This is a genomic window from Paenibacillus sp. TSA_86.1 (assembly GCF_052691815.1).
Map to the genome: position 1 here is coordinate 173,014 of NZ_JBQZGE010000007.1, position 57,671 is coordinate 230,684.

The window sequence follows — 57,671 nt, forward strand, 5'->3', positions numbered from 1 at the left end:
TTGCCGGAGGTGTGAGTTTTGATGAGTCGTCAACCAGCTACACAGATGATAAAGGACATGGTACACATATAGCAGGTACAATTGCGGCAATCGACAATGGAATCGGCGTAGTGGGTGTCTCCCCGTCCACAGAAGTGTATGCAGTTAAAGTCATGGATGGTGCGGGGAATGGTTATACGAGTTCGGTCATTCAGGGTATAGAGTGGGCGATCAACAATAACATTAAGATCATCAATATGAGTTTTGTTGCATCGCAATACAGCGATGCGTTACATGAAGAGATTTTGCGAGCAAAAGAAGCAGGAATCATTATTGTAGCAGCAGCGGGTAATAGCGGCTTAGGAGAAGATACAATTAAGTACCCAGCCAAATACCCTGAAGTTGTTGCAGTTGGTGCAGTTGACTATTCCCATCACCGAGCAGATTTTTCGAGCACAGGTAATGAATTGGATCTGGTTGCACCTGGATTCGGAATTATTAGTACAACGATGGATGGTTCATACGGAGTTTCCTCAGGAACCTCAAATGCTGCGGCACATGTAACCGGGGCGGCAGCGCTGATATGGAGCCATAATCCTTCATTGTCTAGTGAAGAAGTTATTCAGAAAATGTATGACACGGCTACACCTCTGGAAGATGCCCATGAAACTGGCCGTGGACTTCTCAATGTGGCTAAGGCAGCAGGTGTTATTGAAGGTTCGATTGCACCGCTTTCAGAGGAAAACTTATCGGGTTTGAATACGGTGATTCCGGTTGAGCCTGAAGGAGAGATTTCTACAGCTTCATACGATCTGAAGAATAATGGAGCTACGATTGAACCTGGACAGTCCGTGACCGTATCGCTTAAATTGGAAGGCGATCAGACTGGCAGCAATCCACACCGACAAATCATTGTTGAGGTGACGGCAGCTTCTAATCCGAACAGTATCATTGCAACACAAACAATAACTAATCCAAGTTTGAATGTGGATATACCGTATACTTGGCGCACAACTTCTTCGACGCCAACAGGAACGTATTATATCAAGTATCGATATCCGAATGTGAGTTCCGGAAGATTCGATGACACATTTATCATTAATGTTGCACAACAAGGGCCTGGACAAGACACCTATGAACCTAACAATACAATTCTTACAGCCAAAAGTGTAAATCCGGGAAATAGTTATATTTCGTATATTTCATCAAGTAGTGATATCGATTATTACAAACTGACGTCCGATAAAGACGGAGAAATCTCCATTACGCTAGATATTCCTTCTTCTGTAGATTATGAGATGGATATCTATAATGAATCGGGAATTCAGGTCGGTGAATCTTCTAACGGAACGGGTATAGCTGAACGTATCGATTTTGAGGTCACAGCTACCAAGTCATATTACATTAAAATTACGGGGTTCAGTGGCCAATTTAGCACTTCGCCTTACACATTGACACTGAGTAATATCACCACCCAGGCCTATAAGGCACCTACAGGGCTTGAGGCAGTACCTAGTGCGACAAGTATTAAGCTATCCTGGGATAGTATGCCGAATGCTACATCATATGTCGTAAGACTGGACGGAAGAGAAGTTGAAACAGTTAATGCGAGTCCATACACTTTCAGTAGTCTTGAGCCGTTGAAGGCATATAAACTTGAAGTTGCCGCAGTTTATGCGGGAGGTAAAAGTTCTTTTTCATCCATTCAGTCATCAACAACGATTCCTGAACTATTTGTTTCAAGACCAGAAGATATTGATCAGCCTGCGGGCAGAGATCAACTATACAGTTTTACACCAGCGACAACAGGGGTATATCGTATCCGTACCAGTTCATACCAAGGATCGGGCCCTGAAGTTGACACTGAGTTGTCGATCTATTCCAGCCTTCAACTTACGAAGCAAATGGCTTCTAATGATGATGCCAATGACTCGGTATTTTCAGAGATTACCATTAGTCTTATTGGTGGACAAACCTATTATGTGAAAGTAAATGGGTTTGATACAACACCGTTACGAGCAAGGATAACAGCAGATGTTGTTAGTTCAAGTATTCCTTATATTTATCTGAACCAATCTCAGGATATCAATGAACAAGCAGGTAATAGCAATGTGTATGTGTTTGTTCCTGCAACCAACGGTAAATTTAGAATTGCTACAAGCAAATACAATGGTAATGCAAATTCCAAAATCAATGACACGGAATTAAATGTTTTCTCGGATGCAGATATGCTGACTCCGATTACGAATGGATACAATGATGACAAGGGAGACTCTGTATACTCGGAAGTCATTGTTAATCTCAGTGCGGGTACACCGTATTACATCCGAGTGAACGAAGCGAACAAAAGAAAGGTATTTGCCAGACTCCAGGTTACTGCTGCAGGGCAGACCGGATTCGACTCTCTGAAACTTGGTGAAGCAACAAGTCTGTCCAGACCGAGTGGTGAGGAAGCATACCTTCAGTTTACGCCGTCCACAACGGGCAAATATCGTTTCTTCACATCATATTATCCAGGCAGTAATGAAGTGAATGATACACATCTTGCATTATATAGTGATCCAGAAATGGAACGACTTCTGGATTCCAACGATGATGTGAAAGGATACAGGCCTTATGGAGATTTATTTTCCAAACTGGAAGTGAATCTGAATGCAGGCACTACCTATTACTTGGCTGTGAGCAGCTTTGGTTCTGCACAAGGATTACGTGCGCAACTTACTGTAGAGAGTATGGCACATAATACAAGAGAAACAGCACAGGTTGTTCCATTTGGTGAAGTGATCACCCAGGATCAATCGGGCAATGCGTTGTCCATCTCTTCTCTTTATGATGTAGATTACTACAAAATTGTATTGAGTAATCCTGAGCAATTAAGTATTGTATTGTCTGAAGGTGAAGGCATTCTGGAGGATGAGAGTGGCTTTACTCTGAGTATCTCCAATTCCGAGTCCATGCAAGTTGTGGATCTGTATGCTGGAACATACTACCTTAAGGTAACGTCTGGACAATTCAGAAACACGTTTAAGCCATATATCTATGATTTGTCTGTTGATATTAACAGAGTGGAGTACCAGAACTGGCTTGTAGAAGATGAAGAAGAAGAACTTGTAGCGATGATGCGCGCAATGGCTAAGACGAGTGCCAGAGCCAGAAATGATGAGTGGTTAGATGCAACTCCGGGAGCAAAAGATAACTCAGCTACGATATACTATCGTGTGAAAACCCCAAATCAAAAACTGTATTTTGAAGTTAGAACAAAAAGTGGTGCTCAACTTGTTTATGCCGCATTTAAAGAAGGTAATTTCAAAAAAGGTCAGGAAGTTCCAATCGTTTGGAATGGTCAAGTAGTGACATTTAACAAGGATAAGGTGTTATTTTCAAAATATGCAAAAATTAAGGGGAAAGATACGTATTGGGCCAAAAATGGGTCATATGATATCATTATACACAGGTACAATGATAAGGATCTAAGCCGTAAAGATACACAAATGGCAACGGTTGTTGTCAATAATGATCCTTTGCTCAAATTAAATAGCGTTCCTCTCCCTCCAAGGAAACACGCTGGTACTAAAAACCTTATTAAGGCTGGAGAAAAGGATAACTGTGATGAATGTGAAGTTTACTTCAATAGGTATGTATATAATCCAACAATCAGTCATAGAGACCTTCAGTATGTTACTTGGTTTTCAGCAGTTTATGGACCAACCGGACTTGAACAATTCTGGGCTGGTGCAGAAAAACTTGTGCTGTGTAGAAATCTTAAAGGATTAGAATTAGTGCATTGTACACTAGAAAAAATAGGAATGATTCCTATCTTAGGTGAGCCAATAGATGGGATTAATGGAGTTATCTATTTGATAGAGGGTAACACTGCTGAGGCTTTATGGTCTGCCGGATCAATGATCCCAATTGCGGGGAATGGAATAACAGGATTTAAGACTGTTAAGAAGATATATAAAAGTTCCCCATGTGGATGTATGCCGGAAGGAACTTTAATTCAGACTAAGAATGGTGAAGTTCCTATTGAAAATATTAAAATAGGAGATCTTGTTCTAGCCAAGGATACTGATAGAGGCATACAATCATACAAACCTGTAGAGAAACTGTTTGATACAATCTCGGATGAGATTTACATTCTGAAAATTGGAAAAACGAATGTTCGAACAACTGGAAACCATCCATTCTGGATAAAAAATCGTGGTTGGGTGCCCGCGGATGAATTATCTGTTGGCGATCAAGTTGAATTACAAGATGGTTCCTTGAAACCGATTAGTTCTATTGAAGTCAAATACGGAACTGTGAAAGTTTATAATTTCACAGTGAGTGACTTCCATACTTACTATGTTTCGGAAGCAGGAATCCTAACTCACAACCTTCAAGATGTATGTAATGTTGATAAATATATAAACCTAAAAACTAAAGTTAAGGATCCCATAGGTAGTAGCAATGGTGATAAACTAGCTAATGAGATTGAGAAAGCAACGGGTATGAAGAGACCTAAAGATTGGGATGCTCATCATATTGTTCCGGTTGGTTGTACCAAGGCGCCCTGTGTAAAGTTACAGGAGATATTCAAAGATTTAGGCATAGATTTGAATGCTTCTGCCAATGGAGTTTATTTACCTAAAGACAAAGGGAATGCAACTACAATTATTGATGGAACAACAATGGCGACCCACAACGGAGGGCATGCAACGAGCTATTATGAATTTGTGCTCGGTAGAATTGGACCAGTTAAAAATAACAAAAATAAAGTAGAAGAAGAGCTTCAATGGCTTCGTAAGGAACTCATGTCAGGGAGATTGAGAATAGGAAACCTTGGAAAAAATGGTGAATCTTATGTGCCTTAAGCCCTTGAATCACTCTATTGTTTATTGTAATTTATATTTTTAATGAATAGGATGTGACTCTTTGAAAGTATATGAATTGAGAAATGACGATAGTTGCATGGAAATAAATTATATTGATCGGAAACATGAACTGGGTTCAGATTTCAATGGTGATATTAAAGGTGAAATCTGGACTCCTACAAAAGTTAAAACAGTAAGTAAGAAAAAATATAATGATTTTCCCAGGTTATTCCCGGGGGTACCCATTATAAAAAAATATATAAAAGAAGTATTTGAACCTTACATTACCAACGATGTTGAATTCCTGCCATTATTTCATGATGATTTTGAACTATATGTATTAAATATCACCAATGTACTTGATTGTGTAGATTGGACTCGTTCTGATGTAAGAACGTATAGTGACGGAGAATGGGCAGATTTTAATAAATTGGTGTTTGATTTCTCCAAAATACCTGATGATACGTATATGTTCAAAATAAAAGAAACTGCTACTGTACAGGTTTTCGTTACGGACTTGTTCAAATCAGTTGTCGATGAACATAAATTTAAGGGCTTGAATTTCTCTGTGGTATACGACTCTGAATTTACCCAAGAGAAGGAAGAAGAACAACAGCGTTTATACGATGCTGCACTTGAAGAGATTGAACGCAACAAAGGACAAGAATATTCCTATGAAGAAGCCCGTGAGCTAGTGGATCAGGGCGAAGCTATGGCGAGCGGTCCGTGGAAGATGCAATTGAACAAGCATGGCCAATTCGTGCAGGGTGAGCTGATGAAAGATTTGTCTTATCAATGGATGATCCCAGCATATATTCCACCAATGTTACTGTTACAGTCCTGGCATAAAGTTAAGAAATTAGAAATTTAATTTGTTTTGGAGGATGAACATGAGAGGCTTGAGACGTAATATTGCTGTAATAACAGCAATGGCATTAATTATATCCTTGCTCTCTCCCTTTTTGGGGGGAGTAAGCACTGTATTCGCGGCAGATGTTCCAGGAGCACCGATCACAACACATGTGATCAAGGGAAATAAGAGCAACAGTGGCATTTATTATGGTGTAGTAGAGATGGAGTTGGTTGCTCAAAATACAGGTTCGGGTGTTTCTCTAACAAGATATAGTTTAAATGATGGTGCTTCTTGGTCTACGTATACACAACCTGTTGTGTTTTCGGATAAGAAAGTTTATAACATCGTTTATCAATCAATTAGTAACAATAATCGAACAGAAACGCCCAAAGAATTAAGGTTCACCATTAAGAAAGATACAAATCCGCCTGAGACTTCAGTACAAGTCACGGGGACGCAAGGACAGAACTCCTATTACATAAGTCCGGTTACACTAACCCTTCAGAGTACAGACACACAATCTTCCGTTGATTACACGGAATATAGCTTGGATGGCGGGATGACTTGGTTAAGATACACCTCTCCAATTCCAGCTACCGAAGAGCAGAGTACGATATATTATCGTTCACGTGATCTGGATGGCAATGTAGAGAAAATGAAAAAAAGTAAGATTAGTATTGATACAACTGCACCGACTCCTCCCTTATTTAATTACAAACCCGATGAGTGGAGTAATACTACGTTCCTCGTTACTATGTATCATGGTACCGATGAACAAAGTGGAATTATGAAATCTCAGTATCGGCTGGATCAAGGAGGGGCTTGGACCGATTACACCGTTCCTTTTAATGTGAGTGGTGATAAATTCAGAACAGTCTACGTTCGGTCTGTTGATAATGCAGGTAACATAAGTGAATTAGATGAATTTACATTGCAATTTGATAAGACACCACCATCTGTACCTAAAATTTATTTGCAATATGAGGAATGGAAAAATCACGATATCTATGTGGAACTTGATGAAGGCACCGATGAAGATAGTCAGGTGCAAGGGTATGAGTATCGAGTTGGCTCTAGTACAGAATGGATAGAATATATTAGTTCATTCCCGGTAGAGCAAGAGGGAAATACCAAAGTTTATGCTCGAACGGTGGATAAAGCGGGCAATGTAAGTGCCACAGTGGAGGCAAACGTAAAGATTGACCTTACGCCGCCATCACCTCCTGAAAAGCTTTATAAAGTAAGCCAACTCGGATCGAGTGCTGTCATTCGCTGGTCACCCGCGCAAGATGCGTTGTCGGGCATAAAAGGATATGAAATTTACAATGGTGACTCTCTTGTAGGTGAGACTACAGATACTAAATTTACAATTACCGATCTTACGCTGAACGAAATGCAATCCATTACTGTTATAGCGATAGATAAAGCTGAAAATTCTTCAGTAAAAAGCAAACCGCTTGTGTTCTTTACCAACAACTTGGCAATATCTGCTTATCGAGATCATACTTTTGCCTGGAATCAACAGGGACAAGTTTGGGGTTGGGGGCTTAACAGCAACTACCAGTTAGGGGACGGAACTACAACGAATCGTACAGGTGCTACGAGAATAACAACCCTGGATGGTTTCTCAATGATCTCAACGGGTTTCAAACAAAATATAGGATTGCGTTCAGATGGAACCGTATGGACGTGGGGGGCTAATGATTATACCAATCAACGTCTCGCGCTTACTCAAGTACCGGGTCTGGAGAAAGTAGTATCTATTTCTGCGGGTCTTCAACATTACATGGCACTTAAGGAAGATGGAACCGTATGGACCTGGGGAGATAATGGTTTGGGTCAACTCGGATCGGGTAGCAAGTTGCCATACAACAGCCTTGAACCTATTCAGGTTGCAGGTTTGCAAGGTGTTGTGGCTATCAACGGAAGTTACTACAACAGCATGGCATTAAAAGATGACGGAACCGTATGGATCTGGGGAAATGGAAATCGAGTAATCGGTTACCAATCTTCAACAAGTACCATTCACTACTCACCAATTCAGATCGCGGGATTATCTAATATTGTTCAAATTGATATGACCTATCTGCATGGACTGGCTCTCCGCGACGATGGAACTGTATGGAGCTGGGGCTTTAATGATTCGGGTCAGTTAGGTCTGGGAGATTATATCGACCATTCAACTCCAACACAAGTACCTAACTTGAATAACGTTAATAAAATTACAGCGGGATACTCGCATAGTATGGCCTTGACCAATAGTGGAGACATATGGTCATGGGGAAATAACTACTATGGAGAAGTAGGGGATGCCTCAGCTATTCAAAAGCGTCCAAATCCGGTAAAAGCTGCACATTTAAAAGGGGCTACAGATATCGAAGCTGGTGAGATGTACAGTTATGCTTTAAAGAAAAACGGTTCTGTTTGGTCATGGGGGAATAATACTTATGGTCAATTGGGGAATGGCACAACGACTTCACAACCTACACGTGTTCTGGTGAGCGGGTTCAGTTATCCGGTGGATAAAGATGCTCCATCTGCACCAGCGCAACTTAGAGTGGCGGGCAAGACTTCTGCAACAGCAGTGTTATATTGGGAAGAATCGGAAGATAATCATGCAGTGAAGGAATATCTGGTATATTCCGGGTCGACTCTATTCAGTACGTTACCTGTAGATGGTAAATCATTAGAGTCCATTGTTAATTACACTGCCAGTGGTCTAGCACCGGGTCAGACATATACATTCACAGTTAAAGCAAAAGATTATCAAGGTAATGTGTCAGAAGCTAGTAACAGTGTGACGGTGACTACCGAACAATCGTTTACGAAAGAGATGTCCGGAGGACAAGATCACACACTCGTATTAAAAACAGATGGCTCTGTTTGGGCCTGGGGATCTGATCAATCGGGACAAATAGGTTCTGATAAGGTCTATTCAACCAAAACGCCAACTCAGGTGTCCAACCTATCTTCAATCACAGCCATTACATCGGGTCCGGATTACAACTTAGCCCTTAAAAGTGATGGAACAGTCTGGGCATGGGGGAGTAACCAATCCGGGCAATTGGCTAATACCAATGCAAGAATGTCAGATGTACCTAAGAAAATCGAAGGCATAGACTCGGTTATAGCTATTGATGCAGGAACAACGCATGCTTTGGCATTAAAACGAGATGGAACGGTTTGGGCCTGGGGAAGTAATTTCTATGGGGAACTGGGAATAGGGAATAACACAAGCCAGTATGCTCCAACTAAAATTTCTTCATTAACGGGAGTTAAGTCTATTAGTGCGGGTGCGTTCTACAGTTTTGTAATCAAAACGGATGGAACGATCTGGTCATGGGGGGCTAACAGTAGAGGTCAGCTAGCTAACGGTACAGAGGTCAATAAGAATGTACCAACTAGAGTCACAACTCTATCTGGTGTGGAAAATATATCCTTAGGTTTCTATCATGGTCTTGCATTAAAACAGGATGGAACAGTCTGGGCCTGGGGATATAACAATAATGGTCAATTAGGCGACGGAACCAATACATCCCGGTCAACACCAGTTAGAATTAACAGCTTGTCTGGAATAAGTCAGATAGCAACAGGTAATTTCTACAGTTTGGCTAGAACCTCGAATGTAGTATATAGCTGGGGGCAAAATAGCTATGGAGAATTAGGTAACGGTGGACGATCGGGAAGCAATTCCCCGAATCAAGTCGTTTCTATTAATTCTGTACAGAACATAGCGGCCGGAGTTTTCCATGGTATGGCTCTCTCAAATAATAACTTATTGACATGGGGATATAATCAGGATGGACAGCTAGGTAACGGTACAACGACGAATTCATATGTTCCCGTTAGCGTTTTGGGAATGTCTACCGCCAAGATGAGTACGGCTTCCAAATCAGCTGCAGCATCCAAAACTCAATTTGTGAACAAAGAAATAATTAAACCAGAATTACCGACCGAAATAATTTTGACTGATTTTATAGCTCCTACGCCTCCCGAGAATGTAAAGATAACTCGAAATGGTGAAGAGTTTGAACTAGGGTGGTCTCCATCAAAAGATGATGTGGGTGTAAAAGAATATTGGATATATATAAACGATGAGTTGATATCAAAGACGGCTTCTCATACGAACGTAAAAGTTCAAGGTTTAACGGGTAGTTTCGTCAATATTACAATCAGAGCAGTCGATGAGGCGGGTAATATTTCGGTCTCTAGTGCTTCTGTAACACTTTAATCATTTGAATGTTCCGAAAGTCTCCCAGGCTGTTAAAGCTTGGGAGACTTTCGAGTATAATGGACAAAACAATACAACGATGAATGATGAACTCACATATCAAGTCAATAATTCTTCTGGAAGAGAGTCTAACATGGGAGGGGAGTAACAGATGGATGAGGTAAAGATTGAACATGCACCGCCGGCTGCGGTTGAATATTTGGCACTGCGGCAGATCGCGGGGCTTAGTCCGATGAGCCGGGAGGGGGCTGAGATTGGGCTGCCGCGCAGTTTATTTGCGGTATGTTTGCGAGAGGCAGATGTTCTGATCGGGATGGGGCGTGTCATTGGGGATGGCGGTTGTTTTTTTCAGGTGGTCGATATTGCAGTGCATCCTGATCTTCAGGGGAAGGGTTATGGGAAACTGATCATGATCGAAATTATGAATTATTTGCGTGAAGCTGTTCCTACGCGGGGGTTGGTTAGTTTACTGGCGGATGTCCCTGCGGATCGCTTATATGCTCAATTTGGGTTTGAATATACAAGTCCAAAATCGGAAGGCATGTGGTGGAGGCAAGAGGAATAAGGGATAAATAACTTCATGAAGCTAACTGCTTACATGGTACATCGGAACAATGGATGTAAACACCTCGAATACTGCAGAGGTCAACAAAATAGTTACCGCAAACCTTTGGAAATCAAAGGTTTTTTTGCTTTACAACCATATTTTTACATGTATAATGTAAAATAAATACAATTTACGATTTACAAATTACAGATTGCCAATCTCTGAACACAAATCAAACTAGTCATTACAATTTCTCCGCATGACCCTGCAAGATCCATACCCATCATTCAGAAGCAAGAATGGAGGAAATACATTGAACAAAAATCAGAAAATACAGTTCAATCAAATGGTGGAACGATCCGTAAAGCGGGCTGCCAAAAATCTTTCAGGCACCAAAGGTGTGGTTTCCGTCCGATTAAGTCAGGAAGAGATCGATGTGATTGATCAGTTGGTATTTCTGGAACTGGCCAAGAACCGCTCGGATGCTACAGCGATGTTAATTCGGGAAGGCATTCGCACACACCAGACCTTGTTGGGCGAGATTCGCGAGTATACAGCAGAGCTGGAACAAGTCAAAGCCAAAATGCAACGAAGAATACAAGAGTCGGGTCTGGTTGGCCGATTACAACAAGCGCATGATCGTGAAGAGATTCAGATTGGAGGCGGGGTGTATGAGCCAGAAGGAAACAAATAACACCAATCAAACTCGCGAAGACAGCTACCTTGCAGTATTACGAATACCTTCCTTTACAGTTTTACTGGTTGGGCGGCTGGTCTCGGGTGCGGGACAGATTTTATTTTCCATGGCGACGATGTGGTATATCTTGCAATTGACTGAATCTGCGCTTGCCGCTGCTTTGATACCCATGTTTCCATACTTAATCTATGCCTTCTTGGGCATCCCGCTGGCCACAATTAGTGACCGGCTGCCGAAGAAAAAATTACTGATCTGGACAGACATATGGCGAGCGGTTATTGCCTGTATCCTTGCGGTTTTATTTCTGACGGATGCCATGCTTCCGTGGCACATCTATGCAGCCAATTTGCTTATTGCGATTCTCGGTTTTATGTTCAATCCTGCAACGCAGACCGTGATTCCTGCGATTCTGCCCAAGCCGACAGAGCAACTCGCTCCAGCTAATGCACTTCTGAACTCTTCCTCCAAAACGATTGAGTTGTTAGGTTATGCCGTAGGAGGAATTCTAATTGCCTTCATCTCCGTACAGTCCATCCTGTTCATCTATGCCATCACATTTCTGCTGTCAGCACTCTCGATTGCTTTTATTCGTATCCCTATTACTAAAGTTGTCAAACAAAAAGGATTTTCAGGATTTGTCAAAGACAGTATGCAGGGCATCACCTTTTTATTTTCAAGTAAAATCTTGGCCTGCTGTATTATCTTTGGAGCCATTATCAATTTTGCGGGCGCACCGCTACACATCTTCACGCCGATTTTTGCCAATATGGTTCTTGAAGCCGGGCCCCAAGGTTATGGACTTCTCCAGTCAGCTTTTGCCGCGGGGAGTATAGTCGGTTCCTTGCTCAGTGGAAAATACGCCAAACGTCTGTCGCTCGCTCACTGGTTCCTGATCAGTTATCTGATCTCAGGTGCAAGCCTGCTGTTCATGCCGGTATTTCCTAACTTGTACACTGCTATTGCTTGTTCATTCCTGTTAATGCTGGGACTTGCACTTGTGAATGTGCCACTGATTACGTCCATTCTGTTATCCACTCCGGAAGAAAAAAGAGGGCGTGTCATGAACAGTATGGGTGTGCTGATGAGCGGTATCAGTAATCCTCTCGGGTTGTTATTGGGCGGATGGCTCATTGAAACGTATAATCCATCCTGGGTGTACATGGGTATCGGCATGTTTGTAGTATTCATGGGGATGGCAAGCCTGTTCGTCAGACCCTTTCGGGAAGATCGAGTCGGACATACCTCACGTAGTGCTACCGCAGTTTCGTCTGAAACATAATGTCAGATTAGCCCTTTTTATGCGAGAAAAATAAAGGTTATGACAGGTATTACAAGTATATATGGATTTGATAAATAATTTTTGTAAAAAAATTCAATTAAAAAGAAGGAATTTAAAATTTTATGTAGAATTTGGTTTATAAGAGGGGGAGACAAATGGGAGGTAATTTATCATGGAAAACAAGGAAATTTTATCTGTACAGGATTTGATGGCTCTGGAGGTTGAAGAGGATAACAACATGTTCGAGGAAACTAGCTTGTGTACAGTGTGCAGCTGGACAAGCTCAAGCACGATCGTTGTAGAGTCCTAATACTCTTCATCGTCTCGAACCACTGAATAATTCGAAAGATAAGTCTTTGATTTCGTATTACTAAACTAAAATAATTGTACCTCCCCCTCTTACTCTAATTCAAAAGGAGTGATTCTCATTGAAATCAGCAAGCCTGACTGAAAAGAAGGACGCCTTTGAGAACGCTTTGCAAAATATAATCCGGGATCTACCCGAATCCATCCAATGGTCGAATGACGGCCATTGGATTTGTTTTAAACCGGAGAAATTAACGCTACCCGCACAGGGCTGGAAAATTCATTTATCCGTCATACCTGTAGAGGGAGCCGAACTATTGCGCCGAATTACGCCGATTCTGACGAGATATGGTGTGATGTGGAAAGTAGTGAACAGTGGGCTGAAATTAATTGAAACATCCAATGGTTCTACGCCGCTACCTCAGACCGGGAAGTGTGTGACCATCTATGCACGCAGTGATGAACAGTTTATGCAGTTACTAGAGGAGATGTATGCATGCACGGATGACCTGAAAGGCCCGTCGATCCCTACGGATCGGGCTTACCGGGGGAGTTCATGTGTATTCTATCGCTATGGAGCTTTTGTTGACCGGTTCTATTATGATCTTTACTCTGGTGCAAAAGTATATGCCATCCAGAATCCGGAAGGCAGGCTGGAGGAAGACCGAAGAACACCTGGCAGATATAAGCCCGAATGGGTAGATGAGCCGGAAGATCTGGTGAGAATACAGACTGGGTGGAAGAATGATAATGATGCTACAGGTGATCCATCGAATGCCAGTAACAATGAATTTGCAATACGCCAGATCCGGGTGAAGCGGGTGCTCAAAAAGTCGGGTAAAGGTGGCGTATTTCTGGTCTCCACGTCTAGGAATGAGCAAGCAGTCATGAAAGAAGCAGTTCATCTCATGCGTGTCGATGGTGCTGGACGTTCTGCCCATGATTATCTGAATAACGAGTATCATGTACTGGATCTGATGAAGGATACCGGTTACACCCCACGGCCCATAGATCTGTTCAGCGCTGAACGGAATCGGTATCTCATTCTGGAGTATTTCGACAGTATCAGCTTGCGGGAGTATGTTCATCGCAAACATGTAGCTGCCGATTACAGTCCGGCAGAATTTTACCGAATCGGTGCAGATATTTTGGATATCGTACAGAAGTTTCACATTAAAGACATTGTTATCAATGACCTGACGCCGAACAATATTGTGGTGTTGGCGGATGGAAGTGTGCGGCTGATTGATCTGGAGCTAGCTTATGTAAGAGACAGCAAAAGTCAGGCAAAACCGTTAACAGGACATACACCCGGTTATGTACTTCGAGGCAGAGAGCATAGTCAGCGTTCTGAATTTTCGGATGACCTCTATGCTTTGGGAGCTGTTTATTATTATATGGCATCATCGATTGACCCTTATTTGAAGTACAGACAGTCTCATCTGTCTGCGGGACAAGCCTATTTGCACAATCTCAATGATCGTCAGCTTCGTGGGCTGGGAAGTCTGGGGATCGAGATTATGTCTGGACGATATAACGATTTATTCGAGATACGTGAACGGCTAATTAAAATGTGCGCAGAAGAGAAAGCCGATTCAACAGGGCGAGACCAGGTTTCGTGCATGAATGAGGCAGAGATGACAGCAGTAGCAGTGCTTCATCAATCCGAGCTTATGGCAAACCGATTGTATGATTCTCTTGATTTTAATAACCCTCATCGGCTGTATCCCGAGAATAGCATGAGCAAGATGTTTCACCCGGCTAATTTTAACTTTGGCTGGACAGGTATGGTATACGGTTTTCATCAACTGGGTCAGATCACGCAGAACAAACAATATCATCAGTACGCACGTAAGGTACTGGAGTGGATTTTAAATCATACACCTTATGTTCCTGACGAAACGCCAGTGAGCTTATATTTTGGTTATGGTGCGGTTCCTTGGGCACTGGCACAGACCGCAGATGCGCTGGGTGATGAATCGCTACTTCGCGTTGCCGAAAGTCTTGCCATGGAGATCACAAGGCATGACCCGGTTCAAACGAATATCAGTCATGGCGCAGCGGGTTTAGGGTTGATGCTGCTGGAGGTACACCATCTTGGAGGTTGTGCCGAACTTCTGACAAGAGCCGATGAACTCGGCAAAACTATTTTAGAGCAGGAAAAGCGAACGGAAGATGGGCTGAGTATGTGGGAAGTGAAGGACAAGTCGGACAAAAAAAGCCATCATTCATTTGGGTTTTCTCATGGTATTGCCGGGATCGGTTATTTCTTGCTTGCTTTAGCGAAGCTAACGGGGAAAGACGATTATTATTCGGCGGTGAAGCGTATTGTGCATACGCTGGAACGTACGGGTTACGAAGGGAAAAACGGTGTGAGATTATGGCCTGCGTCCCCCGAAAAGCCAGATGCTCTCTGGGTTCATTGGTGTAATGGTTCAGCGGGGATTGCACGATTTTTGCTGACTGCAGCCGAGGTTCTACAAGATCCGGTATGCTTCAGACTTGGCCAACAGGCCGCAGATGCGGTAGCCCAATCGACGATTTTCGCTTCTTTTGGTCAGTGTCATGGGATCGCTGGTAATGGAGACGTGCTGATCATGGCGAATCGGAGCTTCCCGGGCAGATATGAAGCCAAACTAAAAGAGTATACGCATAGCCTGTACGTGCTTCGAAGTGATGGACAGGCAGACTTGTGGATGTGGCCGCTGGAGGATATGGAATCCTACTCCCCAGACTACATGACGGGATATATGGGAATCTATGCTTTCCTGCTTCGTCGATTTTATCCTGCGGTTTCTTATGAGCCCATGGTGTATTCAGGCTTCGATCCGAACAGGGAGGTAACGGTGTACGATGTTAACATCCATATCTGATATCCTGCCGCAATGTCAGCATGAAGCCGGAAAGGGCGGGGATCGATACTATGCCAGTGAGCCTGGAAAAAGGGTAGAGCATTCTTCTGTTCTAGTTATTGATCAGGGGCATGGTCAGTATATGTTGGATCTATGGAGTGAAGCTCGATCGTTTACATATTGGGAGGAGCGAATCACATCCGTATTGGACACGTTGGCTGGTTCCTCCATCTATGTAACTGCACCCGCCTCATTCCCATGGGAAAGGCTTGGATATAAGGCCGATGTGCTTGCCCATCGATATCGGTTCTATGGTAATCTGGGGCACATCCCTGATCCGGTTATACCGGATCGGGCCGGGAACTGGCTATCCGCAGAGGGGCAGGAGGAAGCTATGGCCCATCTCCTTGAATCCAGTGATCCAACGTGTCCCGGAATACAAGCTGCCCGCCAAGCGGTGGATGATATATATGAGGGTATGTATGGAGTTCTATTGAATGGATCTGGACTTGTGGAGCTAGGAGGAATGCAGATCGGAGGCTGCCTGCTAAGTAATGAGTTTGGTAGCATACTCTTGTCACATATCTTCACCATACCTGCTGTACAACGCAAGGGCTGGGCCAGGTGGCTTGTTGCGCATAGTCTTCATCGGTGCGGTTCCAACCCGGAACAGCGGATTAAAGCTTCGCTCGATGCAAACAATCAAGGAAGCTATCGATTAATGAGTGCACTGCCGTTACAGCAGGTGCCTGAACTTATACACGTATGCCGGATCAGGAAGGAGAGGGAGCCCTCATGAAGCCTGTTTTGCTGGAAAGTACGGAATATCATGACCTGAGAAGTAAATGGTTTCGTGCGAGTCATGAACCAGGGCTATTTGTGGTTGAAGGACGTTCAGATGCCGTGAAACATGAACTCCAGAAGTTAAGTATGCATTGGCAGGAGAGAGCCATTCGGCTCCTGCTTGATGATGCACACAACACGCTGCCACTCATGTATCAGCTGAATCCGGTCAACCCTATCGATGATCTTGTGGCCTGCAAAAATGCATTGCTCCGTTTCCATAGAGCGGGCTGGGCTCCGGGGGCACGGAAATGGATTCTGCTTGAAATAGTCTCCGGTCTGCACCCTGCAGATCTTGGAGCCATTCATCATCTGCTGTATCGTCAAAAACTAAAAGACGTTAGTGTATTGTTATTTTTTCACCAATTCCCCGTGAGACTGAACCCTTCTAAAAATGTGCCAAAGTTGGCTATTTCTCTGGTGAGAGACACACCGGAACAGACCCGACATTTGTTAAATGAACAGCTGCGAATAGCTGGCAGGGACGATGAGGTGGAAGTGGAGTCAGGTCCAGGCAATTCCCCACATCAAGTTCAACGAAAAGCCCAACGCAAAGCGCTTGCTCTCTATAACAGGCTAGCCTGGATTTTGTTGTGCAAATCGGATAATCCGCGTCGGTATAAGGCTTGTTATCGTTTTTTTAATCAAAATTCCATATTTCAGCGATTATCGGCAGCGCAGCAGGCCATTCTATGGTTTGAACTGGGCCAGTTATTGACCAAAAACGGGGATGATTACGCCGCGGCAAGAGATTGTTATGCTCAAGCCCGGGTTGTTCTGGAGGACGAGAATTTAAGCGAGGTCTATCGCATTGGGAAGGAAGCCGCACTGGATAACGGGGAAGCATTAATTGAGATGCAAGAAGGCAACATCCCGCGTGCAATAGAACTGGAGAGGAGAGCCGGATTGCGAATTGGTGAGCTTCCTTCAGGTCCTGATCGGCATGTTTTTCAGATTCAAACGGCTCTAAACATTGCAGGACTGCAGGTTCGGGCGGGGCTTCTCATGGATGCTGAAACGACACTTATGACTGCTGAGAAGCTCTGTACGGGTGTATACTCGGGTTGGCTGGGGCATATACTCCAGCTAAAAATGACGGTATATCAGCAGCTTGGTGAGCAAGAGTTAGAATACAACATGTTGATGCAGGTGCTGCGGATGAAAACAGGTTCGATTCCTTCCAAATTGCTGAAACGTGCGGTTGAAATGGCTGGAATGCTGATCCAGCAAGGAGATGAGGAACGTGCAGCTGAAGTGTATCGTCTCTTGATTGCCGGACTGCCAGCAACCAGTCTGCAACAAATTCGTTTGATTCGGCAATCCTTAAGCGGTCTGGGAACGGAGAGTCCTGCGGCGGCGGCAATACAGCATCAGCTTACGCTCAAGCTGGAAATACAGCTGGATTCCTGGGAGCAATTCAAGTACTGGCATGAGAGGAGGGAGTCTGGTTGAGCGATCCATTCCTGAATCGAATGAGTGTGAACAGGGAACGGACAAGTATGGTTCTGAGTTATGATGACCAAACATGTGACTGGTGTGAGCTAAGTGATGCGGGAGATGTTCGGGGCATACGGCGTCTTTCTGATCATTGGACAGGACCCGGTCAGACCCTGCAGCATATTCAATTCATCAGTACAGATCAGATTGTGGTGATCACGCGACAGAAGACAAAGAGGTGGATTCATGTATTTAAAAAAGAACGGGAGAAGATCAGGCTAATTCATACGCTGTCTCTAAATTTACCGTTCCCCGTGATGCAGGTTGCTTGGCAAGAAGAAAAGTGGCAGCTGCTATTTGCGGTCAGGCATCGTTCGGGAACTGTGCAAATCGGGCTATACGATATTGACAAAGAAAAAGCCGAGTGGGTTACTCCAGAACTGGATAACCCGCAATTTGTATTCTGGTTGAAGTCTGAGCAAGAAATCGGTGTCAATGTGGGCGGAGTCGGCAGAGTGTACTTTTACGGAAAAGATACCGGGTCGTCTCGGGAAATTCCTTATCAGGAATATGCTCATCCTGTGATGGACAAACAGGGTAATTGGATTGCTGTGTGCATTCCGGTGGAACGTGGTTTTCAGCCTGGCTGGATCAGAGATCAGGAGGATATTATTCATGGATGTTCGGAACGCAGTGAGCTGTTCTCCGAGCTGATTCGTGTACAGCTGGATGCGGATCAACAGCTTGTCTTATGCGAGGGAGTAATTCACGGGAAATGGCAATACGTTCAGTACACGCTGGATGGGGAAAAGACGTTTGAGCTGAGCGATTACCAGGGCACGTTAACACAAGCAGTTTACAGCAGAGACAAGCGGAGTCTGATTGGTAAATTGGAGTCGGTTGCTAATGCTCCGGTGCCTGCGAGATGCGGGATATATAAGTCGTTTGGTGAAATCACTCCACTCTCGGTTGGGCATGGAGATACACTTGTGAGTGGGCTTATAAAACAACCGAAGGTAGAGTACAGGCACATTCGCTACGAGAACGAGTTCATTCCTTATATGGACATTCACTCAGAAGGCAAAGAACAGGCAGTGATTTATCTTCACGGTGGGCCTCATAATTGCCTTTTGGACAGTTACAGCCCGGTTATTGCAGGTTTATCCGAGGCTGGAGTAAGGGTGATTGGGCTGAATTATCCAGGTAGTTCAGGGTTTGGTTCTGAATATAAGCATCGTATCCAGGACGATTGGGGTGGCGTGGATGCGGATGTTATCCGTTTTATACGGGAGCATGTCTTGGGTTCATATTCAACAGTTTCACTGTACGGTGTCAGTTATGGAGCTTATTTGGCATTGTTAGCTGCAGGAAGAAACCCGGATCTGTGGAGCGCTGCAGTTGCTTGTGCACCGTTTACGGATCTAAGCGCATTATATGCGGGTGGCGGGGCGAAGCTAAGATCATTTTTGCAGGCCGAGATTGGTGAATTGTTAAAAGATGAATCTGCTCTGCAGAATAGAAGTCCGTTAACCTATGCGTCTGCACTGTGTAAGGTGGATCTACAGCTCATTCACGGCCGGAACGATCAGCTCTGTCCGGTAGAGCAGACGGAGCGCCTGTACCAGGAAATACGGAACTGTAAGGAACCTGTAGAGGATGAAGCTCAACTTGAGCTTCATATTATTGATGATCTGCAGCATGAGGTTTATGCGGAGCGAATCTGGGCAGCAAAGGCAGTTCATTTTCTAACCGGAAAGATAGATAAACAAGGGAATTGTTGAAGCCGCCCGTGCGGCTTTTTTGCGATTCGAGTTTACAAGTATGTTTATCCGGTTTAAGATGGCGTGAGCCGTTTAAGGTATATAACAACAGGATTAAGTATTAAAATAACGGTAAGCTGACAAGATGACATCGATAGAAAAGAGGGATTCAGATATGAAAGTAACGATTTTTGGAGCAACCGGAGCGATTGGCAAGACGATTCTATGGGAATTGATGGATCGAGGGCATGAAGTGACCGCAGTCGTGCGTGATCCGTCCAAGGTGGAGATGGTGCATGAGCGTTTGCGTGTGGAGCAGGGGGATGTGCTTAACCCGGATCAGGTTGCCGATTTTGCAGCAGGACAAGAAGCGGTTGTAAGTGCATACGGGCCGAAGTTTGGTGAGCAAGAAGAGCTGCTGGAAGTGACACGTTCACTGATTGAGGGCGTGCGTCGTGCAAATGCCGGGCGTCTGCTTGTTGTTGGCGGAGCAGGAAGTCTGATGACAGATTCAGGAGAAATGTTGATGAATACGCCGGGATTCCCGGAGGAAATCAAACCTCTTGCACAAGCTCATGCGGATGCTTATGGGCTTCTTGAAGAATCGAATATTCACTGGACGTATATGAGTCCGGCAGCAACGATCACTACAGGGCAGAGAACTGGTCAATTCCGGATTGGCATGAATCGTGTCATTACCGATGATCTGGGCGAAAGTAGCATTTCTGTAGGTGATTTTGCCGCAGCTTTGGTGGATGAACTGGATGATCCGCAATTTGTTCAAGCGCGGTTTACGGTGGGATATTAAATATAAAATGCACTAGGGTTACAAGACACGCCCTAATATAGAACACAAAGAGGGAGCCCCAAGCAAGTGATGGTGGGCTCCCTCTTTGTGCCTAGATGTAAATTCATGTTGAATTCATATTGGACAGTCCTCCACCTGCCTTACAGACGGAAGCGCTGAAGTTCCTGATGCATCTCCGCGCTGATATCACGAAGTGACTTGACCTTAATACTCGCTTCGGAGAAAGAACGTTGCTGTTCTGCGGTAGAAGCGGTGATCTCTTCACTGCTGGCGGCCGACTGCTCGGTGATCGCGCTGATGTTCTCAATCGCCTGCTGCACCTGTGAACTTAGTTTGCTGGATTGTGTCATGTCGTCAGCAAGCTGCTGAATTCCTGAACTGATGCGCTCCACACTCTCGCGGATCGCCGAGAAGGATTGCTGCGTCTGACTGGTAGCTTGTTCCTGTTCGCCAAAGAGCTGCATGCTTTGCAGCACAGAGCTTTTTACTTTGTCCATGGAGGCTGTAATCTCGCCAACCGCTGCATAGATATGTTTGACCGATTGGGCTGACTGCTCGGCGAGTTTATTCACTTCCCCTGCTACAACAGCAAATCCGCGTCCGGCTTCCCCGGCACGTGCAGCTTCAATGGAAGCGTTCAGGGATAGCATGGTGGTCTGCTTGGCGATCTCGGATACATAACCTGTCATTGTAGTGATGCGAGCTGCATTTTCTTCCAGCTCCAGCACGGTCTGTTCGACTTCGGACATGGCGTGGCGGTTTACTTCGGCGAGTCGTAGCTGTTCTGCAATTGCCTTATTTCCCTCTTCCACCGTGATTAGAACATCACGTCCATCCGAAGCGGATTGGGCTGTAGCCTGAAGGTTACTGTCGAATGTAGACTGCATCTTGTCTACAACCATAACGGTTTCGCTGAGATCTTCTGCGATTTTTTGGCTGCCTACAGACAGCTCTTCTGTAGTACGGGACACCTGCTGCACGATGGCTTGTACCGTATCATTGCCGCGATCAATATCCTGCGCCATCTGATCGACGCGCTGTCCAGCTGTGTCGATCGACTGGATAATTCCGCGAATATTATTTGTCATTTGCCCGAAGGAACGACTCAGATCATCCAGTTCATCTTTCCCCCGAGGTTCCGGCAGCGTCTGGGTCAGGTCACCGCTGGCGATATGCCCGGCAGCATCCTTAATCACACGAATTCGCTTGGCGATCTGGCGTGATGTGTACATATTAAAGAGCATGACGGCGATGAACAAAAGGGCCGCCCCGCCAAGAGCAATCTGCCATGTCTTTTGGATGTCGCTTTCCAAGTTTAACGTATATTGCGTGTATCGCTCCCGCGTTATCTCATTCAGCGAGTAGATGTCATTCTGTATACCTCGAACCCGGGCGCTGTAACGTTTGGCTTCCGCACTGTCCATGCTGCTCATTGCCTCAGTAGCACCCTGATCTAGCGCTTGCAGCTTTGTTTGAACGGTTTGGATGAGCTGCATCTCCTGATCCGTTTCCAGCAATCCCTCTGTCAGTTCCTTCACCATAGCTTGGCCTTCTTTCAAGAGAAGCAGTACGGCTTCCTGGTTGCCGGCTGTCATGGAGAAAGAGTAGACATCCAGCGCCTGCTGGGTCTGAATCTGATTGGAGTTTAGTTCACTTACCTTAAGCATGGCAGGTACCAGGTTTTGATTTTTCGCATTCATGCTGAGCAGTTCCATAATGATATAAGCGACTAGCGCAAGGCATAGAAGCAGTGAGATTAGCGCATTAATAATAAGTTTTCCCTGTAATTTCATATGGCGTACCTCCTCAGATCGTGGATTATGGATTCACTGTAATTTTGATTTGACCCGAAGAAATCTTGGTTTTCAGATCATCGAAGGTTCGCTGTTGTTCTTCACTCAGTGTGATGTTATGTAATGCAGTCAAGCCTACAGCATTCTCGGCGAGTCCTTCTACGATTTCCTTTTTCGGGAAGGAATGTTTGTTCTCAATAAACGACTTCACGGCGTTGTAGATGGAGACATCTACATTTTTCAGCATAGATGTAAGAATCGCTTTTTCTGCCAAAAAGAATTGATCCGTATCGACGCCAATGGCGTATTTACCGAGTGCTTGAATCTCCGTCAGTGCACCCACACCGGTAAGGCCGGCAGCCACATAAATAACGTCGGCATCTTGCTCCTGGATCATTCTCTGAGCCAGCTGTTTTCCGAGATCGGCATTTCCAAAGTCGCCGGCATACACAATATCTACAGCAGCTTTCGGATTAACGGCAAGTACGCCCTGTTTGAAGCCTTGTTCAAAATTTTTGAGCACCGGAATTTCCATTCCGCCCAAGAAACCGACATGGTTCTCTTTGGAAGCCATGGCCGCAATTACACCTGCCAGATAGCTACCTTCCTCGGCACGGAATGAGATGGAAGCAATGTTGGGCAGGGCAGACTGACTATCAATTAACAGGAATTGCTGGTCCGGATATTTAGCGGCAACCTTCTCCATATCTGCCATCACGGTGTTGCTCAGTCCAATAATAAGATCGTATTTTTCTTTGGAAAACGCCTCAAATGCAGCTTCCGCAGTTAAATCTTTGCTTGGTTCGCGATAGTCAAAAACAATGCTTTTCTCGTCTCTGGCCTTGACCAGCCCGTTAAAAGCAGCATCATTGAACGAGCGGTCTCCCAGACCGACCTCTGTCAGCACAATTCCTACTCTGGTTTTTGTGTCCGTAGCTGCCGTTTTGGAGCCCGTTGAACAAGCTCCCAGTATCAGCAGTGTCAGGGCGATAACTACGGTAAGTCCCATACGGATATACATATTTTTCTTCATTGAAATGCCCTCATTTCTGTATGTTTTTATGTATCGATCTGGAAATATACTGGAAGATGGATGACCCCAATCATCTATGCAACGAGTTTTTCCCTTTATCTATATCGGCGAGAAATGTAGTTTGTTTATGACTCATATTGAAAATTTACAGAAATATAAATCTATTTCATGAATTATATATAGTTTTTACAATTATGTTGCATAATCAGGCTTATATGAACTTCTAAGCTGGCAATGAGCAGATCGTAAAAAACAAAAAAAGCGAAGCAGAAGCAAGTAATTCCACTTTGCTTTGCTCCACTTTGCTTATTCTTTTCATACGTTATCCATCTGCTACCAAGCAGCAATCGAGCCATCCGTTCGGCTTTCCGTTCCTCCGCATAACACACCTGTACCCGGGTTGCGCCAGATGATCTGTCCTCGTCCAAACTGAGATGAATCTAGCTCCGTTCGAATATCATGTCCTTTGCGGGCAAGCGCCTGGGCAATGTGAGTAGGGAAGCCTTGCTCGACCATTACCGTTTTATCTCTGATCCACTGCCAGCGCGGAGAATCAAGTGCAGCCTGTGGATTCAGATGATGATCAATCGTATTCATGACGACTTGCACATGACCCTGTGGTTGCATGAAACCACCCATCACCCCAAACGGGCCGACAGCCTCACTTCCATGTGTCAGAAATCCGGGGATAATCGTATGATATGTGCGTTTACCCGGTTCCAGTGCATTGGCATGCTGCGGATCAAGCGAGAAATTATGTCCCCGGTTCTGAAGTGCAATGCCTGTACCGGGCACAACCAGCCCTGAACCAAACCCCATGTAGTTACTCTGGATAAAAGAAACCATGTTACCTTCGCCATCCGCGGCAGCCAGATACACCGTTCCGCTTCCGCGCGGATCACCGGCCTCCGGTGCGCGTGCCGTGTCTCCAATCAGCTTGCGTCGTTCTGCGGCGTACGCTTCGGACAGCAGCTCTTTCACGGATACGCCCATCTTGCGTTCTTCCGTAATGTATTGCTCTCCATCGGCAAAAGCCAGCTTCATTGCTTCCAGCTGCCGGTGATAACTGAGGACGGACTCCTTCTCAGCCAAGTCGAATCCCTTCAGCAGATTAAGTGCGGAGAGGGCAATCAGCCCTTGCCCGTTCGGCGGAATCTCCCACACATCATAGCCACGATAAGATACGGAGATGGGATCAACCCATTCCGGCTGATAAGCCTTCAGGTCGTCACGTGTCAGGTAACCGCCGTGCTCGGCCATAAAAGCATGAATGCGTTCCGCCAGTTCTCCCTCGTAAAAGTCTCGCGCTTCGCTCTCGCCAATCCGGCGCAACGTGGCCGCATGGCCCGGCGAGCGCCACAGTGCCCCTGCCGCGGGTGCAAGCCCACCAGGGGCAAACGTCTCAAACCACGCACGCCCTGCTGCCGCATCGCCCTGGCGTGCATAGACCTCGGCTGCGCGTGCCCAGTGGCGGGCCAGCCCCGGCGCAAGCGGATAACCTTCCTCCGCATAGCGGATGGCCGGTTCCAGTACTTGCGCCAGCGTGAGCCGTCCGAATCGACGGCTCAGCTCCGCCCATCCCGCCGGTGCGCCAGGCACCGTCACCGGCACAACCCCCAGCTTCGGCATCTCCGTATAGCCTGCCGCTTGCAGCGCCTCAATCGAAATGCTCTGAGGCGCGGGGCCACTGGCATTCAGGCCATGCAGCTTGCCCTTCGTCCAGACGAGGGCAAAGGCATCGCCACCAATGCCATTGGAGGTCGGCTCCAGCACGGTGAGTGCTGCCGCTGTGGCGATGGCGGCATCGATCGCATTGCCGCCTTGTTTCAACACATCCAGACCAGCCTGCGCAGCAAGTGGCTGCGATGTGGCGACCATGCCTTGCTTGGCGTATACCGGCACACGAAACGAGGAATAAGGTTGGTAGAGGGGATCGAAGTTCATTTGTCAATCAGCTCCTTGTCGCGAGATGTCAGATTCCGTTGTTTAACCGGAGTGTAGCTTCTAACCCTTTTCGCAACCGGATAACCATTCTCCTGCCAAACCATCCAAATCCAACCTAACATCAAGGGGCAAGAACATAGAATATAAGCAAAGCCGTTTGAATGTACGCTTACTCAGACCAGTATCCCTTACGTCGTAACCATATCGCCGCCGTTGACATGGATGCATTCACCCGTGACATAGGAGGAATCACGTGATGCCAGATAGACATAGGCTGCTGCCAGTTCGTAAGGTTGACCTGCTCGCCCCATAGGTGTATCGGTGCCAAACACCTGCACATCTTCAGCCGAGAAACTGGCTGGAATAAGCGGAGTCCAGATGGGCCCCGGAGCCACGGCATTTACACGAATGCCTTTGTCAGCCAGGGATTGGGAGAGAACACGGGTGAGAGAGACAACAGCCCCTTTGGTCGAAGAATAATCGATTAGCCGCACGTCACCTTTGTAGGCCGTAATGGAGGCAGTGTTGATGATGGACGCTCCTTGGCACAGATGGGGAAGGGCAGCCTGGATCAGGAAGAAATACGAGAACACATTCGTTTGAAACGTATGATAGAGTTGCTCCTCGGTGATGTCGACAATACTCTGCTGTACATACTGCACGGCGTGGTTGTTGACCAGTACATCGATTTTCCCGAACGTTTCGATGGTCTTGCGAATGACCGCTTCGCAGTTTGGTTTTAGCCGCAGGTCTGTTTCGATGAGCAGACAGCGCTGACCCAGCTCCACGATCCGATCTCGTGTCCATTCCGCGTCGGTTCGTTCATATAGATAAGCGATGACAACGTCTGCACCTTCTTTGGCAAAAGCAATCGCCGCCGCTCGCCCGATGCCGCTATCGCCGCCCGTAATAATCGCAGCCTTGCCTTGGAGCTTGCAGCTGCCAATATAAGCAGGATCTTCACTGATCGGTTCGGGCACCATCAGCGATTCCAGACCGGGTTGCTGATCCTGATGCTGGGGCGGAAAAGCTAATTTTTGTGGTTTGCACACTGTTTTTTCACCATAAAATGGATAGACGGGATTCATGGTTTTGACAACCTCCTCGAACGTTTCTTGATAAAACTACCCTATGCGTTCGCCCAGAAGAAGGTGCAGTGAGACGAAGCAGAATGCTTGTTTTTCACACGGAATATATACCATAATAAGGATGTAGATCTTTAAATTTGATGGAGGTGTCAGGAGCCATATGAACATTCAGGGGATTAATCATTTGTGCTTTTCCGTATCGAATCTGGAGCGATCCATAACATTCTTTGAACAGGCTCTCGGTGCCCAAATTCAGGTGAAAGGACGTAAGCTGGCCTACTTCGAACTAGCTGGTCTTTGGATTGCTTTGAACCAGGAGGATGTCCTTCGGAATTATACGGAACGAACCTATACCCATATCGCGTTTACGGTAAAAGAAGAAGAGTTTGGCGCATCGGTGGAGCAGCTGCGAACCGCAGGTGCCGATATTATATCTGGAAGAGCGAGAGATGCGCGGGATGGAAAATCGGTTTATTTTACAGACCCGGACGGTCACTTATTTGAATTGCATACAGGTAGCTTGAAGCAGCGGTTGGACTATTATCGCGAGGATAAGCCGCATATGACCTTTTATTCATGAGGTAGCTACAAAATAAATGGAATTAAATCTCACATATCTATTGTGAAGAGGATGGAAGAAACGATAAACTGGACAAATAGCACCTTAATTTACCAATGTTAAATTCATGGGTTCAATCTTAAGGAGGTTTATTATGATTCAGTTTCCGAAACCGGATGTAGAGCAGTATTTCCAGACGTATCGTATTTCACATTTTGCCGTATCAGCGGATGAGAAGCGGCTGTATATGGACAGCAACCTGAATGGACAGCCCAATATTTGGGCGATGGACTTGCCTGGCGGTTATCCGTATCCGTTGACGTATTTGAACCAAAGCAGTCAATTTATCAAAGCCGATCCGCAGGGTCGTCATCTGCTTACCGCTTTTGATCAGGATGGTAACGAGAATTATCATCTCTATGCGTTGCCGCCGGAAGGAGGGGTTCCGCTTCCTGTTGTGCCAGCAGAGCCGAGTGACCGCTGTTATTATGCTCATTTATCGGAGGATGGAAAACGTTTGTACTACAACACCAGTTCGGGCAATCCGAATTATATGAATTCACGCCGGCGTGACCTGGAGACTGGAGAAGACGAGCTGTTGTATCAAGGGAAAGAGGTAACCAGCAGTCTGATCGCGGTGAGTCCGAACGAAAAAGCCTATGTTATCTCGAAAATGTACTCCAATACGTATCAGACAGCCCATCTGCACCGGAACGGAGAATCTCATGCCATAGTACCGGTTACGGAGCGGCAGAGTCAGGTGCCATTTGTTCTGTTTGCGGGGAATGACCGTTTGCTGCTGATTACCAATGATAATTCGGCGTATTCCTATGTGGCAGAGTACGTCATCGATACAGGAGAGTTTCGTGCGCTATGCCACATTGAAGGTGAGGATGTAGAAGAAATCCGCTGGCATGAAGCCTCTGAAACGTTATATATCTGGACCCTGACCGGGCCGGAGAATCACATGTATGTACTGGAAAAGGGTGCAAAAGAACCTCGCCGATTAGACATGCCTCTGGATACGATTGAACAGGTGAACGTGACCAAAGCGGGTAACGTGTACATTCTTGGACGCGGCGCTGTACAGCCCCATAACATCTATCGCCTTCTTGCGGGTAGTGAGTCTTGGGAGCCGTTAACAGCCAATCGGGTAACCGGTCTGAACCCGGATGATCTCGTATATCCAGATGTAGTACGCTACAATTCTAATGACGGACTGGAGATTGAAGCGCTGTTATTCAAAGCCAAGCCAGAGCAGGCCAACGGTTACAGCGTATTCTGGCCACATGGCGGGCCGCAGGCATCGGAAGCCAAGTTTTTCCGTCCCATGTTCCAGCTTTTGCTCGCGCAAGGGTACAATATCTTTGCTCCGAACTTCCGGGGCAGCACGGGATATGGTGCGGAATTCGTGAAAATGGTTGAGCGGGATTGGGGCGAAGGGCCGAGATTGGACTGTGTTGCAGGTATTGGGTGGTTATTTAATCAGGGAATTAGCTCGCCAGAGCGACTGTTTGTCGTAGGTGGGAGTTACGGAGGTTATATGACTCTGCTGCTTGCCGGTCGTCATCCGGAGCTGTTCCGTGCAGCAGTCGACATCTTTGGTCCATGTAATCTGTTTACCTTCCTGGAATCCGTACCGGAGGACTGGAAACCGATGATGGATAACTGGCTGGGTGATCCGGTGCGTGACCGTGAGCGCTTAACCAAAGATTCTCCAATCACCTATCTGGATCAGATGGTGAACCCGATGCTGGTCATTCAGGGAGCCAATGATCCAAGGGTGGTCAAGGCTGAATCCGACCAGATCGTAGCCGCACTGCAGGAAAAGGGTGTAGACGTGGAGTACATCGTATTGGATGATGAGGGCCACGGTTTCTCCAGAAAAACAAATGAAATTTTAGTTTACCGCAAAATGGTCGAGTTTCTGCAGAAACATCAGGAGACCCCTGTCGCACAGGTGTAATTCCAATAATGGGATCTCTATATAGCTCAGTGGATCATTCGTATGAGGATGACTAGAGGTAGTTCATACAGACATGGAGTCTACTATAGGGTAACAAAAGATAGCCAGTGATCCTTAGGATCACTGGCTATTATCGCTTCGAGTTGTCACATCAGGCTCTCGCTACTATTGATCCAGATCATCTGAACGTCACGGATTCCTTTAGCACCTGCAAGCCGCATGCTTGTCGTATGATCAGAACGTTCAGTCCAGTAAAGAGAGCACGCTCTCGATATATTCCTCAGCCCATGGTGCAAAAGGCAGATCGGCTTCCCAAGTCACCTGCCCGGTGGCTTTCGCTTCACCCCACCACAGAATACGCTGATACAACAGATGAATAAGAAGGCGCGAACGAAAATGTTCACATTTTTCCACATCGTCCACACAGACCTTTTCCCGGTAATGGCAAAGAAATCTCGTAGCCAGATCAGGCCGATCTTCCCGAAGGTATCTTCCAGTCATTTTAGTCAGATCAGCTGTGCCATCACCGAAGTAAGCGGTCGTAAAATCAAACATTCCACTGATTTTCCACGGTGATGCTGGCGAATCTCCTTTTTGGACAAGAAAATTCTCAACCTTGAAATCTCCCATGACAAATTCATGAACCGTCGATACTAAAAAGGCAGCTTCGGACTGCTTCAATTGCTCATCAACCCAGCGTACATCATCGTCAGTAATCACGGAGTACTTCTCCGCATCGTGTAACCAGTGGCGGATGCTTCCGTATAGCCAGTCCAGATATGAGCCGGCAAAAGGCATGATTTTATCTGCTACGGGATCGTATTCTCCGGCATCTGGAACTTTCCAGTGATGCAGTTCGGCTAACGTTTCAGCCAGTACATCAGCAATTTCTTCGTGATCTTGTGAAGTCAGAGTCGTTTGAAAAACAGGATCATATAAGTGGTTCCCAGGCAGCTTCGGCATGATTACATAACTCCATCCCAATAGCTGTGCGTCCTCCTGAATCCGATAGGGGACAGGTACAGGGATGGTTGTGCGCGTCGCCAGTTGTTCTACGAAAAACTGCTCTTCCTGAAACTGTCCGTTGTATAACGGATTGCCCTTCAGAATATACTCACCTTGCGTAGTTCGAATAAACAAGGTCTGCCCCATCACGCCTTCAGCTGTCCTCTCGAACTGGACTAACACTCCGAGATTGAAGTAATCCAGTGCCTTCTGCAGATTATGTTCCGTGACATGACCGAGACTATTGGAAGCAAAATAAATGCGAGTTGTCATAAAAGGGCTCCTTATCTTCTATTTAGTCCAATTCCGCTCTTGAAAAAAGGTCAAGAATAAGATCACGTTGCTCACAGGCCTGCTTGAATCCGAGAATAAAGGATATGAGAGCGTCTTTGTCATCTGTATAAGCACAGAATATATCGGCTTCCGGATCGAAACGAATAACCGAAGTTAGGTGTGGCATCTTTTCTTCAAGAAAGACAGATGCAAGGGAGGCCCAATCGTATCCGCCGCCTTCGAAACCTTCATCTGCACGTGAGTCAAAGACGTCTTGAAGATATGTACCTGCATTCAGAATCACTGAATATGAATCGTTCCCTGCATCAATGAACCTAAAAGGAGCAATGGCCTCTTGAGAGAATGTTGTCACGCTTTGGCTCTCTGTGAATACAGCAGTAATTGCTTGTTCTTCATCAAGCGTGTCAGAGTCTTCCTCGTCAAGCAAATCAAAATCCTCTTCATCCAGCAAACCCCGAATGAAAACTTCGAAATTCGGTGCCAGATAGGTAATTTCATAATCGCTCTCCTGATCCACATGAACGACGCAAGGTTCGCCGTCCGGTCCGCAGAAACGATAGTCTAGCATGACGACATCATGACCGGCAGACGGGCAATCACAGATGACAACCCCGAGGTCAGGGTATCCCCAATCTTCAATCATGAAGCGACTACCGAACTCCCCACCAAGGGAATACATCTTATCCCGTCCAATACCCAAGATGCTTGAAATGGCGATATGATTCTCTGCCCAACTTGTACCTTCTTGGGTCGGAAACGTTGTGCGCGCAGGAAAACCGCCATTTTGCGTTTTCATTAGCTGAATATAGGAAGCTGGCAGTTTGTAGCCAAGTTCCTGTTCAATGGATTGAATTAATTCCTCGTCAAAAGGAGCAGACACATGGTTATCTCGCGCATAATCGCTATACCGCCAGAATGTTGCAGGATCGTATGTGCCTGAAGCAACCTGAAGCTGGTTTAGTGTTCCGCTTTGCTCCCACTCTGCCTGCTCCGTCTCCCAGCGAATGCGATCCTGATCCATTTTAGCTGCTTTGGGGCGAATCCAGTCCAGATATTCCAGGGTAGACTCATCATCGGGCTCAAGTCGATTCGCTTCTTCAAAAGCTGCCTGTGCCAGCTTGTATTCAGCGACGTAACAGTAGGCATAACCTAACCGGAAGTGCCATAACGGGTCTAGTTGGCCTTGTTCCTTAACGTCGTGTAATAGTTTAATGGCTGTGCGATACTCTTCCAAATTGTTATATGCTCTTGCAAGCTGTCCGATCGTTTCGGCATCCTGCTCGGATTCGGGTAATGCCTCAATACGTTTAACGATGAGTGCATAGTCTTCCTGTTCATGCCAAGCATTAATCTGTTCCAGCAACTCTCTATCCATGATTAGACCTCATTTCATCGTGAAAGAATAGGAAACTCTACCCACTATTTTACAAGGTTTAGAGACAAAAAAACACTCCCGCCAGCTGGCAGCCGTGAAGCTTTTCCAGCAGGGAGAGTGTGTAATATTAGGTCGTTATTCTACAGATCGTCAAATCCGTTATCGTCGCCGACTTTGCCGTAGTTACGGGATTTGGCTTCGAAGAAGTCCGTTTTTGTTGCGTTCAGCGCTTCGTCGGAGAATGGTTTGATCCAAGGCATGCAGTTCACATCAACGCCTTCATACGCTTTTTCCATACCCATGAGACGCAGGCGTTTGTTCGCTGTGTATTTAATGTAGTCTGCCAGCTCGTTCAGGTCGATGCCACGAACGTTGCTGAGTGTGTAATGTGCCCAGTTGGTTTCAAGCTCAACTGCACGGTCAATCGTTTTGTACACGTAGTCCATGTTTTCCGGTGTGTTCAGTTCTGGGAAGTCTACCAGCAACTGTTTGAATACTTCTGCGAAGAAGTAGCAGTGTTGGTTTTCATCCCGCTGGATATACGAGATCATCTGGCTGGTTGCCATCATTTTCTGGTCACGAGCCAGGTTGTAGAAGAACGCAAACGTACTATAGAAGAAAATACCTTCGAGAATCAAGTCAGCAACCATCGCTTGGAAGAACGTCTGTGGAGATGGATTGTCCCGGAAGGTTTGGTAGATATCCGCGATGAAACGGTTGCGGTCCAGCAACACTGGATCATGTTTCCAATATTCAAAAATCTCTTTTTGCTCCTGATCGGATACGATGGAAGACAGTACATAGGAGTAGGATTGGTTATGCACGACTTCCTGTTGTCCAATAATGGCAGAGATCGCTTCAAGGGAAGAATCCGTAAAGTAACGTTTCACGTCACCAACAAACATCGTTTGCATGGAATCCAGTACAGCCAGCAGGGAGATGTTAATTTTAAACGTACGTTTCTCTTCTTCGTCCAGTTGTGCAAACTGGGAAGCATCTTTGGACATTGGAATCTCGTCAGCGATCCAGTGGTTGAGCAGTAATACTTTGTACAATTTGTACATATGAGGCATACGAATGTCGTTCCAGTTCAGGATACCCGAGCATTCACCTTCAATTATACGGGTTGATTGGTTAGGCGCTTCGGTATTAAAAATTTTCTGTACTTGCATCGTCCGTTCACTCCTTGAATGAATTTAAACTTTGAAATTGCGGTGGCAGAACAAGCTTGCACTGTTGTGGCATATATTGAACATCTTGCGATGCTATGGTCAGGTTTTGGGCAAAAAAGAACCAGGGCAGCGCTATTTTGCATTCAAAACAGGATGCCCCGGTGGTCATCATAGTCAGCGTGACAGGATGGAGGTGTCCATATCCTTCACGATGGTACATTTCTTATGTGAATCAGCTTGCGCAGGAATCACATTCCTCAATCGTTAATGCACGGCTTCGAACATAATAGGTCGATTTCATGCCGGCTCTCCAAGCGTGAAGATGAAGTTCCAGGAACTCCGTCGCTTTGATATCCGGACGAACATACAGGTTGAAGCTTTGACCCTGGTCAACGTGACGCTGACGGGCAGCCGCCATGTTGATGGAAGCATGCTGATCTACCATAAATGCCGTTTTGTAGTACCAGATCGTTTTTTCGGATAGATCCGGTGCCGGGTTGGCGATTTTGTATGTTGTTTTCTCTTCATAGGACAACAGCTCATAAAGTGGATCAATACTTGCTGTTGAACCCGCGATGATGGATGTGGAACCGTTTGGTGCGATAGCAAACATCCAGGCGTTACGTACGCCGTTTTGTTTGACTTGTGACTGCAGTTCTTTCCATTGCTCTGTGGTTACAAATTCGCCTACGCGCTCACCCGTTGTGTACTCGCGTTGATCGAAGTAATGGCCACTTTCCCAGTCGGAGCCTTTGAACTTCGGATAATGTCCTTTTTCCTTAGAAAGTTCCATGCTGGCTTGAACGAGCAGATAGTTAATTTTTTCATACAAATTATCATTATATGTGACAGCTTCCTCGGACTCCCAACGAATGCCTTCAAGAGCAAGCAGGTGATGCAGTCCGAAGGTTCCCAGGCCGACAGCGCGGTACTGACTGTTCGTGTATTGGGCTTGTAACACTTCAATATTATTGATGTCGATCACGTTATCCAGCATCCGAACCTGAATCGGAATCAAGCGCTCCAGTACGTTATGAGGTACTGCACGAGCCAAGTGGATCGAGTTCAGGTTGCAGACCACGAAGTCACCTGGCACTTTGGAGATCACGATGCGTGTTTGCCCATCCTTGGTCACCAGTTCTTCTTTTTCCACCACGGTAGCGGATTGGTTCTGCATGATTTCAGTACACAGGTTGGATGAGTACACCATGCCATGTGCGCGGTTAGGATTCGAACGGTTAACTGTATCACGGTAGAACATGTACGGCGTACCTGTTTCGAGTTGTGATTTCATGACACGTTTCATGATGTCGATCGCTTGTACCGTAATTCGGGACAACAGCGGATGATTCACAGCTTCTTCGTACTTCTCGCGGAATGCACCTTGGCCGATGGACTCATCGTAGAAATCTTCCAGTCCAAGTGCACGGCCGTTTTCATCTTTCCAGCCCATTACTTTTTTCGTTTCGTGTGGGCAGAACAGACTCCATTCACCACGGCTTGCAACACGCTCCATGAACAAGTCAGGCAGGCAGATACCATGGAAGACGTCATGCGCACGCATCCGCTCATCACCGTTGTTCAGCTTCAGATCAAGGAAGGCCAGGATGTCTTTGTGGAAAACGTCCAGGTAAACTGCAATCGCACCTTTACGCGTTCCGAGCTGATCCACGCTTACCGCTGTGTTGTTCAACTGGCGAATCCAAGGGATGACGCCTGAGCTTGTATTTTTGTGACCACGGATGTCTGAACCACGCGCTCTGACTTTACCGAGGTACACGCCGATGCCGCCGCCCATTTTGCTCAGACGAGCTACGTCCGTGTTGGAATCAAAGATCCCTTCCAGAGAGTCATCTACAGTGTCGATGAAGCAGCTGGAGAGTTGTCCCGCTACTTTCTTCCCTGCGTTGGACATTGTCGGCGTAGCTGCCGTCATGTACATGTTGCTCATCGCCCAGTAAGCTTCTTTCACCAGATCCATACGTTTGTCAGCAGGCTCCTGGTGCATCAGGTACATGGCAATGACCATGTAACGCTCCTGTGGCAATTCCATGACTTTTCCATCAAAATCATTGGCGAGGTAACGTTCTGCCAGCGTGAGCAAGCCGATGTAATCAAAGAGCAGATCGTTGCGGTAGTCAATGCATTCCGCAAGCTCGTCAATCTGTTCCTTGGTGTAACATTCCAGCAACTCTTCGCGATAGATCCCTTTTTTGACAAGGTCAACGATCAGCGGGTGGAATGCGCCGTAAGGCTCGTCCGGGTAGGACTTGTATCGGCGGTTCGTTGCCGCTTTTTTATAAAGGGAAGTAAGCAGGGATCTCGCTGCTGCAAATTTCCAGTTCGGCTCCTCTTTGGTTACCAGTTCCAGCGCGCTCATCATAAAAGCGTTACTGATCTCATCTCCCGTGACTTCGTCACGACGAAGCTTGCTGGTTACTCCGCGTACCAGACGTTCCTTGTCGAGCATGTCCAGCCCATCCAGGATACGGTCGGCATATACCGAGATACGCATCTCGTCAAAGGCAAGCTGGCGATTGTTCGGCTTGGTCACAACTTGTGGCATGAATATTCCTCGCTTTCACATGTTAAAAAGATAAATAATTAAAACAATTCTTTGTAAATAAGAATTGGATGTCTACAACGGTGAGTAAAATACGGATCGTGCGGACTACTGTGGTGGTATTCGGGTACGTTTTGGATGAAATCATACGACAAGGGGTGAACAGAACATGCCCATACAAAAAGCATTCCCCTTGCCTTTCGGCTGAAAATGCCCATTCATGTTCCGGCTTCTGACTGTTTTAACTGTACATGGCTCCGACAGAACAAGTTGCTGTATGTAAGCTTGTGTCCGATCCGTTCGTACCTGTGAGTGAGGATACCGGGCGCAGTCCAAACAGCCCCGTTAACCTCTATGCCAGCCCTGTCTTCGAGAAAGCGATTTACACCTACAGGGACGTGACTTTGGAGGTGATTTCGTCTTGCTTTTCGATAGATTCCAAGTATTGGCTATAAGAAGTGGGGTATCCCGTTTCACTATATTTTGTTGTTGTTATACTAAGATACCCCAACATATAGTGTTTGTAAACAGGGTGGAAACCATAAAACGTAATTCCGAGTATACCATCTAAGCCAAGAATCCGCAAAGGAAAAGGACTGGAAGATTTGAAGATTCTGCGAAAAAAAATTTGCGGGATTTGGAATGACGTCATCACGTCAGTTTGAATTGGAGCACTTTAAACTGGTAAAATAAAATGAGTCAAAACTCGACTAAAACTTGAGTGGCAACGGTGATATCGGTGCCCAGAGGAGGCAGGAGCGAAGTGGCCATTGCAGAAGTAACCGTTATTCCAATTGGAACAGGAACTACCAGTCTGAGCAGCTATGTAGCCGACATGCAAAAAATACTGGAAAGACAGCAAGGCATTACATATCAGTTAACTTCCATGAGCACCATTATTGAAGGCCCGCTGAATGAAGTTTTTACCGCCATCGCGGCTTTGCATGAAGCTCCGTTTCTGTCAGGAGCCCAGCGAGTCTCCACATCTGTGAAAATTGATGACCGGCGTGACAAACCGGATGCCTCCAGCATGCAGAAGTTGCAATCTGTACAAGATAAGTTGATTTCGCTGCACAACAGACCGAATTGAACACGATCACGCAGGAAATGAATGATTGCTCTAAGGCACCTAGGGTAGAGTGAATTCGATTCAAGCTGAGGATTTTAACAAAAAACGGCCTGAGGCCAGTTTTAGGCGGCAAGTCCCAACACGGGGCTTGCCGTTTTTGAGTTTTTTCACATAAGATTGCGTATCGTACGTGGTGGGGCTTCTTTATGACTCACCGACTGGAGGGATCGTGCTACATAGTACGAAAAATAGGCCAGCTTAATTATAATTAAGCTGGCCTATTTTTATCCATTTAGCATCTTAACTATTCAGCAATGATTAAAGAGGCACCAACTAGAGTAGAATTGGTGAATCCGCCGCTAACATTATCGAAGGAGTAGTTAGCAATAGGTACACCAATCACAGTAGCATAGTCTCCGTCAAGCAGGTCTCCCGTCGTGGTAGGGTACACTGCTGTAATATAATTTCCGTACTCATCCGCGAGTAGTAACACTGAAAAAGTTGATCCAAGTGAATTATCTTCTTCAACCTGAAGAACCTGTCCGCGTATTTGAACAAAATTTTCATAATAGTTGGCTAGATTTTTATTGAGATGCCGGGTGGTCACTTCGGATTTAACAAGTCCTTTTACTTTTTTACGAAGCTCAGCAGTATCAGCAGGAAAGAGATCGGTATGTTTTGCCAAGAAATTATAAGATACTTGCTCCAATACGGCTGATTCGGATGTGATAGATGATGTCAGGTCATTAAAGAAATCAGCAGCAGTTGCAGTGGAAGATGCATTTCCAGCGGATGCAGTTTGAGCTGTCTGGGAAAGCGTAGAAGTAATATTCAAGGAATTCAGAATATCACTGACTTCATCCGAACTATAAGTATCTTTGGCATAGGTTAACGTCAAGGTGTAGAGGTCTGTGTTTGTCGGAATCATGTACTGAGCTAGAATAACATTGGTGCCGGAGGAATGAGTATAACTCCCTTCCAGTACGCCAGCGTTAATTTCTTTATAAGGCTTGATACTAAAATTGGTCTTTTTGTAATCGGATATGCCGATAGATGCGCCATTCTGTACATAATAGTCTGCAGTATTATTAGCAAACTCCTCAGGGTTAACGGAACCTGAAGTGTTGGCTTCAATTGTTAGATTAATGTTATCTGCAAATTTCATTCCAGTGGACTGATCTGAGAACGCGGCCTTAACTGCTGCGTTCAACTGACTTGTATCTACGCTTTTCCACGACTCAGGATATGAAAACGAAAATCCTTCCCCGTTATATGTAGTATATTTAGTTTCTTTAGCTTCAGCTTTGACCGTTTCAGTAGCATTGGTTGCTTCTGATGTTGGGTTATCAGCTTTTTTAGCTGTTTCCGAATTGCCGCAAGCGCTAAGCAATACAGTTATTGCAAGAATCATAACGAGTTTCTTCATCTTTCTAATCCCCTAATGTGCTTCCCATCGGTTGGGTTTTTTTCTCAGGTCATCAGGTGAATTGCTACACTCTACATCTGTACGATCATACTTCTTTCAGGTAAAAGTTAGACATTTTTTGGTATTACAATTGCTTAAGGCCAGCTAGAGTACTCCTTTCCACATAAATATTAGAACCATAGCTGTTCTGAATAAAGGGATGGTATATATCCCAATATTGAGAACATATAGGTCATAAATCTAATAAATTATAACACTAAGCAGCCATTAAAGGTAAGCAATAGATAAAGAAGTAAGTATTTATAAGTTTAAGTAATACTTTTCATCCTGATTAAGGATGTAGTCTAAACCGGAAATCAGCCCATTTTAGAACTGCGCCCGGTCGGTTGTGTGTCTGGTGCATATAGTGAACTGTACCTCAAATCAAAGGAGGGTTTTACATGAGTGGAGTAGTTGGTGGATACGGCGGTGCATGGACATCGACTGGCGCGATTTTGGTTCTCTTTATCTTGCTGGTGATCATCTCTAAAGCATTCCTGATCTAATAAAAGGTTTGAATTGGTAATCTATATGGAAGGGAGGGGTTAAGATGGGTGAATTAGGAGGCGCAGGATACGGCGGCTGGACTTCAACTGGAGCGATCTTGGTGTTGTTCATTCTGCTCGTTATCATCACTAAATCGTTCTGGGTGTAATGTGACGAGCTCTGCCGGGTAACCGGCAGGGTTTTATGAAGTGGGACAAGCTGGTAAGAACGGGGATAAATCAGTGGTTAAACGCCTATTTTGAGATCTTGAGGGCCATAGCCCGGTCGCCGTATAGGGCAAATACATAGCTTAGAGTGTAGGCAAATGTTAAGGAGGAATGACGATGAGCGAAGTTAAGCCGAACTCACCGAACGGACAGGGGCAAGTTTACGGACAACAACAAGGAGGTCATGAACATATGTACGGATACCAATATCCAGGTCAAGAGATGTACAATTACGGCACAATGCCGTATGGTTACCAACCAAATCAACCACCGATGGTACAGGGAGCTCAACATGGATGTGCACCTGCCTGTGGTGGAGGCGTCTGGAGCTCCATGGGGACTATTCTCGTTTTATTCATTTTGCTGGTGATCATCTCCAAAACCATGTTCATTTAATTCCTCTGTTGAGAGGCCGCAGTCCAGGCGTGGATTGCACAATCGGGCGATCGGAGAGTCTGACTGGATTTATTGAACACGGGTACTTTCTTACTCACAAGATAATCTTTCTTAAAAGGATGACAAGGCGAACCGTTTACGGAATAACTCCGGCAATACGTCGGGGTTATCCTCTTTTTTAGGTAACCTAAAAAAGCCAACTATACTTCTAAGCTTGGTTAGTGACTATTAGTATATAGAACCGCATTTGTACATAACGATTTAAATCTGCAGAATAACAAGCACGAGCCAACGACAAGTAGCAAGCCCAGCATAAGCCACGCGAAAGGAACAGTAGCTCATATTTACGAGCGGTTTGCAGGATAGGGATTCCAGAAGACATTTATCACTGGTGGCGATGTTACTTGGCTATGGCATACGTTTTTAGAAGAGAAAGTAACACTCAGCTCGCCGCGCATATTTAACGATCCTGAGAAAGCTTATTTCATGTATTTTAAAGGTGTTGAAATTCTAACGATCAGCAGGAACGCTATTTCTCAATTTCTTCTGGAAATACAGGTGATTACAGCGAAAAAACAGTAAATAAGGCTTCTGGTGATCGTTAGAAATCGTACCGAGCAATAATCGGCAAAATAAGGTCTCTGGTGATCGTTAGGTTTTGGAGAAGGTTGGAGGACGGTTTTCTCGGATGGGGATGCTGTGCTGTCTGTTCAATTCGCGAGGAATTGTATTGATACGTAAAGGTGAGTAGGGGATATAACTGCATAAAAAGGGAACTTGGATACAAAAACGGCTTAGGGAGGGGGTAAAGAAAACAAATTGGATATAGAAAAGCACCCGGAACCCAATTCCGGGTGCTTGATGTATGTTTTCAATCTTCTCAAGAATAAGTGATATCCAAAACAACAAAAGCCCTACCTCTCTTTTGTCCTTGCGGCTCCGATGACCGCGCCAGTGTGAAATGGGAACATCTTGTAAACCCTGTCTACCGGGTTATTGTAATTCAGGTTCGTCAATCTCCATAGGTTCGTTGAGCTTATTCGCTGCGGTCGCAGCATGAAGAAAATATTCCGGGGTTAATATAGAAGACGGAAAATCATATGAGGTTGTTAATACAACTTTTATATCATACCACAGTCTGTAATTTATTGCAATAAAAAGGAAGGTTAGTCCATGAAAGAGGCAATTCGAGTAATAATTTAAAAAGCATGTTGCGTTCTTTAAAAGCAAGTCTGCACTTTAAAAAAAGACACAAACGAATTGCAGGCTTAAGTTTGCAATTCGTTTGTGTCTTTAGTGTTCTGCTAAGTGAATAATCGTGAGTGAGGCTCATATTTTGTTAAGCATATTTATGAAAATAATGAAGAAATATTGGAAAAATGATCAGAAAGAATGATGGTAACAACTTTTTTTGAAAAATGCTCGAAAGAAATAAAAAAAGTGTTCGGAAGAAATAAATAAAAAAAATGTTCGTAGGGGTAATCCTCTTCAAACGTTTCTGCGTAGGTTATAATATGAGGGAAGATACAGAAAGGGGCCCTCGGATGACTGAATCAGTAGAGGACAGCAGCTTAATGCAGCGGATTGCAGAACGTGACGCTTCTGCACTTGAACTGCTATATGACCGTTATGAACGGGCCGTTTATTCTTTTGCCTACCGAATTGTTAGTGATTCGATGACGGCGGAGGAGACCGTGCAGGAACTTTTCCTGCGAATCTGGAACAATGCGGAACGATTTGATGCCTCACAGGGGAAGCTGACCACATGGATGTTTGCGATTACGCGTAACATCGCAGTGGACATGCTGAGGCGGAGATCGAAGGGAGCAGCAGCCACTTCAGTTGAGCATGAGACACTGGCGGCGTATGCTGACGAATATACAAATACAGAAGAAGAGGTTCAGCGTAAATGGGAGGGCGCGCGCATCAAAGAGGCGTTGTCCCATTTGAACGGGGACCAGAAGCAAGTGATAGAATCGATATATTATGCAGGGTTAACGCAACAAGAGGTATCCAGCCGATTCGGGATTCCGCTGGGTACGGTGAAGAGCCGTGTCAGGCTTGCGATGCGGCAGCTCCAGAAGCTGCTGGCTGATGCTGAATTGCATCCGGACGCGGGAAGGGGGGCATACATCCATGATAGAACGACATGAGGAGTGGTCTGATCTGGCACCGATGTATGTGCTGGGCGGACTGGAAGCAGAGGAAGTGGCGGCATTCGAAGCACATATGTCAAATTGTGAAGCATGTCGTCAGGAGGTAAGGGAATTGCAGGAAGTAACGGGCTTCCTGCCACTGGCGGCGGAACCTGTAGCACCGCCGCAAGGCATGCGAGCACGTGTGCTGGGCAACGTGCTCGGCCAGGCGCAGGAGAGAACCGGCGTGGCGCCGGCGGTTGCTCCTGCGCAGCAGCCTGAAGCACCCGCATCCGCGGTGCTTCAGGAAGACCTTGCGCCGCAGCACGAACGTGCGGCGCAGCCCGGGCCTGGCCTGCCGCCAGCGGCGGTGCCTGCGGCCCGGGCCAAGGAGGCTGCCCATGCACAGCTGGGGCAGCCACAAGAGCGCGCGCGTGCGCGCGGTGGCCGCGCTTGGCGCGCAGCCAGTGCGGGCCTCGCGGCAGCGGCGCTGGTGCTCGGCGTGTACACAGCGCAGCTGCAGGGCCGCATCGACTCGCTGACGCAGCAAGCCGAAGGCGCGTCGGCCGCGCAGGAGCAGCTGGCCCAGGCGCAAGCGCAGAATGCACAGCTGCAAGAGCAGCTCGCCTCAGCTATGGCGCCAGCGCAAGGCATGAAAACGGGCGAGGCCGTCAAGCTGAGCCCGGCTACGCAGGATATTGTTGCACAGGGTCTTGCGACCATCGTGATCGACAGCAAAGGAACACATCTCGTGGTACAGGCCGAGAAGTTGCCTGCACTGGAAGGTAACCAGGCATTTCAGGTTTGGCTGATTAAGGGGGATACCCCTAAGAATGCCGGGACTTTCCTGAGTCAGGACGGTACCGGAGCAGTCTACTATACGCTGGATTCCGCGAACGATTATGACACTGTTGCGATTACGCTTGAACCGGATGCCCTGGGAGATCAACCACGTGGCACGATGATTTTGGCAGCGAAAATTAAAACGAGTTAAACATCAGAACGTCAAAAGAAGTCCTGATAAGTATGCAAAACGATAATAAAAGGCTGCTCCCTCGGGAGCAGCCTTTTAATATGCGATTCCCGAAGCAATCCTCGAAACGAATGATCCCCTCAGAGAATATTGCTGCCGGATGAGAGAGAAGTATTTTTCAGAGGGTTTTATTAATATTTTTGGTGGGAATAGCCGATAAACATAGAGGAGAAATCATCCTTATTATCCCTTTTTTATTAGGGCAGAACGGGTTAGACATAGAGAGCGAGGGATTAGATTGGAAGTATATCGTGCCTTTATCTTCCGTCTGCTACGCAATTATCTGATTGGTTCGTTATCAGCCATCTTTGTTGTGGGCACCGTGGTAATGGTTTCAACCTTGCAGATACCCAATATTCAATATGTTCGATTAATTATCATTGTACTCATTTCAATTCTGTTTATGCTGGTTGCAGAGTTGATCACCCTGTGGGCTCAATTGGGCCCAATACGGCAATTTTTCGCTGCGGAGCATCATGAAAAAGCTGAATTAAACCGGATGTATGAGAGGATTCACCGCTTTCCGGGACAGACCATATATCGCATTATTGGACCGCATATGTTGGGTTTTTCTCTGCCTGCTGCTGGACTCACCCTGTGGATGATCTCTACGGGCTGGCTGGAGATTCCCTATGGGTATGTCATTGTTGCGGCTGTGTGCGCGTCCTTGATTGCAATTATGCATGCTCTGATCGAATATTATCTTACGGTGAGGGCAGTAAGGCCGCTACTTCTCGAAGTTCGGCGCAGAGGAAAGGCAATGTATGGCATGGAGCCTTCATTAGGTGGACGCATTCTTGTATCCATACAACGGAAGTTTCAGACCAGTACTGCACTCATCGGTTTATTTCCTTTGTGTTTATTTTTTCTGGCTACCTATATCCGGCTCCAGTATATAGACCCACATTTTGCGAAAGAATATACACTCTGGGGTGTGATTATCGTTATTTTGGGCGCAGGATTCTCCATGGTGGGCAGCTGGCTTTTAATTCGGGATGTTCGTGATCCGGTAGCAGAACTGACACAAGAGATGAACCGGATTCAGGGAGGCGAGTTCGGCAGAAGAACCCCGGATCTGTATGCAGATGAATTTTCGCAATTAATTTCCGGGTTCAATATGATGATTAACCGGCTCGAAATGAGACAGGAGCGCAATCGGCAGTTGCTGCAAAGTTATTTTTCTCTGCTGGCGGCCGCACTGGATGCCCGGGATAAATACACGGCGGGTCACTCCATGCGCGTAGCGGAGTATTCCATTCTCATCGGCAGGCTGAGCGGCATGAACGATGAACAGGCCGACTTGTTGTACAAATCTGCGTTGCTTCATGATATCGGGAAAATTGGTATACCGGACGAGGTATTGCTTAAAGACGGCAAGCTCAGTGACGAGGAATTTGCAATTATTCGCACACATCCTGTGTTAGGCGAGAGCATTTTGCTTCAAATCGAACCTGTGGATGCCATGGCCGACTTTTTGCCTGGGGTGCGATCCCATCATGAGAGGTATGACGGAAAAGGATATCCTGATGGCATGGCAGGAGAGGAGATTCCGCTGTTCGGCCGCATTATTGCGGTAGCGGATGCTTTTGATGCGATGACGTCAGACCGACCGTACCGGAATGGAATGAGCGATGAGAGAGCGCTTATGATTCTGGAGGAAGGGAAGGGAACGCAATGGGACCCCTACTTTGCAGGTTTGTTTATTGACGAATGGAGACGGCAGACACAGTTGGGGAAAAAGCCCGAAGAGGGGGTTAGTTGATCCCCTCGGTCCATTTGGACTCTTTTCTACGACGTCGATAAAGAGCCAATCCGGTAACGATTGTGAAGATACATTCACCGAGAATAATTGCACCTATGGCGTCGTAAATGACATGTTGTTTAATGAGCAGTGTCGATATAATAATCAGGGACGCACCAGCAGCGACGGCCACCTTGATGGATTTTCGGATGTTTGCAACCGACAGAACGGCACGCATCACCAGGTAAGAGTGCAGAGCGTGAATACTGGGAAAACAGTTAAATGGACGATCCTGGCTGTAGAGCCATCCGATGACCCCTGAGCCCAGACCAGAGCCAGTTAATTCCGGCCGCGGAACCATGGTTTGAAAATTGAAGTAAATCAGGTAACAGATCCAAACACAGATGTTCATGGATAACAAGACCCGATAATACATAAGTCGATCCTTGGCACACAGATAGGCCAGCACACCGAATACAAACGGATACCATCCTAAATAAGGAATCGACATCGCGGGTATAAAAGGAATCATCCGGTCAACCGGCGAGTTCAGGACAACATAACCGCGCTCCGGACTGTTCAGAATATCATAGAAGAGTCCCATGACAGCCAGAGATAACATCAGACTTAACGACAGCCAGTAGGATTTGTATTTTAGAAGTTGCACTGCATGAATTCTCCTTTCATCATGCTCTGAGCAAACATGACCGTAGCGATAAATATTAAAAATTGAACAACAATATATTTTACTATGTCTCACACACAAATTGAATCCTCATTTTGTGTATTTTTTGCTTCTTTTTGACCATGTTTCCATGCCGATGTAGGCGTAGCATGATATGATGTAAAGATACGAACAAAATAAGCACTTGGGTTATAACGTCGAACAACAGGAGTGAGTTCATGCAATTTTCGAAAATGTTCGTACTTAATATGGGGATGCTTATTACGATCGCATATCTAGCGAGTGTGTTTTATAAATATATTGTAATACGTACCTCTTCCCGAGTGAAACAGGTCAGTTCAGTGCTTGTGCTTATTTTGGCAGGCTGGATCAGTACGGTGTTTGGATTCCAGCTGAATGATGAAGTCGTTTTTGATCTTCGTTATGTACCTCTAATTGTTGCTGTTCTGTCATACAGACAACCGTATAGTGTCATGATTATAGGTGTGGGGATTGGACTATCGAGGCTCACCTTTGGTATTTCCGATGCGACCGTTGCCGCGGTAATTAACATGTCTCTCCTGGGATTGCTCTGTGCGGGACTCAATATATGGATGCGACGCAGCAGCTACAGACTTATTGTCAAAGGAATCATCGTTACACTGATCGTGAATGTTGTAAATAGTGTGAACATCGCCTTCGTGGGTGTCATTCCTACGGCCTATTTCTTCTCACACATCATGCCTTATACGCTTCCTACCGGAATTGCCCTTAGTCTTATTTTTGCATTTATCTTACGGGATTTTCAGAATGAACAAAATCGGATTCTCTTGATCCAGAGCACGAATCGGCTCTTATCCGTGCAGAAGGAAGAGTTACAGAAAGCTCAGATTGTACTGGAGGAACGTGCCAAACAATTGACGATTGCCTCACAGTACAAGTCCGAATTCTTGGCGAATATGTCTCATGAGTTGCGTACACCGCTCAACAGTGTAATTAACTTTGCCCAGATGATTGGCGAGAATGCCGATACCATGGATCAGGATGAGATTGTGCGTTTTGCAGGCATGATTGATCAATCCGGACAAGAACTCCTCAGGCTAATCAACGATATTCTCGATCTGTCCAAAGTTGAAGCTGGGCGGCTGGATATTGTGCTTGAAGACATCAGCCTGAGTCAGTTGATCGAAGATGCCATGAAGCATTTTGGACTTGTTGCAGACAAGAAAGGAATTGAGCTTGTTCTTCAGAAGCAAAATGGATTGCCAGATACACTTTGGTCTGATCCGCAGCGTGTGCAACAAATTTTGCGAAACTTAATGTCCAATGCCATCAAATTTACTCCAAAAGGCAAGGTTACCCTGAATGTAAGCACTAAACAGACCAAACAGGCAGGCAATGTAAGCCATTGGCTCGTTTTTTCTGTACAGGATACGGGGATCGGCATTCCGAAGGACAAGCATCATTCGATATTTGAAGCTTTTCAGCAGGCAGACGGTTCAATTAGCCGAAAATTTGGAGGAACCGGACTGGGTCTTTCGATCAGCAGAGATTTGGCTAGATTGCTGGGTGGATCAATTAAACTTGAGAGTGCTGCGGGTGAGGGCAGCATCTTCCATCTGTGGCTTCCGCTTAACGTGAAAAAATGAGTTGACAACCTCTGTGCCGTGAGTAGAATTTGGGGTGACAACTAGCATCGACCGGCAAGCTTAACCCGGTCTAAGGAGTGTATCCCCATACAGAAGATGGTCAAGATGAACCCCTCTTCGTTGACAGGCAAGCCACGGCGCAAGGGTTCGACACAACGCACGAATTTATCAATTGCAACATGGGAGGGCGTACCGGCAATTATTTTGCAAACACTGCTGGGCGGTCCATTTCTAACCGGGTTTTTGCTGTACCTTGGGGCCGGGTCGAGACATATCGGCTTTGTGCTCGCGATTACCACATTTGTAAACATCGCGCAGATCGGCGCAGCATACTGGATGCAGCGTATTCGAAGCCGAAAACGGGCGCTTCTGCTGTTTGTCGGAGCTCATCGGATCTTATGGAGTGCAACGGGATTGATCCCGTTTATTTTCCCTAAGGAATGGTGGGTCAGTGTTTATATTGGCTTATATACAATCGCTTTCATATGTAATACGATCGGCGGTATGATCTGGACATCCCTGATAGGTGACATTGTACCTGCCAAGGTAAGAGGGCGTTATTTCGGGATACGAAATACGATTCTGAATGCACTTGGAAGCGTTTGTTTATTTGGCGGCGGTATTTTGCTGGATCGTTATCCGGGAGAGACCGGATTTCTAATTTTGTTCATTCCCGTATGGATCTGTGCAATTGCCAATACCGTCATTTATTTCTTTTATCCGGATCTTCCTTTTGAACGTTCCACAGAAAGAGCATTCTCACGGATGTTCATCAAACCGTTTCAGGATCGGGTTTTCCTGAAGGCGACCCTCTTTTTGGCGGTATGGTTACTGATCCAGACGTTAATTGTTCCACTCTATTCCTACGTGATGCTCGATTTGCTAAAGGTCAGTTATCAGATGGTCTCTCTGATCACGGTTGTGCAAACACTGGTGATGATGGGAGGATTCTATATTTGGGGCAACCTGAATGCCAGATACAGCAACAAAACGCTGTTGTTCTGGACACTGCCCGTCATCGCCTTGTCCTGCCTGTCGTGGGGATTAATGTCTTTTGCTCCGGTATTGGTTGCATTGTTCCTGTCCCACATTTTTCTTGGGATTGGCGTCGGCGGCTTTAACCAACTCGCGTTCAATTTTACAATTGGCGATACACCCAAAAGTGAAAGACCTATGTTTATAGCGGTGTATTCGGCTCTGACTGGCGTAACATCGTTTATTGGTCCATTGATTGGCGGCTGGTTATACGAGAAGATGGGAACGCTCTCGGAAGCGATGAACTGGATATCCATTTACGGATTCCAGGTTGGGGTTGGTGCAGTCATGCTGCTGCTTACGTTTACCTTGGGACGTCGAATACTTTTAAAATAGAAACAGAAAAGCTGATCATGATGCTCATCGATGGGATATTCAGCTACATTGAACAGATTGGGGGGATGGATGGATGAATCATCCTGAGCGCAAAGCGATGGTGATCGGGGCCACTGGACTCGTTGGCGGACTTCTCGTTCGCAGGCTGCTGGAGCACTCGGCGTACAGCGAAGTTCGCATTCTGGTCAGGCGCAGGCTTGATCTGGAACACCCTGAGCTGAAGCAACACGTTGTGGATTGGGAGCAGCTTGAGAGTCAGGGGCATTTGTTTGAAGGAATCGATGACCTGTACTGCTGTCTGGGTACAACGATCAAGAAAGCAGGCAGTCAGGAGAACTTCCGCGAAGTAGATTATCACTATCCTGTTCATACAGCGACGCTGGCTAAGCAGCATGGTGTGGAGCAGATGCTGGCGATTTCCTCTATGGGAGCGAATGCGGATTCGCGTGTGTTTTATAGTCGGACCAAGGGTGAGATGGAGGATGCACTTTCGAGTTTCGGGTTCCGTGCCTTGCACATTTTCCGTCCATCCCTTATTCTGGGGGATCGCGGCGAGAAACGTGCGGGTGAACAATTCGCTGCGCATGTCATGACCTTTCTGGATCGCTGGATGAAAGGCCGTTTAGATAAGTACCGGGCTATTCATGCATCAACAATCGCTCAAGCAATGATAAATGTTGCCATGGTTCAGACAAAGGGCAATCATGTCTATTCCAATGAAGTGATTCATGCGCTTGGGGTGCAGGACGCTTAAGACTTGCGGCGGGATGTATAAAGGATAAGAGTTTCTTGTCAGAACAGGAGCATGATATACTAGGTTTTAAAAATAAAAGCATTCTTGTCTCCATCTGGCGGCGGGGTAGCGAACACAAAGGAGTACCTGTCGAATGAAAAAAGCAATCTCGACCGAACAGGCGCCAGGCGCCATTGGTCCATACAGTCAGGCCGTAGATGCTGGTGATTTCATCTACACATCTGGTCAACTGGGCCTGAATCCGCAAACCGGTGAATTTGGTGCCGATGTACAGGAACAGACTCGTCTGTCCCTGAGTAATGTCAGAGCAATTCTGGAAGCAGCAGGCACAAGCATGGATAAAGTGGTGAAAACAACCGTATTCCTGAAGGACATGAATGACTTCGTTCCTGTAAATGAAGTGTATAGCAGCTTCTTTACACAGCCTTATCCTGCACGTAGTGCTGTAGAAGTTGCACGTTTGCCAAAGGATGCACTGGTGGAGATTGAAGTGATCGCGCTGAAATAGGATGATATTTCGGCTTCTCCCAGGATGAGCAATCGAATCCTGTTCTGCCTTCATTTACAGCAAAAAAGCCGATTAGGGTCAATTGACCTGAAATCGGCTTTTTGCTTACGGTTTGTTTTATAATGAACCAAGGTATTTAATCACGATCTTGATTGCGAGCAAGGAACAGCCACACAGCATAAACGGCCAGAACAATGGCAATGCCAATCCCTGTATAATAGATAGAAGTAATATCTTTTTGTTTGAGGGCAATAGCGATGTAAGCCCAAGTGAATACAAGCGGATACACACTGTCGCGATAACGGAAGCTGACAAGCACGGCCAGAATCATACCAACGATCAGCATAATGATGGTCCAAGCGGTTTCGCTAATGCCGAATCCATCCCATCCGATCTTATATAAATAAACGGCTGCATTAACAATAGTAGCTACGCTGACCCATCCCAGATAGATGCTAAATGGCAGTTTGACTAGCCAGATCTCGGCTGTGGTTGGCATGGTAATCAACCGTGTTTTGACATACAGCATAATCAGACTGAGCAGAAGTAATATGATAATTAGCAGGGCGAGTCCAGTATACAGGTTTTGAAAAGCAAAAATCCATGCCACGTTAAATACACAGCTGGCCACAAACCAGTACCCAAGACGGGTGATTGAATTGTTTTTCCAGGATGCAGGGGTGAACTGATAGATAATGAATCCTGCCAGGAGCATGTAAATCAAGCCCCATATGGCAAAGGCATAACCTGAAGGTGTCAACAGTACAGGATACATATCCGAAACTTCCTTGTTTGTTTTGCCGCCAATCGGCAGTGCGTTGGAAAGATAGTTTACAATAATCACAGCAATAAAACCGATGGCATTTAACCACTTATATGGATTGTTACGGGACATGGCGTTTCCTCCTTGGTTTGATCAATGTAATGAACCGCGGGTCAGTCTACAATGAATATACCCACTAATTACTCGTTCTAATAATCTTTACGTAAAATAGACAGGCACGGACCTTCCGTAATTGGTCGTATGATCTGACTACACCGGAATGAAACAGTACTCTGTCCCAATGTACGCTGCAGTAGACAGGAATATGTCCATATCAGGTGGTTTGGCAGATAGGGGGAGAGATATGTTAACCAGAGAAATAATGGAGAGACAGCAGACCTGGTTCTATGTCATTGCTTTATTGGCAGGTGCGTGGATCGGGCTGGCCGCTCCGGGATGGGGGAATACACTGCATTATGCGGTGTCACCCATTCTTGCTGTGTTACTCTACAGTATGTTTGTACAAATTCCGTTTATGGAGCTCCGAGCGTCCTGGACGAATCTGCGTTTTATGGCTGCATTGCTCATAGCTAATTTTATTGTTGTTCCTGTAGTCGTGTGGATGCTTACGCTTGTTTTTCCACAAACCCCGGGGGTGTTGATGGGGGTCTATCTTGTGTTGCTAACCCCCTGCATCGATTACGTCATCGTGTTTACACAGCTGGGGAAAGGGAACGAGAAGCTAATGCTGGCAGCGACTCCGCTGCTGTTTGTGGTGCAGATGATTTTGCTTCCAGGGTATCTCTGGTTATTCATGGGCAGTGATGCAGCCGCAATAATGAATGCAGGGCCATTCGTAGAGGCTTTCTTGCTGCTGATTGTGGTTCCGTTGTTGCTCGCACTGATGACACAAGTATTGTGCAAAAAAGGTGCAAGTGCGCAGCAGTTGCTTCATGCGACGGCATGGCTCCCGGTTCCGATGATGGCACTCGCCCTGGTTGTCGTTGTAGCTTCCCAGATGGGTAAGGTCTACAATGATCTGAACAGTATTGTGAATGTCATCCCAATCTACGCTGCATTTCTCATCATTATGCCCCTCATATCCAGGTTTATTGCAAAGCTTTTCCAACTGGATACAGGTGCGGGTCGAGCATTAATTTTTAGTGCATCCACCCGTAATTCACTGGTTATTTTGCCTTTGGCGCTGTCCCTCTCGCCAGAGTGGGCAACGATTGCGGCGGCGGTCATTGTTATGCAGACGATGGTGGAGCTTGCAGGAGAGCTGATCTATATCCGGCTTGTACCCAGTATGATCCTGAGAGAAGGATAACCATTCCTCCCATCCAATATGGATGGGTATGATATAATTCCTTTAATAGAACCATATTTGGTAAATTAAAGGGGGTATATCGATCAATACGTATTGGAAAGTGATGTTCTATCTGGATATTGCCATATTGCTGTTTGCCTTTATCTATTTTCCCATCATGGCTCAAAAAACGGGGGATAGCTTCCCCTATGTACTAATGACCATTTTTGCAATAGGAGCGGTCTTTCGAATGGTGTATTACTTTAGAAAAAAGAGAGCCAATAAGCCGTCCTGACGATAAACTTACGTTGCTGTAAATGTAAGGCATAAAGAGGACTTCCGACAGAATATGTCGAGAAGTCCTCTTTTTTTATCAGTACAGCTTGGTTATGAACTTTATGAACCTGTTACAACTTGGTTTTTCGATACTCCGCAGGGGTGAAGCCTTCCATCTTTTTGAACACTTTGCTGAAATACTTTTCATCCTGGAAACCGACCATTTCCGAGACTTTGGCAACTCGCAAGGACGGATTCTGCAGCAGAAGCTTGGCACTATTAATCCGCAACTTGCCCAGATATTCTGACCAGTTCAACCCGAACTGCTGTTTGAATTTACGCGAGATATACTCCCTGCTCAGATAAAAGCGTGCCGCCATCTGTTGCAATGACAAGTCCTCTTGATAATGGGCTTCCATGTAGCGAGCGATTTCACGCATGGGATCAGGATCGGCGTGATGCTGAGCTGTGAGTGCCTTTCCGGCTGCAAGCAAGCGTTGCTCCAGCAGAGAACGAAGGATCGGGAACGAAAGTAGACCTTGGTGGTCAAAGGGCAACTCCGCAAAAGGAGGAAACTGATCCTCAGTATTGTCCTCCTCCGGGGAAATGGGGTCTTCCGCATCGTCTAACCAGCGGCTGAGCATCCATTCCAGCTCTTGCATCCATTGGTGCAACTGCTCTGCGTTGATCACATCCAGCTTGGTGAGTGGTTCAAGCCACTCCGTGACGGTGTCCGATACACTCGAAGCACGGCAGCTCATGGCTGCGATACGCATAGGCTCTTCAAAAGCAGTCAGCCGTTTCCCCTTACTCCGGATCGAAGATTCCAGAGTGGAGTGGATATGCTGCTGCGTATAAATCGTGTTGCGTCTCCACAGTTTGGAGCTGGCATCCAGATAGGCTGCCGAAATACCAGCAGGGTAGTTTTCACAGGTAGATATCCCGAAATGAAGTCTGCGCTGAATCGTCTGCTCCAACCCATCGTTAATGCTTTCCAGAATATGTACCAGTGAGGGTTGGGACCCCCAGTGAAGCAGTACAATTTCATCCGGTTGGTTAAGCTGACGGAAGGTGACACCTTCGGCTGGTGTGCTTAACATCTCCGCGCAGATGTTAAGCACCGAGAATACAAGCAGATCGGGCTGACTGCGGTATTTAGCCAAACAATCCGCATCCAGATGGGATAGACTGGCGACAGCAACACAGCACAGTGGAATGGAACAGGGCAGATGCAGCTCTTCCTGTAATCGCTGCATATGTGAAGAAGTACTGCCTCTGCCAATGGCCAGCTCGGTGAGCAGGCGATCCTGATAATGCGGACGCATGCGATTCACTACGATGGATTGTTTGGTAGATTCCGTGCGTACGGTATGCTCATCCTCCCAGGCCTTCACGGCCTTGACTAAGGAGGCATTCAATTCATCTGCTTCAACGGGTTTCAGCAAGTAGTCCATACCACCATGGCGAATCGCGTGCCTTACCAGTTCAAAATCGTCATATCCGCTAATAACAATCACTTTACTATGAGGGGCATGAGCCGAGATCCACTCAAGCAGGGCCATTCCGTCCTTGCCAGGCATGCGCATATCACTCAGTATAATCTCGGGTTGATGCACTGTAATCGCTTCGATCGCTTCGTTTCCGTCCGCTGCTTCCAGTAAGACATCAATCCCCAGGTCATCCCAAAGACCAAGAAGCTGGATGGCATGGCGAACATGCTGTTCATCATCAACAAGCAGTGCTTTCATGTTGTTCACTCTCCCGCGTATAGTTTGACTTGAAGCTTCACACCGCCTGCTTCTATATTGTCTATTTCGATCCTGGCAGGTTTGCCGGGATGAGCGTTAAGTGCAAGTCTGCTTGCCACATTGCGAAGGCCGATGGATTCCGAAAGGGCTGACTCCTGCGATATTATTTCAGAATCTATGGTTTGGGGCTGAAGCCACCCCCGGATCTCGATCAGTTTATTTTCAGGAATGAGTGGCCCGTTATTGATCAACTCTATCTCAATCCAGTGTTCGTCCACCCGGCGGCTGGTAATGGAGATGTACCCTTTTCCTGGCTGTATATCAGCTCCGTGTTTGAAATAATTTTCGATCAGAGGCTGCAATGTCATTCGAGGCATCGGGGTGGATAGTGTGTCTTCTGCAAAATTCAAGTGTACCTCCAGGCGATCACCAAATCGCTCCTGCTGCAGTTCCAGATATAACCGGGCATGCTCTGCTTCTTCACGGAGGGTTACGCAAGTCTGATCCCGCATGCTGTAACGAAGCATTTTGGATAGAGACGAAAGTAAAGTATACGCTCGCTTTCCTTGTTGTTGTAATGCCAGCGTACCAATGGATTGCAGCGTGTTATACAGGAAATGCGGGTGAATCTGGGCTTGTAATGCTTTGAGCTGATTTGTTTTGTTGGCAATCTCCAGCTGGTACTCACGCAAGATCAAGTTATTCACCGTGTCCATCATATCCCGGAAATGCCTCGCCAGCACTCCGAATTCATCTCGGCTCGACAGACGGATATCCACATGCAGGCGGCCTGCCTGAATCTGATTCATATATCGCATGAGCTGTTTGAGCGGACCTGTAATACGTATGGAGATGAATAAGGTTGCCACAATAACAAGTATTAACGCGGCAATCGCAATGATTGCATTATTCCAGGTGAGTGCAGTGGCTCTTGCATATAACGTTTCATTCGGAATTTGTTTAACGATGGTCCAATCTGCGTAGCTGCTGCCGAGCTGCTGATACACATACATCGAGTGATCCTGTTCAAAATGACCAGCCGCATTACGTGCTGCACCGGCAAGGGTCCTTCCGTCTTGCAGCGCACTTCCTGCCACTGACTGCAAATGACCGGCTTCGTTAGAAGCTTGTACCTCGGTACTTCCTTGATAAACGATCCGGTTCTGCCCATCCACGACATAGATCTGCTCTTTAGCCGGATCATACAACCTGCTGCAGATTGCTGCAATACTATTCATGTTAAGGTCAATGGCAAGTACGCCCAGCTGTTCAGGAGAGGGGATATCCCGAATGATCCGATGCAAGGTAATCACCGTTCTTGGTGAATCGTCAGGGGAAGCCGCCTTGAAGCCATAGGTATGACTCAGATGTGCAGATTCAACCCAGATATCAGATCCGCTGTTCCTCATGTTGTTCTGAAGTGAATCTGAATAAGCTTCCTTTCGCTCCTCCCGTTTCGGGAAAGGGTTTGCAATCAACGTAGATTGCTGGGATACAAAGGAATGCAGGTAGAGCTGAAACACATCCGGTACAGCCGCTCTGATCGTTTGCAATGTCGTATATACCTCGGCAACAGCCCGATAATCACCCGGTAATTTAGCCAGATTCCGCAGAAAAATCGGATCATTGTATATGGCGAGTGAGGCTCGTGCCACGTTATCGACATAATTGTTAAGATTGGTTGAAGCTTGATAAATAAGGCGTTTATTTTCCTCCAGTGCCTGTTCCCGCAGGGCTGTTTTGGTCTGAATAAAGGTCATGCTGATGGATGCCAGGAGCGGAATGGTCGTTGCGATCAGCATAAAGGCAATCAGCTTGGTACGGATACTATAATATTTGGACATCAGTACACCCCTTCTGAATACTCGTCAAGAGAGGACAATATTTTACACCCAACTGTTCACGAGTGTCGGTGTTTCCCTTCACGTTTTTGGAGTTTAATAGAAAAAGAGACCAATATCATCCATCTATAGAAGGGGAGAACGATATGAAGCATCGCAAATCTTCACAGCTGTTACAGCAGCTTGTGTTCGTGGGTCCCTCCGTTATATTTTTTATTCTCATCATCGTGGTCCCTTTCCTGCTTGGCATGATGTATTCCTTTACGGATTGGAACGGAGTATCTGCCAGTATTAACTGGGTTGGACTCGATAACTTCGTGCATGTCTTTGCAAACGATCCCAAGTTCCAGAATGCATTCTGGTTCACGGTACGTTTCACCATTGTAGGGGTGATCCTTACCAATCTCATCGGTTTTTTTCTGGCCTACTTCCTGACCAAACCGCTCAAGACGAGAAATATTCTGCGTACGATTTTTTTTATGCCTAACGTGATTGGTGGGTTGCTGCTCGGGTTTATCTGGCAATTCATATTTGTGAAAGGGTTTTCAGCAGTAGGTGACGTGACGGGCTGGTCCTTCTTTAATCTCCCGTGGCTGGGAGATGAGCCTACGGCCTTCTGGGGAATTGTCATCGTGTTTGTATGGCAGACCGCCGGTTATCTAATGGTTATCTACATCTCATCCTTAACGAATGTATCACCTGATCTGCTGGAAGCTGCCGAGATTGATGGAGCGAGTCGCGGTCAGGTGCTACGGAGCATTATTTTACCACTCATTATGCCCGGTGTAACCATCTGTCTGTTCCTGGCAATCTCCTGGTCTTTCAAAATGTTCGATCTCAACCTGTCGCTTACAAAGGGCGGTCCGTTTGGCTCAACCGAGTCGGTTGCGCTCAATATCTACAATGAAGCCTTTGTGAACAACCGGTACGGCATTGGAACCGCCAAAGCCTTTATATTCTTTGTCATCGTTGCGGTCATCACTATAGTCCAGGTTCGGTTGACGAAGAGCAAGGAGGTTGAAGCCTGATGGAGACGACGAAAAATTACCGCTTCGGTACCGTGATTACTGAGGTTGTCATGGTACTTATCGGATTACTGTTTCTTGTTCCGTTTTACTTCCTGTTTGTGAACTCGGTCAAAACATTTGGTGACCTGCTTACCAATTCGGCTGCCTGGCCGGAAGTGTTTCAGTGGGGCAACTACGCCAATGCCTGGGAGAAAATCAACTTTCCGTCAGCACTGATGAACTCGCTGATCGTGACGATCGTCAGCAATTTGCTGCTGGTGCTGATCAGTTCCATGGCCGCATACCGAATGGTTCGCAGCAATACACGGTTTAACCGGATATTGTTTGGTCTATTTATTGCCGCGATGGTGATTCCGTTTCAGTCTATCATGATTCCACTTGTTACAGTAACCAGCAATCTGGGGCTGATCGACAGTCTGGGCGGACTCATTATCTGTTATCTCGGGTTCGGTGCACCGATGTCCATCTTCCTGTTTCACGGCTTCGTTAAATCGGTTCCCTTGGAGATTGAAGAAGCGGCTCGTGTGGACGGCAGTTCAGCCTACGGGGTGTTCTTCCGCATCGTATTCCCGTTAATGAAACCGATGTATGTCACCGTCATCATTCTGAATACGCTCTGGATCTGGAATGACTACCTGTTACCATCTTTGATCCTGCAAAGTTCCAATCTGCGTACGATTCCAATTGCGACCTTCGCGTTGTTTGGTCAATATACGAAGCAGTGGGATCTGGCACTGCCTGCCCTGGTACTCGGGATCATGCCGATCATTATTTTCTTCCTGCTGATGCAGAAGTATATTATTCAGGGCATTACAGCCGGGTCCGTTAAGGGGTAGTGCGAGGACTGGTCTCTCCGGCATCATGTGCGCTTTCGGTCGCTGTTGCTCCTCGGGGGCCTGAATGATTGAGGCAAGGAAGCCCCCGAGTATCAAAGGCGAACGCTCCGCTCCTCCAGCGCATCATGATGCCTTCGCTCCTGCCTCGCACGGAGGTGAGCAAAAGGAACATCTGCCCGCAGGGCTTGGGCAGATGTACCAGAGCAAAGCGGGGGAAAGACATTGAAGGACAGTGAAAGACAAGGATGAACAAAGGAAGTTCCGTAAAAAGGCAGTTACAGGTCGAATACAATATCTGGCCGACTCGGTATCAAAGGCAGAGAAAGGCTGATAATGATAGGGAAAGACATAGAGATAAGAGCTAAATTTGCCGTTAATCCGTGATCAACTACGCATACACCTATTGTGGGAATTGCGTTAGTTCATCTATATAGTAAGCAAAAGAAGAAAAGGCAAGGACAGGGTCATTTTAGACAAATGAAGTAAAGCTGGATCAAAAGTAAGAGGGTAAGCAAAAGATGCAGGCGGTAAAAGTGAAATTACTTACGGGGAGAGTGTATCTATGAAAAGAATGACGAAGTTAACGTTATTAATGCTCATCGCTTTTTCGGTCATGCTTGCGGGTTGCGGGAACGGGGACAAGAGCGGCAGTCCTGTGAATACGGATGCTCAAACTGGCGGTGGTGAAGCTGCGGCTGGAACCAAAACCATTAAAATTTTTCAATTCAAAGTCGAAATTGCAGAAGCGCTCAATCGTCTCAAGGCGGAGTATGAGTCTTCCCATCCAGGCGTGAAGCTGGACATTCAGACAGTCGGCGGCGGCAGTGACTACGGTGCTGCATTAAAAGCCAAGTTTGCCGCTGGCGAACAACCGGATATTTTCAACGTAGGCGGATACCGTGAATTGGACACCTGGCTTGAATATCTGGAAGACCTGTCGGGTGAAGCTTGGGCCAAGGATGTGCTGGAAGTCGCTAAAGAACCGATGACCAAAGACGGCAAGCTCTATGGACAGCCGCTCGCGCTGGAAGGGTACGGATTTATATATAACAAGGATCTGTTTACCAAAGCAGGCATCACCGAGATCCCAACGACACTCGAACAGCTCGATCAGGCAGCAAAGAAACTACAGGAT

Annotated in this window: 43 protein-coding genes (2 of these 43 only partly in view); 30 read left to right on the forward strand and 13 right to left on the reverse strand. The window is 46.3% G+C overall.

Annotated elements, in window-relative coordinates:
- From ACUTVW_RS16115 to ACUTVW_RS16170, 12 genes are all read left to right on the forward strand, one after another.
- Positions 1–4,832, forward strand: the 3' portion of a protein-coding gene (locus tag ACUTVW_RS16115) for a S8 family serine peptidase (protein ID WP_445646744.1). Its footprint begins 844 nt before the window's first position; the window shows 4,832 of its 5,676 coding nt (coding positions 845–5,676); its start codon lies off the left edge, out of view; the stop codon is at positions 4,830–4,832.
- 61 nt (positions 4,833–4,893) lie between these two features.
- Positions 4,894–5,703, forward strand: a complete 810-nt coding sequence (locus ACUTVW_RS16120) for an imm11 family protein (RefSeq protein ID WP_445646745.1) — start codon at positions 4,894–4,896, stop codon at positions 5,701–5,703.
- Between the two features lie 19 nt (positions 5,704–5,722).
- Positions 5,723–9,916 carry an RCC1 domain-containing protein gene (locus ACUTVW_RS16125; protein WP_445646746.1) on the forward strand — a complete coding sequence of 1,398 codons (4,194 nt, stop codon included), beginning with the start codon at positions 5,723–5,725 and terminating at the stop codon, positions 9,914–9,916.
- Positions 9,917–10,067: 151 nt separating this feature from the next.
- Entirely contained in the window at positions 10,068–10,481 is a 414-nt protein-coding gene (locus ACUTVW_RS16130) for a GNAT family N-acetyltransferase (protein WP_445646747.1), read from the forward strand.
- Positions 10,482–10,776: 295 nt separating this feature from the next.
- Positions 10,777–11,157 (forward strand): hypothetical protein, encoded by a 381-nt coding sequence (locus ACUTVW_RS16135; protein WP_445646748.1) that lies wholly within the window; start codon positions 10,777–10,779, stop codon positions 11,155–11,157.
- Positions 11,135–12,439 (forward strand): MFS transporter, encoded by a 1,305-nt coding sequence (locus ACUTVW_RS16140; protein WP_445646749.1) that lies wholly within the window; start codon positions 11,135–11,137, stop codon positions 12,437–12,439. The genes ACUTVW_RS16135 and ACUTVW_RS16140 overlap by 23 nt, the downstream gene beginning before the upstream one ends.
- Before the next feature lie 172 nt (positions 12,440–12,611).
- Complete coding sequence (locus ACUTVW_RS16145) at positions 12,612–12,749, forward strand: hypothetical protein (protein WP_353883072.1); 138 nt, start codon at positions 12,612–12,614, stop codon at positions 12,747–12,749.
- Between the two features lie 118 nt (positions 12,750–12,867).
- Entirely contained in the window at positions 12,868–15,618 is a 2,751-nt protein-coding gene (locus tag ACUTVW_RS16150; RefSeq protein WP_445646750.1) for a lanthionine synthetase LanC family protein, read from the forward strand.
- Positions 15,599–16,396 (forward strand): hypothetical protein, encoded by a 798-nt coding sequence (locus tag ACUTVW_RS16155; RefSeq protein WP_445646751.1) that lies wholly within the window; start codon positions 15,599–15,601, stop codon positions 16,394–16,396. The genes ACUTVW_RS16150 and ACUTVW_RS16155 overlap by 20 nt, the downstream gene beginning before the upstream one ends.
- Positions 16,393–17,892, forward strand: a complete 1,500-nt coding sequence (locus ACUTVW_RS16160) for a hypothetical protein (RefSeq protein WP_445646752.1) — start codon at positions 16,393–16,395, stop codon at positions 17,890–17,892. The genes ACUTVW_RS16155 and ACUTVW_RS16160 overlap by 4 nt, the downstream gene beginning before the upstream one ends.
- Positions 17,889–19,658 (forward strand): alpha/beta hydrolase family protein, encoded by a 1,770-nt coding sequence (locus ACUTVW_RS16165; RefSeq protein WP_445646753.1) that lies wholly within the window; start codon positions 17,889–17,891, stop codon positions 19,656–19,658. Before ACUTVW_RS16160 ends, ACUTVW_RS16165 begins: the two co-directional genes overlap by 4 nt.
- A 154-nt stretch (positions 19,659–19,812) precedes the next feature.
- Entirely contained in the window at positions 19,813–20,445 is a 633-nt protein-coding gene (locus tag ACUTVW_RS16170) for an NAD(P)-dependent oxidoreductase (protein WP_445646754.1), read from the forward strand.
- Positions 20,446–20,585: 140 nt separating this feature from the next.
- Here the strand turns inward: ACUTVW_RS16170 and ACUTVW_RS16175 are convergent, their stop codons facing one another.
- The 4 genes from ACUTVW_RS16175 to ACUTVW_RS16190 form a co-directional block, all read right to left on the reverse strand.
- Positions 20,586–22,238, reverse strand: coding sequence for a methyl-accepting chemotaxis protein (locus ACUTVW_RS16175; protein ID WP_445646755.1), 1,653 nt, complete (start codon positions 22,236–22,238; stop codon positions 20,586–20,588).
- Between the two features lie 25 nt (positions 22,239–22,263).
- Complete coding sequence (locus tag ACUTVW_RS16180; protein WP_445646756.1) at positions 22,264–23,271, reverse strand: BMP family lipoprotein; 1,008 nt, start codon at positions 23,269–23,271, stop codon at positions 22,264–22,266.
- Between the two features lie 333 nt (positions 23,272–23,604).
- A complete protein-coding gene (locus ACUTVW_RS16185) occupies positions 23,605–25,215 on the reverse strand; it encodes a gamma-glutamyltransferase family protein (protein WP_445646757.1) in 1,611 nt (536 codons plus the stop codon).
- A gap of 188 nt (positions 25,216–25,403) precedes the next feature.
- Positions 25,404–26,303, reverse strand: coding sequence for an SDR family oxidoreductase (locus tag ACUTVW_RS16190; RefSeq protein ID WP_445646758.1), 900 nt, complete (start codon positions 26,301–26,303; stop codon positions 25,404–25,406).
- A 160-nt stretch (positions 26,304–26,463) separates the two neighbouring features.
- On the opposite strand from ACUTVW_RS16190, the gene fosB reads away from it, so the two are divergent.
- Together fosB and ACUTVW_RS16200 are read left to right on the forward strand one after the other, a co-directional pair.
- Positions 26,464–26,883 (forward strand): metallothiol transferase FosB, encoded by a 420-nt coding sequence (fosB, locus tag ACUTVW_RS16195; protein ID WP_445646759.1) that lies wholly within the window; start codon positions 26,464–26,466, stop codon positions 26,881–26,883.
- Positions 26,884–27,016: 133 nt separating this feature from the next.
- Positions 27,017–28,828 carry a S9 family peptidase gene (locus ACUTVW_RS16200; RefSeq protein ID WP_445646760.1) on the forward strand — a complete coding sequence of 604 codons (1,812 nt, stop codon included), beginning with the start codon at positions 27,017–27,019 and terminating at the stop codon, positions 28,826–28,828.
- Between the two features lie 243 nt (positions 28,829–29,071).
- On the opposite strand, the gene ACUTVW_RS16205 is transcribed toward ACUTVW_RS16200, so the two are convergent.
- From ACUTVW_RS16205 to ACUTVW_RS16220, 4 genes are all read right to left on the reverse strand, one after another.
- Positions 29,072–30,106, reverse strand: a complete 1,035-nt coding sequence (locus tag ACUTVW_RS16205; RefSeq protein ID WP_445646761.1) for a phosphotransferase family protein — start codon at positions 30,104–30,106, stop codon at positions 29,072–29,074.
- A 22-nt stretch (positions 30,107–30,128) separates the two neighbouring features.
- Positions 30,129–31,502, reverse strand: coding sequence for an Imm51 family immunity protein (locus ACUTVW_RS16210; protein WP_445646762.1), 1,374 nt, complete (start codon positions 31,500–31,502; stop codon positions 30,129–30,131).
- A gap of 140 nt (positions 31,503–31,642) precedes the next feature.
- Positions 31,643–32,674, reverse strand: coding sequence for a ribonucleotide-diphosphate reductase subunit beta (locus tag ACUTVW_RS16215; RefSeq protein ID WP_445646763.1), 1,032 nt, complete (start codon positions 32,672–32,674; stop codon positions 31,643–31,645).
- A 232-nt stretch (positions 32,675–32,906) separates the two neighbouring features.
- Positions 32,907–35,240 carry a ribonucleoside-diphosphate reductase subunit alpha gene (locus ACUTVW_RS16220; protein ID WP_445646764.1) on the reverse strand — a complete coding sequence of 778 codons (2,334 nt, stop codon included), beginning with the start codon at positions 35,238–35,240 and terminating at the stop codon, positions 32,907–32,909.
- A 760-nt stretch (positions 35,241–36,000) separates the two neighbouring features.
- Here ACUTVW_RS16220 and ACUTVW_RS16225 point away from each other — a divergent pair.
- Positions 36,001–36,327 carry an MTH1187 family thiamine-binding protein gene (locus ACUTVW_RS16225; protein WP_434748233.1) on the forward strand — a complete coding sequence of 109 codons (327 nt, stop codon included), beginning with the start codon at positions 36,001–36,003 and terminating at the stop codon, positions 36,325–36,327.
- A 283-nt stretch (positions 36,328–36,610) separates the two neighbouring features.
- Here ACUTVW_RS16225 and ACUTVW_RS16230 read toward each other — a convergent pair whose 3' ends face one another.
- A complete protein-coding gene (locus tag ACUTVW_RS16230; protein ID WP_445646765.1) occupies positions 36,611–37,732 on the reverse strand; it encodes a hypothetical protein in 1,122 nt (373 codons plus the stop codon).
- 440 nt (positions 37,733–38,172) lie between these two features.
- Between ACUTVW_RS16230 and ACUTVW_RS16235 the strand changes: the two genes are divergently transcribed.
- From ACUTVW_RS16235 to ACUTVW_RS16260, 6 genes are all read left to right on the forward strand, one after another.
- Positions 38,173–38,277 (forward strand): hypothetical protein, encoded by a 105-nt coding sequence (locus ACUTVW_RS16235; protein ID WP_017690880.1) that lies wholly within the window; start codon positions 38,173–38,175, stop codon positions 38,275–38,277.
- A gap of 44 nt (positions 38,278–38,321) precedes the next feature.
- Positions 38,322–38,426, forward strand: a complete 105-nt coding sequence (locus ACUTVW_RS16240) for a YjcZ family sporulation protein (protein WP_445646766.1) — start codon at positions 38,322–38,324, stop codon at positions 38,424–38,426.
- A gap of 331 nt (positions 38,427–38,757) precedes the next feature.
- A complete protein-coding gene (locus ACUTVW_RS16245) occupies positions 38,758–38,880 on the forward strand; it encodes a sporulation protein YjcZ (protein WP_445646796.1) in 123 nt (40 codons plus the stop codon).
- Between the two features lie 1,544 nt (positions 38,881–40,424).
- On the forward strand, positions 40,425–41,033 hold the full coding sequence (locus tag ACUTVW_RS16250) for an RNA polymerase sigma factor (RefSeq protein WP_445646767.1): 609 nt from the start codon (positions 40,425–40,427) through the stop codon (positions 41,031–41,033).
- Complete coding sequence (locus tag ACUTVW_RS16255) at positions 41,017–42,009, forward strand: anti-sigma factor domain-containing protein (protein WP_445646768.1); 993 nt, start codon at positions 41,017–41,019, stop codon at positions 42,007–42,009. The genes ACUTVW_RS16250 and ACUTVW_RS16255 overlap by 17 nt, the downstream gene beginning before the upstream one ends.
- A 277-nt stretch (positions 42,010–42,286) precedes the next feature.
- Positions 42,287–43,810 (forward strand): HD-GYP domain-containing protein, encoded by a 1,524-nt coding sequence (locus ACUTVW_RS16260; protein WP_445646769.1) that lies wholly within the window; start codon positions 42,287–42,289, stop codon positions 43,808–43,810.
- Here ACUTVW_RS16260 and ACUTVW_RS16265 read toward each other — a convergent pair.
- The gene (locus ACUTVW_RS16265; protein ID WP_445646770.1) at positions 43,803–44,456 is read right to left on the reverse strand and encodes a phosphatase PAP2 family protein; all 654 of its coding nucleotides are present in this window, start codon (positions 44,454–44,456) and stop codon (positions 43,803–43,805) included. The genes ACUTVW_RS16260 and ACUTVW_RS16265 overlap by 8 nt on opposite strands.
- A gap of 236 nt (positions 44,457–44,692) precedes the next feature.
- Here ACUTVW_RS16265 and ACUTVW_RS16270 point away from each other — a divergent pair, with 236 nt between their 5' ends.
- From ACUTVW_RS16270 to ACUTVW_RS16285, 4 genes are all read left to right on the forward strand, one after another.
- Entirely contained in the window at positions 44,693–46,102 is a 1,410-nt protein-coding gene (locus tag ACUTVW_RS16270) for a sensor histidine kinase (protein WP_445646771.1), read from the forward strand.
- 105 nt (positions 46,103–46,207) lie between these two features.
- Positions 46,208–47,473: an MFS transporter gene (locus ACUTVW_RS16275; RefSeq protein WP_445646772.1), complete on the forward strand. Its 1,266-nt coding sequence runs from the start codon at positions 46,208–46,210 to the stop codon at positions 47,471–47,473.
- A 73-nt stretch (positions 47,474–47,546) separates the two neighbouring features.
- The gene (locus ACUTVW_RS16280; RefSeq protein WP_445646773.1) at positions 47,547–48,227 is read left to right on the forward strand and encodes an oxidoreductase; all 681 of its coding nucleotides are present in this window, start codon (positions 47,547–47,549) and stop codon (positions 48,225–48,227) included.
- A gap of 133 nt (positions 48,228–48,360) precedes the next feature.
- On the forward strand, positions 48,361–48,735 hold the full coding sequence (locus ACUTVW_RS16285) for a RidA family protein (protein WP_445646774.1): 375 nt from the start codon (positions 48,361–48,363) through the stop codon (positions 48,733–48,735).
- A 136-nt stretch (positions 48,736–48,871) separates the two neighbouring features.
- On the opposite strand, the gene ACUTVW_RS16290 is transcribed toward ACUTVW_RS16285, so the two are convergent.
- Positions 48,872–49,630, reverse strand: coding sequence for a tryptophan-rich sensory protein (locus ACUTVW_RS16290; RefSeq protein WP_445646775.1), 759 nt, complete (start codon positions 49,628–49,630; stop codon positions 48,872–48,874).
- 232 nt (positions 49,631–49,862) lie between these two features.
- Between ACUTVW_RS16290 and ACUTVW_RS16295 the strand changes: the two genes are divergently transcribed.
- Positions 49,863–50,828 carry an arsenic resistance protein gene (locus tag ACUTVW_RS16295; RefSeq protein WP_445646776.1) on the forward strand — a complete coding sequence of 322 codons (966 nt, stop codon included), beginning with the start codon at positions 49,863–49,865 and terminating at the stop codon, positions 50,826–50,828.
- 386 nt (positions 50,829–51,214) lie between these two features.
- Here ACUTVW_RS16295 and ACUTVW_RS16300 read toward each other — a convergent pair whose 3' ends face one another.
- The gene (locus ACUTVW_RS16300) at positions 51,215–52,831 is read right to left on the reverse strand and encodes a response regulator transcription factor (RefSeq protein WP_445646777.1); all 1,617 of its coding nucleotides are present in this window, start codon (positions 52,829–52,831) and stop codon (positions 51,215–51,217) included.
- 5 nt (positions 52,832–52,836) lie between these two features.
- Positions 52,837–54,675, reverse strand: a complete 1,839-nt coding sequence (locus ACUTVW_RS16305) for a cache domain-containing sensor histidine kinase (protein WP_445646778.1) — start codon at positions 54,673–54,675, stop codon at positions 52,837–52,839.
- 143 nt (positions 54,676–54,818) lie between these two features.
- Between ACUTVW_RS16305 and ACUTVW_RS16310 the strand changes: the two genes are divergently transcribed.
- The 4 genes from ACUTVW_RS16310 to ACUTVW_RS16325 all read left to right on the forward strand — a co-directional run.
- The gene (locus tag ACUTVW_RS16310) at positions 54,819–55,700 is read left to right on the forward strand and encodes a carbohydrate ABC transporter permease (RefSeq protein ID WP_445646779.1); all 882 of its coding nucleotides are present in this window, start codon (positions 54,819–54,821) and stop codon (positions 55,698–55,700) included.
- Positions 55,700–56,536 carry a carbohydrate ABC transporter permease gene (locus ACUTVW_RS16315; protein WP_445646780.1) on the forward strand — a complete coding sequence of 279 codons (837 nt, stop codon included), beginning with the start codon at positions 55,700–55,702 and terminating at the stop codon, positions 56,534–56,536. Before ACUTVW_RS16310 ends, ACUTVW_RS16315 begins: the two co-directional genes overlap by 1 nt.
- Before the next feature lie 64 nt (positions 56,537–56,600).
- Complete coding sequence (locus ACUTVW_RS16320) at positions 56,601–56,762, forward strand: hypothetical protein (RefSeq protein WP_445646781.1); 162 nt, start codon at positions 56,601–56,603, stop codon at positions 56,760–56,762.
- A 336-nt stretch (positions 56,763–57,098) separates the two neighbouring features.
- Positions 57,099–57,671: the 5' end (the start) of an ABC transporter substrate-binding protein gene (locus tag ACUTVW_RS16325; RefSeq protein ID WP_445646782.1), read on the forward strand. Its footprint extends 729 nt past the window's final position; the window shows 573 of its 1,302 coding nt (coding positions 1–573); its start codon is at positions 57,099–57,101; its stop codon lies off the right edge, out of view.

Coding starts and splice junctions, on each gene's coding strand:
- ACUTVW_RS16155 (WP_445646751.1), top strand. CDS start 15,599: ATGTTAACATCCATATCTGATATCCTGCCGCAATGTCAGCATGAAGCC.
- ACUTVW_RS16310 (WP_445646779.1), top strand. CDS start 54,819: ATGAAGCATCGCAAATCTTCACAGCTGTTACAGCAGCTTGTGTTCGTG.
- ACUTVW_RS16210 (WP_445646762.1), bottom strand. CDS start 31,502: ATGGATAGAGAGTTGCTGGAACAGATTAATGCTTGGCATGAACAGGAA.
- ACUTVW_RS16290 (WP_445646775.1), bottom strand. CDS start 49,630: ATGTCCCGTAACAATCCATATAAGTGGTTAAATGCCATCGGTTTTATT.
- ACUTVW_RS16180 (WP_445646756.1), bottom strand. CDS start 23,271: ATGAAGAAAAATATGTATATCCGTATGGGACTTACCGTAGTTATCGCC.
- ACUTVW_RS16275 (WP_445646772.1), top strand. CDS start 46,208: ATGAACCCCTCTTCGTTGACAGGCAAGCCACGGCGCAAGGGTTCGACA.
- ACUTVW_RS16200 (WP_445646760.1), top strand. CDS start 27,017: ATGATTCAGTTTCCGAAACCGGATGTAGAGCAGTATTTCCAGACGTAT.
- ACUTVW_RS16255 (WP_445646768.1), top strand. CDS start 41,017: ATGATAGAACGACATGAGGAGTGGTCTGATCTGGCACCGATGTATGTG.
- ACUTVW_RS16315 (WP_445646780.1), top strand. CDS start 55,700: ATGGAGACGACGAAAAATTACCGCTTCGGTACCGTGATTACTGAGGTT.
- ACUTVW_RS16175 (WP_445646755.1), bottom strand. CDS start 22,238: ATGAAATTACAGGGAAAACTTATTATTAATGCGCTAATCTCACTGCTT.
- ACUTVW_RS16220 (WP_445646764.1), bottom strand. CDS start 35,240: ATGCCACAAGTTGTGACCAAGCCGAACAATCGCCAGCTTGCCTTTGAC.
- ACUTVW_RS16215 (WP_445646763.1), bottom strand. CDS start 32,674: ATGCAAGTACAGAAAATTTTTAATACCGAAGCGCCTAACCAATCAACC.
- ACUTVW_RS16145 (WP_353883072.1), top strand. CDS start 12,612: ATGGAAAACAAGGAAATTTTATCTGTACAGGATTTGATGGCTCTGGAG.
- fosB (WP_445646759.1), top strand. CDS start 26,464: ATGAACATTCAGGGGATTAATCATTTGTGCTTTTCCGTATCGAATCTG.
- ACUTVW_RS16230 (WP_445646765.1), bottom strand. CDS start 37,732: ATGAAGAAACTCGTTATGATTCTTGCAATAACTGTATTGCTTAGCGCT.
- ACUTVW_RS16130 (WP_445646747.1), top strand. CDS start 10,068: ATGGATGAGGTAAAGATTGAACATGCACCGCCGGCTGCGGTTGAATAT.
- ACUTVW_RS16245 (WP_445646796.1), top strand. CDS start 38,758: ATGGTACAGGGAGCTCAACATGGATGTGCACCTGCCTGTGGTGGAGGC.
- ACUTVW_RS16280 (WP_445646773.1), top strand. CDS start 47,547: ATGAATCATCCTGAGCGCAAAGCGATGGTGATCGGGGCCACTGGACTC.
- ACUTVW_RS16285 (WP_445646774.1), top strand. CDS start 48,361: ATGAAAAAAGCAATCTCGACCGAACAGGCGCCAGGCGCCATTGGTCCA.
- ACUTVW_RS16170 (WP_445646754.1), top strand. CDS start 19,813: ATGAAAGTAACGATTTTTGGAGCAACCGGAGCGATTGGCAAGACGATT.
- ACUTVW_RS16190 (WP_445646758.1), bottom strand. CDS start 26,303: ATGAATCCCGTCTATCCATTTTATGGTGAAAAAACAGTGTGCAAACCA.
- ACUTVW_RS16240 (WP_445646766.1), top strand. CDS start 38,322: ATGGGTGAATTAGGAGGCGCAGGATACGGCGGCTGGACTTCAACTGGA.
- ACUTVW_RS16320 (WP_445646781.1), top strand. CDS start 56,601: ATGATTGAGGCAAGGAAGCCCCCGAGTATCAAAGGCGAACGCTCCGCT.
- ACUTVW_RS16140 (WP_445646749.1), top strand. CDS start 11,135: ATGAGCCAGAAGGAAACAAATAACACCAATCAAACTCGCGAAGACAGC.
- ACUTVW_RS16300 (WP_445646777.1), bottom strand. CDS start 52,831: ATGAAAGCACTGCTTGTTGATGATGAACAGCATGTTCGCCATGCCATC.
- ACUTVW_RS16185 (WP_445646757.1), bottom strand. CDS start 25,215: ATGAACTTCGATCCCCTCTACCAACCTTATTCCTCGTTTCGTGTGCCG.
- ACUTVW_RS16305 (WP_445646778.1), bottom strand. CDS start 54,675: ATGTCCAAATATTATAGTATCCGTACCAAGCTGATTGCCTTTATGCTG.
- ACUTVW_RS16250 (WP_445646767.1), top strand. CDS start 40,425: ATGACTGAATCAGTAGAGGACAGCAGCTTAATGCAGCGGATTGCAGAA.
- ACUTVW_RS16205 (WP_445646761.1), bottom strand. CDS start 30,106: ATGACAACTCGCATTTATTTTGCTTCCAATAGTCTCGGTCATGTCACG.
- ACUTVW_RS16270 (WP_445646771.1), top strand. CDS start 44,693: ATGCAATTTTCGAAAATGTTCGTACTTAATATGGGGATGCTTATTACG.
- ACUTVW_RS16235 (WP_017690880.1), top strand. CDS start 38,173: ATGAGTGGAGTAGTTGGTGGATACGGCGGTGCATGGACATCGACTGGC.
- ACUTVW_RS16160 (WP_445646752.1), top strand. CDS start 16,393: ATGAAGCCTGTTTTGCTGGAAAGTACGGAATATCATGACCTGAGAAGT.
- ACUTVW_RS16125 (WP_445646746.1), top strand. CDS start 5,723: ATGAGAGGCTTGAGACGTAATATTGCTGTAATAACAGCAATGGCATTA.
- ACUTVW_RS16295 (WP_445646776.1), top strand. CDS start 49,863: ATGTTAACCAGAGAAATAATGGAGAGACAGCAGACCTGGTTCTATGTC.